The organism is Reyranella sp. (assembly GCF_036558665.1).
Classification (GTDB): domain Bacteria; phylum Pseudomonadota; class Alphaproteobacteria; order Reyranellales; family Reyranellaceae; genus Reyranella.
Genome location: NZ_DATBFE010000055.1, coordinates 1 through 56,116 on the forward strand (window position 1 = coordinate 1; position 56,116 = coordinate 56,116).

The 56,116-nt window shown below is 65.7% G+C and carries 56 protein-coding genes (1 of these 56 cut by a window edge); 22 read left to right on the forward strand and 34 right to left on the reverse strand.

The features are described from left to right. The 5 genes from VH499_RS07520 to pncA form a co-directional block, all read left to right on the forward strand. On the forward strand, nt 1–731 hold a 731-nt coding region (locus VH499_RS07520; protein ID WP_332052084.1), incomplete at its 5' end, for a phosphoribosylamine--glycine ligase. Nucleotides 732–763: 32 nt separating this feature from the next. Then, nucleotides 764–1,891: an MBL fold metallo-hydrolase gene (locus tag VH499_RS07525; RefSeq protein ID WP_332052085.1), complete on the forward strand. Its 1,128-nt coding sequence runs from the start codon at nt 764–766 to the stop codon at nt 1,889–1,891. A 22-nt stretch (nt 1,892–1,913) separates the two neighbouring features. Then, nucleotides 1,914–2,960 carry a tRNA preQ1(34) S-adenosylmethionine ribosyltransferase-isomerase QueA gene (gene queA, locus VH499_RS07530; RefSeq protein ID WP_332052086.1) on the forward strand — a complete coding sequence of 349 codons (1,047 nt, stop codon included), beginning with the start codon at nt 1,914–1,916 and terminating at the stop codon, nt 2,958–2,960. Then, nucleotides 2,957–4,081: a tRNA guanosine(34) transglycosylase Tgt gene (gene tgt / locus VH499_RS07535; protein ID WP_332052087.1), complete on the forward strand. Its 1,125-nt coding sequence runs from the start codon at nt 2,957–2,959 to the stop codon at nt 4,079–4,081. The genes queA and tgt overlap by 4 nt, the downstream gene beginning before the upstream one ends. 14 nt (nt 4,082–4,095) lie before the next feature. Then, nucleotides 4,096–4,704 carry a bifunctional nicotinamidase/pyrazinamidase gene (pncA, locus tag VH499_RS07540; protein ID WP_332052088.1) on the forward strand — a complete coding sequence of 203 codons (609 nt, stop codon included), beginning with the start codon at nt 4,096–4,098 and terminating at the stop codon, nt 4,702–4,704. Here the strand turns inward: pncA and pcaF are convergent. Beyond that, the gene (pcaF, locus tag VH499_RS07545) at nt 4,701–5,903 is read right to left on the reverse strand and encodes a 3-oxoadipyl-CoA thiolase (protein ID WP_332052089.1); all 1,203 of its coding nucleotides are present in this window, start codon (nt 5,901–5,903) and stop codon (nt 4,701–4,703) included. The two genes, pncA and pcaF, sit on opposite strands and share 4 nt — an antisense overlap. Nucleotides 5,904–6,052: 149 nt before the next feature. Next, nucleotides 6,053–7,111, reverse strand: a complete 1,059-nt coding sequence (locus VH499_RS07550) for a glycosyltransferase family 4 protein (protein ID WP_332052090.1) — start codon at nt 7,109–7,111, stop codon at nt 6,053–6,055. A gap of 134 nt (nt 7,112–7,245) precedes the next feature. Between VH499_RS07550 and VH499_RS07555 the strand changes: the two genes are divergently transcribed. The 4 genes from VH499_RS07555 to VH499_RS07570 are packed head-to-tail and all read left to right on the forward strand — an operon-like array spanning nt 7,246 to nt 11,704. Beyond that, nucleotides 7,246–9,012, forward strand: coding sequence for an ABC transporter ATP-binding protein (locus tag VH499_RS07555; protein ID WP_332052091.1), 1,767 nt, complete (start codon nt 7,246–7,248; stop codon nt 9,010–9,012). A 43-nt stretch (nt 9,013–9,055) separates the two neighbouring features. Next, a complete protein-coding gene (locus VH499_RS07560; protein WP_332052092.1) occupies nt 9,056–9,619 on the forward strand; it encodes a methylated-DNA--[protein]-cysteine S-methyltransferase in 564 nt (187 codons plus the stop codon). Then, nucleotides 9,612–10,250 carry a DNA-3-methyladenine glycosylase 2 family protein gene (locus tag VH499_RS07565; protein WP_332052093.1) on the forward strand — a complete coding sequence of 213 codons (639 nt, stop codon included), beginning with the start codon at nt 9,612–9,614 and terminating at the stop codon, nt 10,248–10,250. Before VH499_RS07560 ends, VH499_RS07565 begins: the two co-directional genes overlap by 8 nt. A 56-nt stretch (nt 10,251–10,306) precedes the next feature. Then, a complete protein-coding gene (locus VH499_RS07570) occupies nt 10,307–11,704 on the forward strand; it encodes a malonyl-CoA decarboxylase domain-containing protein (protein ID WP_332052094.1) in 1,398 nt (465 codons plus the stop codon). 24 nt (nt 11,705–11,728) lie between these two features. On the opposite strand, the gene VH499_RS07575 is transcribed toward VH499_RS07570, so the two are convergent. The 6 genes from VH499_RS07575 to VH499_RS07600 all read right to left on the reverse strand — a co-directional run bounded on the left by VH499_RS07575 (nt 11,729) and on the right by VH499_RS07600 (nt 17,801). Continuing rightward, the gene (locus tag VH499_RS07575; RefSeq protein ID WP_332052095.1) at nt 11,729–12,658 is read right to left on the reverse strand and encodes an SMP-30/gluconolactonase/LRE family protein; all 930 of its coding nucleotides are present in this window, start codon (nt 12,656–12,658) and stop codon (nt 11,729–11,731) included. A gap of 13 nt (nt 12,659–12,671) precedes the next feature. Continuing rightward, the gene (paaG, locus tag VH499_RS07580) at nt 12,672–13,457 is read right to left on the reverse strand and encodes a 2-(1,2-epoxy-1,2-dihydrophenyl)acetyl-CoA isomerase PaaG (RefSeq protein ID WP_332052096.1); all 786 of its coding nucleotides are present in this window, start codon (nt 13,455–13,457) and stop codon (nt 12,672–12,674) included. Nucleotides 13,458–13,461: 4 nt separating this feature from the next. Continuing rightward, entirely contained in the window at nt 13,462–14,274 is an 813-nt protein-coding gene (locus VH499_RS07585; protein ID WP_332052097.1) for an enoyl-CoA hydratase-related protein, read from the reverse strand. Between the two features lie 80 nt (nt 14,275–14,354). Next, nucleotides 14,355–15,545 carry an adenylate/guanylate cyclase domain-containing protein gene (locus VH499_RS07590; protein WP_332052098.1) on the reverse strand — a complete coding sequence of 397 codons (1,191 nt, stop codon included), beginning with the start codon at nt 15,543–15,545 and terminating at the stop codon, nt 14,355–14,357. Then, complete coding sequence (locus tag VH499_RS07595; protein ID WP_332052099.1) at nt 15,538–16,431, reverse strand: SDR family oxidoreductase; 894 nt, start codon at nt 16,429–16,431, stop codon at nt 15,538–15,540. Before VH499_RS07595 ends, VH499_RS07590 begins: the two co-directional genes overlap by 8 nt. 119 nt (nt 16,432–16,550) lie before the next feature. Then, nucleotides 16,551–17,801, reverse strand: coding sequence for a thiolase family protein (locus VH499_RS07600; RefSeq protein ID WP_332052100.1), 1,251 nt, complete (start codon nt 17,799–17,801; stop codon nt 16,551–16,553). An 83-nt stretch (nt 17,802–17,884) separates the two neighbouring features. Between VH499_RS07600 and VH499_RS07605 the strand changes: the two genes are divergently transcribed. After that, nucleotides 17,885–19,300, forward strand: a complete 1,416-nt coding sequence (locus VH499_RS07605; RefSeq protein WP_414709759.1) for an FAD-binding oxidoreductase — start codon at nt 17,885–17,887, stop codon at nt 19,298–19,300. 111 nt (nt 19,301–19,411) lie between these two features. On the opposite strand, the gene VH499_RS07610 is transcribed toward VH499_RS07605, so the two are convergent. Genes VH499_RS07610 through VH499_RS07620 form a run of 3 tightly spaced genes read right to left on the reverse strand, consistent with a single transcriptional unit; the run spans nt 19,412 to nt 23,238 of the window. Further along, a complete protein-coding gene (locus tag VH499_RS07610) occupies nt 19,412–19,759 on the reverse strand; it encodes a RidA family protein (RefSeq protein WP_332052101.1) in 348 nt (115 codons plus the stop codon). A gap of 41 nt (nt 19,760–19,800) precedes the next feature. Further along, nucleotides 19,801–21,384, reverse strand: coding sequence for a peptide chain release factor 3 (locus tag VH499_RS07615; protein WP_332052102.1), 1,584 nt, complete (start codon nt 21,382–21,384; stop codon nt 19,801–19,803). Nucleotides 21,385–21,435: 51 nt separating this feature from the next. Further along, nucleotides 21,436–23,238 (reverse strand): ABC-F family ATP-binding cassette domain-containing protein, encoded by a 1,803-nt coding sequence (locus tag VH499_RS07620; protein ID WP_332052103.1) that lies wholly within the window; start codon nt 23,236–23,238, stop codon nt 21,436–21,438. 70 nt (nt 23,239–23,308) lie between these two features. Between VH499_RS07620 and VH499_RS07625 the strand changes: the two genes are divergently transcribed. After that, a complete protein-coding gene (locus VH499_RS07625; protein WP_332052104.1) occupies nt 23,309–23,644 on the forward strand; it encodes a DUF1491 family protein in 336 nt (111 codons plus the stop codon). Between the two features lie 26 nt (nt 23,645–23,670). Here VH499_RS07625 and VH499_RS07630 read toward each other — a convergent pair whose 3' ends face one another. The 15 genes from VH499_RS07630 to VH499_RS07700 form a co-directional block, all read right to left on the reverse strand. Next, complete coding sequence (locus tag VH499_RS07630; RefSeq protein ID WP_332052105.1) at nt 23,671–24,576, reverse strand: M23 family metallopeptidase; 906 nt, start codon at nt 24,574–24,576, stop codon at nt 23,671–23,673. A gap of 62 nt (nt 24,577–24,638) precedes the next feature. Next, nucleotides 24,639–25,286: a protein-L-isoaspartate(D-aspartate) O-methyltransferase gene (locus tag VH499_RS07635; protein WP_332052106.1), complete on the reverse strand. Its 648-nt coding sequence runs from the start codon at nt 25,284–25,286 to the stop codon at nt 24,639–24,641. A gap of 16 nt (nt 25,287–25,302) precedes the next feature. After that, nucleotides 25,303–26,085, reverse strand: coding sequence for a 5'/3'-nucleotidase SurE (surE, locus tag VH499_RS07640; RefSeq protein WP_332052107.1), 783 nt, complete (start codon nt 26,083–26,085; stop codon nt 25,303–25,305). Then, nucleotides 26,082–27,368 carry a serine--tRNA ligase gene (gene serS, locus VH499_RS07645; RefSeq protein ID WP_332052108.1) on the reverse strand — a complete coding sequence of 429 codons (1,287 nt, stop codon included), beginning with the start codon at nt 27,366–27,368 and terminating at the stop codon, nt 26,082–26,084. The genes surE and serS overlap by 4 nt, the downstream gene beginning before the upstream one ends. 2 nt (nt 27,369–27,370) lie before the next feature. Continuing rightward, on the reverse strand, nt 27,371–28,147 hold the full coding sequence (tatC, locus tag VH499_RS07650; RefSeq protein WP_332052109.1) for a twin-arginine translocase subunit TatC: 777 nt from the start codon (nt 28,145–28,147) through the stop codon (nt 27,371–27,373). 68 nt (nt 28,148–28,215) lie between these two features. Beyond that, nucleotides 28,216–28,686, reverse strand: a complete 471-nt coding sequence (gene tatB, locus VH499_RS07655; RefSeq protein WP_332052110.1) for a Sec-independent protein translocase protein TatB — start codon at nt 28,684–28,686, stop codon at nt 28,216–28,218. 29 nt (nt 28,687–28,715) lie between these two features. After that, the gene (locus tag VH499_RS07660; RefSeq protein ID WP_332052111.1) at nt 28,716–28,970 is read right to left on the reverse strand and encodes a twin-arginine translocase TatA/TatE family subunit; all 255 of its coding nucleotides are present in this window, start codon (nt 28,968–28,970) and stop codon (nt 28,716–28,718) included. A 135-nt stretch (nt 28,971–29,105) separates the two neighbouring features. Beyond that, entirely contained in the window at nt 29,106–29,789 is a 684-nt protein-coding gene (scpB, locus tag VH499_RS07665) for an SMC-Scp complex subunit ScpB (RefSeq protein WP_332052112.1), read from the reverse strand. Further along, complete coding sequence (locus tag VH499_RS07670; RefSeq protein ID WP_332052113.1) at nt 29,782–30,600, reverse strand: ScpA family protein; 819 nt, start codon at nt 30,598–30,600, stop codon at nt 29,782–29,784. The genes scpB and VH499_RS07670 overlap by 8 nt, the downstream gene beginning before the upstream one ends. A gap of 54 nt (nt 30,601–30,654) precedes the next feature. Then, the gene (gene nagZ, locus VH499_RS07675) at nt 30,655–31,686 is read right to left on the reverse strand and encodes a beta-N-acetylhexosaminidase (protein ID WP_332052114.1); all 1,032 of its coding nucleotides are present in this window, start codon (nt 31,684–31,686) and stop codon (nt 30,655–30,657) included. A gap of 81 nt (nt 31,687–31,767) precedes the next feature. Then, the gene (locus VH499_RS07680) at nt 31,768–32,541 is read right to left on the reverse strand and encodes an SPOR domain-containing protein (RefSeq protein WP_332052115.1); all 774 of its coding nucleotides are present in this window, start codon (nt 32,539–32,541) and stop codon (nt 31,768–31,770) included. 186 nt (nt 32,542–32,727) lie between these two features. After that, nucleotides 32,728–34,470, reverse strand: a complete 1,743-nt coding sequence (argS, locus tag VH499_RS07685) for an arginine--tRNA ligase (RefSeq protein ID WP_332052116.1) — start codon at nt 34,468–34,470, stop codon at nt 32,728–32,730. Nucleotides 34,471–34,539: 69 nt separating this feature from the next. Further along, nucleotides 34,540–35,739, reverse strand: a complete 1,200-nt coding sequence (locus VH499_RS07690; RefSeq protein ID WP_332052117.1) for a deoxyguanosinetriphosphate triphosphohydrolase — start codon at nt 35,737–35,739, stop codon at nt 34,540–34,542. Nucleotides 35,740–35,761: 22 nt separating this feature from the next. Then, a complete protein-coding gene (locus VH499_RS07695) occupies nt 35,762–36,394 on the reverse strand; it encodes a YjbE family putative metal transport protein (protein WP_332052118.1) in 633 nt (210 codons plus the stop codon). 53 nt (nt 36,395–36,447) lie between these two features. Continuing rightward, nucleotides 36,448–37,203 carry a TerC family protein gene (locus VH499_RS07700; protein ID WP_332052119.1) on the reverse strand — a complete coding sequence of 252 codons (756 nt, stop codon included), beginning with the start codon at nt 37,201–37,203 and terminating at the stop codon, nt 36,448–36,450. Nucleotides 37,204–37,326: 123 nt separating this feature from the next. Here VH499_RS07700 and gpt point away from each other — a divergent pair, with 123 nt between their 5' ends. From gpt to VH499_RS07725, 5 genes are all read left to right on the forward strand, one after another. Next, nucleotides 37,327–37,827 carry a xanthine phosphoribosyltransferase gene (gpt, locus tag VH499_RS07705; RefSeq protein ID WP_332052120.1) on the forward strand — a complete coding sequence of 167 codons (501 nt, stop codon included), beginning with the start codon at nt 37,327–37,329 and terminating at the stop codon, nt 37,825–37,827. Between the two features lie 67 nt (nt 37,828–37,894). After that, a complete protein-coding gene (locus VH499_RS07710; RefSeq protein ID WP_332052121.1) occupies nt 37,895–39,931 on the forward strand; it encodes a bifunctional aldolase/short-chain dehydrogenase in 2,037 nt (678 codons plus the stop codon). Nucleotides 39,932–40,038: 107 nt separating this feature from the next. Further along, nucleotides 40,039–40,923, forward strand: a complete 885-nt coding sequence (locus tag VH499_RS07715; RefSeq protein ID WP_332052122.1) for a TauD/TfdA family dioxygenase — start codon at nt 40,039–40,041, stop codon at nt 40,921–40,923. After that, nucleotides 40,920–41,945 carry an aldo/keto reductase gene (locus tag VH499_RS07720; protein WP_332052123.1) on the forward strand — a complete coding sequence of 342 codons (1,026 nt, stop codon included), beginning with the start codon at nt 40,920–40,922 and terminating at the stop codon, nt 41,943–41,945. The genes VH499_RS07715 and VH499_RS07720 overlap by 4 nt, the downstream gene beginning before the upstream one ends. A 10-nt stretch (nt 41,946–41,955) precedes the next feature. After that, nucleotides 41,956–42,780, forward strand: coding sequence for an amidohydrolase family protein (locus tag VH499_RS07725; protein ID WP_332052124.1), 825 nt, complete (start codon nt 41,956–41,958; stop codon nt 42,778–42,780). On the opposite strand, the gene VH499_RS07730 is transcribed toward VH499_RS07725, so the two are convergent. After that, nucleotides 42,781–43,233 (reverse strand): CHRD domain-containing protein, encoded by a 453-nt coding sequence (locus VH499_RS07730; RefSeq protein WP_332052125.1) that lies wholly within the window; start codon nt 43,231–43,233, stop codon nt 42,781–42,783. Nucleotides 43,234–43,333: 100 nt separating this feature from the next. Here VH499_RS07730 and VH499_RS07735 point away from each other — a divergent pair, with 100 nt between their 5' ends. Continuing rightward, nucleotides 43,334–44,173: a DMT family transporter gene (locus tag VH499_RS07735; RefSeq protein WP_332052126.1), complete on the forward strand. Its 840-nt coding sequence runs from the start codon at nt 43,334–43,336 to the stop codon at nt 44,171–44,173. 182 nt (nt 44,174–44,355) lie between these two features. Next, the gene (locus VH499_RS07740; protein WP_332052127.1) at nt 44,356–45,495 is read left to right on the forward strand and encodes an amidohydrolase family protein; all 1,140 of its coding nucleotides are present in this window, start codon (nt 44,356–44,358) and stop codon (nt 45,493–45,495) included. On the opposite strand, the gene VH499_RS07745 is transcribed toward VH499_RS07740, so the two are convergent. Together VH499_RS07745 and puuE are read right to left on the reverse strand one after the other, a co-directional pair. After that, entirely contained in the window at nt 45,484–45,876 is a 393-nt protein-coding gene (locus VH499_RS07745) for a hypothetical protein (RefSeq protein WP_332052128.1), read from the reverse strand. The genes VH499_RS07740 and VH499_RS07745 overlap by 12 nt on opposite strands. A gap of 275 nt (nt 45,877–46,151) precedes the next feature. Then, a complete protein-coding gene (puuE, locus tag VH499_RS07750) occupies nt 46,152–47,060 on the reverse strand; it encodes an allantoinase PuuE (protein ID WP_332052129.1) in 909 nt (302 codons plus the stop codon). Nucleotides 47,061–47,136: 76 nt separating this feature from the next. Here puuE and VH499_RS07755 point away from each other — a divergent pair, with 76 nt between their 5' ends. From VH499_RS07755 to VH499_RS07765, 3 genes are all read left to right on the forward strand, one after another. Beyond that, nucleotides 47,137–48,393 carry a Zn-dependent hydrolase gene (locus VH499_RS07755; RefSeq protein WP_332052130.1) on the forward strand — a complete coding sequence of 419 codons (1,257 nt, stop codon included), beginning with the start codon at nt 47,137–47,139 and terminating at the stop codon, nt 48,391–48,393. A gap of 111 nt (nt 48,394–48,504) precedes the next feature. Beyond that, the gene (locus VH499_RS07760; RefSeq protein WP_332052131.1) at nt 48,505–49,659 is read left to right on the forward strand and encodes an ArgE/DapE family deacylase; all 1,155 of its coding nucleotides are present in this window, start codon (nt 48,505–48,507) and stop codon (nt 49,657–49,659) included. Between the two features lie 4 nt (nt 49,660–49,663). Further along, the gene (locus VH499_RS07765) at nt 49,664–51,256 is read left to right on the forward strand and encodes an NAD(P)/FAD-dependent oxidoreductase (RefSeq protein ID WP_332052132.1); all 1,593 of its coding nucleotides are present in this window, start codon (nt 49,664–49,666) and stop codon (nt 51,254–51,256) included. A 58-nt stretch (nt 51,257–51,314) separates the two neighbouring features. Here the strand turns inward: VH499_RS07765 and VH499_RS07770 are convergent, their stop codons facing one another. Continuing rightward, entirely contained in the window at nt 51,315–52,970 is a 1,656-nt protein-coding gene (locus VH499_RS07770) for an AMP-binding protein (RefSeq protein ID WP_332052133.1), read from the reverse strand. A 77-nt stretch (nt 52,971–53,047) separates the two neighbouring features. Between VH499_RS07770 and VH499_RS07775 the strand changes: the two genes are divergently transcribed. Continuing rightward, nucleotides 53,048–53,953, forward strand: a complete 906-nt coding sequence (locus VH499_RS07775; protein WP_332052134.1) for a PhzF family phenazine biosynthesis protein — start codon at nt 53,048–53,050, stop codon at nt 53,951–53,953. 9 nt (nt 53,954–53,962) lie between these two features. Here VH499_RS07775 and VH499_RS07780 read toward each other — a convergent pair whose 3' ends face one another. From VH499_RS07780 to VH499_RS07795, 4 genes are all read right to left on the reverse strand, one after another. After that, nucleotides 53,963–54,994 (reverse strand): hypothetical protein, encoded by a 1,032-nt coding sequence (locus VH499_RS07780; protein ID WP_332052135.1) that lies wholly within the window; start codon nt 54,992–54,994, stop codon nt 53,963–53,965. Nucleotides 54,995–55,104: 110 nt separating this feature from the next. Then, nucleotides 55,105–55,833 carry a class II aldolase/adducin family protein gene (locus tag VH499_RS07785; protein ID WP_332052136.1) on the reverse strand — a complete coding sequence of 243 codons (729 nt, stop codon included), beginning with the start codon at nt 55,831–55,833 and terminating at the stop codon, nt 55,105–55,107. Nucleotides 55,834–55,860: 27 nt separating this feature from the next. Continuing rightward, complete coding sequence (locus tag VH499_RS07790; RefSeq protein ID WP_332052137.1) at nt 55,861–56,010, reverse strand: hypothetical protein; 150 nt, start codon at nt 56,008–56,010, stop codon at nt 55,861–55,863. Between the two features lie 41 nt (nt 56,011–56,051). Beyond that, nucleotides 56,052–56,116, reverse strand: partial view of an Lrp/AsnC family transcriptional regulator gene (locus VH499_RS07795; RefSeq protein ID WP_332052138.1) — the 3' end only. It continues 397 nt past the right edge of the window; only the last 65 of its 462 coding nucleotides appear in the window; its start codon lies beyond the right edge, outside the window — the gene reads right to left on this strand; its stop codon occupies nt 56,052–56,054.

The following is a 56,116-nucleotide window of genomic DNA, read 5'->3' on the forward strand; positions in this document are numbered from 1 at the left end:
AGGAATTCATGGAAGGCGAGGAGGTCAGCGTCTTCGCCCTGTCCGACGGCGAGCATGTGCTGCCGCTGGTCGGTGCGCAGGATCACAAGCGCGCCTTCGACGGCGACAAGGGACCGAACACCGGCGGCATGGGCGCCTATTCGCCGGTGCCGATCCTCGACCCGGCGATGTTCGACCGGGCGATGCGCGAGATCATCCTGCCGACCGTCGAGGCGATGAGGAAACAAGGCATGCCGTTCAAGGGAGTGCTCTTCGCCGGCCTGGTGATCGGCAAGTCGGGCCCGCGACTGGTCGAGTACAACTGCCGCTTCGGCGATCCCGAATGCCAGGTGCTGATGATGCGGCTCAAGTCCGACATCATGCCGGCGCTGATGGCCTGCGCCGACGGCAGCCTGGGCCATTTCGATCTGCGCTGGTCCGACGAGGCCGCGCTCACGATCGTAATGGCGGCAAACGGCTATCCCGAGGCATATGAAAAGGGCAGCGAGATTCGCAATCTTGACGCAGCCGGCAAGGTCGAGGGGGTGCAGATCTTCCACGCAGGCACCAAGTTCGGCACCGACGGCCAGCGAGTACTGGCCAATGGTGGACGGGTCCTGAACGTCACGGCCATGGCGCCGACGGTCGCGGAAGCCCGGTCGCGCGCGTACCGCGCCGTCGACTTGATCGACTGGCCGCAAGGCTTCTGTCGCCGCGATATTGCATGGCGGGCCCTTGCCCGCCGCTCGTGACATCGCACGACCGCCAAGGCTAGGTTGATCTCATGCCCGATTCCCCAGATCTTTCGCAGCGGCTCCTCGCCCAGCTTCGCTTTCCCTGCGGCGACGTGCCGGAACCCGGCGACATCAAGAACGTCGCACCCGGCATCCATTGGCTGCGCATGCCGCTGCCCTTTCAGCTCAATCACATCAACCTGTGGCTGATCGAGGAGAAGGATGGCTGGACGCTGGTCGATACCGGCATCAACACGCAGGCCACGCGCGATCTATGGCAGAGGATCTTTGCCACACGGCTCGGCGGCAAGCCGCTGACGCGCGTGGTTGGCACCCATATGCATCCGGACCATATCGGGCTTGCCGGCTGGCTGTGCGAGCGCTGGCATGCGCCGCTCCTCATGACGCTTGGCGAGTACATGAGCGCCATCGCCGCGCGCAACGACTTCATCGAGAACGAGGAGGTGCGCGGCGCCCATCTCCTTCGTAACGGCGTCCCGGTCGACAAGCTTGCGCTGTTCCATCGCCACAAGGGCGGCTACGCCAAGGGCGTGGTGCCCCTGCCGACCTCATTCCAGCGGCTGATCCATGCCCATCCCATCACGCTCGGTGGCCACCGCTGGGACGTGATCGTGGGCCGCGGGCACGCACCCGAGCATGCCTCGCTCTGGTGTCCCGAGCTCAATGTGCTGATCGCGGGCGACCAGGTCCTGCCCAAGATCAGCACTAACGTGGGCGTGTGGCCGAACGAGCCGCTCGCCGATGCTCTCACCTGGTTCCTCGACGGCTTCTCGCGCTTCCGGCGACTTCCGGCCGACGCGCTGGTGTTGCCGAGCCACGGTTTTCCCTTCATCGGTCTGCATACCCGCCTCGATCAGCTCATAGCGCATCACGATGCACGCATGAACGACATGACCAATGCCATCGTCCGCCTCGAGACCAAGGGTGCGACCGGCTGGGACATGGTGCCGGTCCTCTTCCCGCGCCATCTCGACAACAACCAGGTCGTCTTCGCCTTCGGCGAGACGCTGGCTCATCTTCACTGTCTCGAAACGCGGGCCCGCGCGAAGCGCGAGGTCGTGGACGGCGTGTACCGGTTCATCGCCTTCGTCGATCCTCACGCTCAGCCGCCGGTCGACGATTCGGATTCCGACGTGATGGATATCGGGCCGACCTGAGGTCGAGTATCGTCGACTCCTGATGCGTGTCGATCTCTTCGATTTCGCGCTGCCGGACGAACTGATCGCCCAGCGGCCCGTTTCGCCGCGCGATTCGGCCCGGCTGCTCGATGTCTCTCCTGCCGGATTCGGCGACCATGTCGTGCGCGAGTTGCCGAAGCTGCTGCGTGCCGGCGACCTGATGGTGTTCAACGACACGAGAGTGATCCCGGCGCGGCTGAACGGTATGCGCGCAGCCGGCGGCGGCCGGCAGAAGGTAGCGGTCGAGACGCTGTTGATTCGCGATCTCGGCGGCGGCCATTGGCTCTGCTTCGGCAAGCCCGTAAAGCGGCTGAAGGCGAGGGACGAGATCACGTTCGATGCTGACCTCCAGGCAAACGTCGAGGCAATCAACGCCGACGGATCGATCGTGCTGGTCTTCGACCGCAGCGGCGCGGACTTCCTGGCTGCGCTCGACCGGGCGGGTGCGGTGCCGCTGCCCCCCTACATCCGTGGTGGCATCGCCGATGCACGCGACCGCACCGACTATCAAACGCTGTTCGCCAAGGTCGACGGCTCGGTGGCGGCACCCACCGCCGGATTGCATTTCACTTCGGAACTCGTGGCGGCGCTCGCGGAAGCACATATCGGCATCGCGAACGTCACACTCCATGTCGGGGCCGGCACCTTCCAGCCGGTGCGGGTCGAGGAGACCGAGGCGCACACCATGCATGCCGAATGGGGCGAGGTACCGCGGGCGACGGCCGAGGCGATCGAGCGCACGCGACAGCTCGGCGGCCACATAGTGTCGGTCGGCACGACCGCGCTGCGCTTGCTCGAATCAGTGGCGTGCCATAACGACGGGTCGATCAAAGCCTGGAGTGGCGAGACCGGCATCTTCATCACGCCGGGCTTCCGCTTCCGCGCAGTCGATCTCCTTCTCACCAACTTCCATCTGCCGCGCTCCACGCTGTTCATGCTGGTTTCGGCCTTCACCGGGCTGGAGCGAATGCAGGCGGCCTATGCGCATGCCGTAGCGCGGCGATACCGCTTCTATTCCTACGGCGATTGTTGTCTGTTGCACCGATGAGTCTTGCCTTTGACCTTATCGGCACCGATGGACTTGCCCGCCGGGGCCGCGTCGCCACGGCACACGGCACGGTGGAGACGCCGGCCTTCATGCCGTTGGGCACTGGCGGCACGGTGAAGGCCATGATGCCACAATCGGTGCGGGAGACGGGCGCCGAGATTGTCCTCGGCAACACCTTCCACCTCATGCTGCAGCCCGGCGCGGAGCGCGTCGCTGCCTTGGGCGGCCTGCACAAGTTCATGGACTGGCCGGGCCCGATCCTCACGGACTCGGGTGGCTTCCAGGTTATGTCGCTCAAGGAGTTGCGCAAACTCGACCGCGACGGCGTAACCTTCCGGTCGCCACGCGACGGCTCGCAGCACCGGCTGACGCCGGAGCGCTCGATCAATATCCAGCATCTGCTCGACACGGACATCACCATGTCGTTTGACGAATGCACGGCGTGGCCGGTCGAGGAAGCGGCGGCGGCGCGGTCCATGAGACTGTCGATGGTCTGGGCCGAGCGCGGCAAGCGCGCCTTCGTACAGCGGCCGGGCTACGGTTTGTTCGGGATCGTACAGGGCAGCGTGTTCCCTGCCCTGCGCGCGGAAAGCGCGAAGGTGCTCGCAGATATCGGCTTCGACGGCTATGCGATCGGCGGCCTGGCGGTCGGCGAGGGCCAGGAGCTGATGTTCAAGACCCTCGACACGACCATACCCCTCCTGCCCGCCGACAAGCCACGCTATCTGATGGGCGTCGGTCGACCCGCGGACATCGTAGGCGCGGTGCAGCGCGGGGTCGACATGTTCGATTGCGTGCTGCCCACGCGCGGCGGCCGCACGGCGCAGGCCTTCACGCGCCGCGGCGAATTGAATCTGCGCAATGCGCGCCATCGCAACGATCCACGGCCGGTCGACGAACAATGCGGCTGCCCCGCTTGTCAGAGTCACAGTCGCGCATATCTTCATCACCTCATTCGCAGCGAGGAGATCCTCGGCGCGATGCTGCTCACGTGGCACAATCTTCACTATTATCAGGATGTCATGCGCGGTCTGCGCGGTGCTATCGAAAGCAACTCACTCTGCCACTGGATCGCCGCATTCGAGAACGAACAAGACCGAGGAGACCTGCCAGAAATCTGAGGGAGAACACCGGCATGCCCAACGAGGCGTTGATCGTGGTCGATATGCAGAACGACTTCTGCGAAGGCGGCGCGCTCGCCGTGCCGGGTGCAAATGCGATCGTGCCCTTGGTCAATCGCCTGATCGGCCGCTACGACCATGTCGTGCTGACACAGGACTGGCACCCTGCCGGTCATGCCTCCTTCGCCAGCAGTTGGAAGGACGCCGAGCCCTACAGCACGGTGCAGTTTCCGTATGGTGCGCAGACGCTGTGGCCGGAGCACTGCGTGCAGGGGACAGTGGGGGCCGCTTTCCATCCCGGCCTCGACACGACCAAGGCGCAGATGATCGTGCGCAAGGGATTCCATACCGGCATCGATTCCTACTCCGCCTTTCGCGAGAACGATCGTATGACGCGGACCGGTCTCGACGGCTATCTCAAGGCGCGCGGCTTCACGCGCCTGGTCTTCTGCGGCCTCGCCTTCGATTATTGCGTGTCCTGGTCGGCGATCGATGCGCGCCAGGCCGGCTTCAATGTCGGTGTCGTGTTGGATGCCACTGCCTCGATCGATCTCGACGGCAGCCGCAAGCGCAAGCTCACCGAACTGCGTCAAGCGGGGATCAATCTCACCGAAACGCCTTAGACCCTCTCCAGCGCGAGCGCGATTCCCTGGCCGACACCGATGCACATCGTGCAGAGCGCACGCTTGCCGCCGCTCGCCTCGAGCTGATTGAGCGCCGTGATCATCAGCCGGCCGCCGGAGGCGCCGAGAGGATGGCCGAGGGCAATGGCGCCGCCGTTGGGATTAACGTTATCCGCATCATCGGACAGCCCGAGCTGGCGGAGGACGGCGAGTGCCTGCGCGGCGAAGGCCTCGTTGAGCTCGATCGTGTCGAAGTCCCGAACCGTCATGTCGAGCCTGGCGAGCAGCTTCTGCGTCGCCGGCACGGGCCCGATGCCCATCACCCGGGGCGGCACGCCGGCCGACACGGTGGCGAGAATGCGCGCGCGCGGCGTGAGACCGTTGGCCCTCACGGCCGAGTCGGAGGCGATGATCATGGCGCAGGCACCGTCGTTGATGCCCGACGAGTTGCCGGCGGTGACCGAGCCGCCCTCGCGGAATGCCGGCGGCAGCCTGGCCAGCGTCTCCATGGTGGTATCGCCGCGCGGATGTTCGTCCTTGTCGACCACGACCTCACTCTTGCCCTTCCTGGCGGTGACCTTGACGATCTCCTTGTCGAAAAAGCCACGGTCCTGCGCGGTCTTGCAACGTCGCTGGCTGCGATAGGCGAAAGCGTCCTGATCGGTCCGGCTGATCTGGTGCTCGGTGGCGACATTCTCGGCGGTCTGGCCCATCGGATCGATACCGTAGGCTGCCTTCATCTTCGGATTGACGAAGCGCCAGCCCAGCACCGTGTCCTCGAGCTTCATGCCGCGGTCGAACGGACCTTCGGGCTTGCCCATGACATAGGGTGAACGGGTCATGCCCTCGACGCCGCCAGCGATGATCATGTCGGCCTCGCCGAGCTTGACCGCGCGCGCGGCGTGCCCTGCCGCCTCGAGTCCGGAGCCGCAAAGGCGGTTGACCGTGGCGCCTGCCACCTCGACCGGCAGGCCGGCCAGCAAGCCTGCCATGCGCGCCACGTTGCGATTGTCCTCCCCGGCCTGGTTGACGCAGCCATAGATCACGTCGTCGACAGCCCCCCAGTCGACACTCGCATTGCGCTTCATCAGCGCCTTGATCGGATGGGCGGCAAGGTCGTCGACGCGCACTGTGGACAAGCCGCCATTGTAACGGCCGACCGGGGTGCGGATGGCGTCGCAGATATAGGCTTCGGTCATCTCGGGGACTCCCAACGCAAACAAACGTCTCGCCCGGTTAGCATCGGGCACAGGCCCTGCCAATGCCCCGCCCGCCACAGGGCCATGCAGCGGAACGGCGGCGCACGCCGCTCCGTTCGTTGGGCAGGAGGACCGCCGCGGCGGCGGCGTCAGGCCTTGACCAGACGCAACCGCGGCACCTCGTTCGCGACCAGCTTGCGGTAGATCTCCAGATATTCATTGGCCATGCGGCGGGCGGTGAAACGCTCCTCGAAGCGTGCCCGGACCTTGGCGCGCGACAGGCTGCCGAGCCGATTGCGGATCGCATCCGCCGCCTCGAGCTCGTTCTTGACGATGAAGCCCGTGATGCCGTCCTCGATGATCTCGGGCACGGAGCCGCTGCCGTAGGCGATCACCGGCGCTCCGCAGGCCATGGCCTCGATCATCACCAGACCGAACGGCTCGGGCCAATCGATCGGCATCAGGAGCGCCTCGGCGCCGCTCAGGAATTCCGATTTCTCGCGGTCGCTGATCTCGCCGATGAATTCGATGCCGGGGAGCTGCAGAAGCGGTTCGATCTCGCGCTCGAAATATTCGCGATCGACCGCATCGACCTTGGCTGCGATCTTGAGCGGCATCTTGCACCGCACGGCGATGTGGATCGCCTGGTCCGGTGCCTTCTCCGGCGCCACTCGACCGAGAAAGCCCAGATAGCCGCCCTTCGCGGGTCGCGGCGCCAGGAGATTGGCCGGCAACCCGTGATGCACGGTTTTCACCCAGTGTGCTTGCGGCAAGGGTTTGCGCTGGTTGTGCGAAATGGAAATGACCGGAACCGACGGGAAGGCATCGAACACCGCCTGATGCTCGGGCAGATCGAGCCGGCCATGCAGGGTCGTGATGAAGGGTGTCGCCTGACGCGAGAACAGCGAGAACGGATAGTAGTCGAGATGGAAATGCAGGACGTCGAATTCCTCGGCACGTTGACGCACATGCTCGAGCATCGCCATATGTAGTGCCACCGGGTCGCGGACCGCACCATCCAGCCGCAGGGCGCGCGGCCACATCGGCTCGAGTTTGGCCTTGGTGAGTGAGTCACCGCTGGCGAAGAGGGTGACGTCGTGACCCATCTCCACCAGCTCTTCAGTCAGCCAGGAGACGACGCGCTCCGTGCCGCCATACAGTTTCGGGGGAATGGCCTCGGTCAGCGGAGCGATCTGCGCGATACGCATTAACTTACCTCCTGATTGCAGGACTGCGTTGGTCAAGGAAAAATGCGGTGACCGTGCGGCGGACTTTTTTTTGTCACAGCTAATTCTTCCCCCTCACGCCGCCGAATTGCCCGATAGAGCATTAGGCTGTGGCCATGCTGAGCCTTTGTAACTACGCCGGACGCCCCGTCGCGTTCCTGCTGCGCTACGTCCGTCGTCGGCCTTTGGCGCATGGTGCAATTCTCCTGGCCGTTCTTAGCGCCGTTGGCTGCTCGGTCAGTACTCAATACGCCGTGAAGTTCCTGGTCGACACACTCGATCGTGGACGACTCAACCCGGGCATCTGGACTGCCTTCGTCGTCCTGGTCTCGCTGGTTGCCGCCGACAACCTTCTCTGGCGGCTCGGCGGCTGGGTCTCGAGCCATGCCTTCGTCGGCGTGAGCGGCGACCTTCGCGGCGAATTGTTTCGCCATCTTACCGGCCATGCGCCGAGCTACTTTTCCGAACGCCTGGCCGGCACGCTGACAGGGCGCATCACCGCGACTTCCAACGCGGCTTTCGCGGTCGAGAATCTGTTCATGTGGAACGTATTGCCACCGTGCGTGGCGACGACGGGCGCCATTGCCTATCTGGCCTCGGTGAGCATCCCCATGGCCGCGGTCCTGACCAGCATCGCCGCCGTGCTCATCGTCGTGCTGTTCAAGCTCGCGGCGGCCGGTGCTCCCCTCCATCACGGCTTTGCCGACAAGGCAGCCCGCGTCGAGGGCGAGTTGGCCGACGTCATCGGCAACATGCCGCTGGTGCGCACCTTCGGCGCCACGACCCGCGAGCATGTCAGGTTCGACGAGACGGTCGGACAGGAAATGACCGCGCGGCGCAAGAGCCTGCTTTACCTCGAGCGCCTGCGGCTGCTGCACGCCGCAGTGACGATCGTCCTGACCGTCGCCATGCTCGCCTGGGCGATCGTGCTCTGGCAGCGCGGGGGCGCCTCCAGCGGCGACGTGGTGCTGGTCTGCACGCTCGGCTTCACCATCCTGCATTCCACGCGCGATTTGGCCGTGGCCCTCGTCGACGTGACGCAGCACATGGCGCGCCTCTCCGAAGCCATCGCCACGCTGCTGCAGCCCCATCAGTTGCGCGACCATCCCGAGGCGACGCCGCTGGAGCCCAAGGATCGCGGCATCGAGTTCGAGGGCGTGTCTTTCGCCTACCCCGGCGGCGACAAGGTATTCGATCGGCTCGACCTGCACTTCGAAGCCGGCAAGCGCACCGGTCTGGTGGGACCTTCGGGCGGCGGAAAATCGACCATCCTGTCGCTGTTGCAGCGATTCTATGACGTCGATAGAGGCCGTATCCTGATCGACGGGCAGGACATCTCCCGGATCACGCAGGACAGCATGCGGCGCGCGATCTCCTTCGTGCCGCAGGATATCAGCCTGCTCCATCGCTCCGTGTTCGACAACATCCGCTACGGAAAGCCTGAGGCGACGGAGACCGAGGTGAGGAAGGCAGCCGAGGCCGCCTGCTGCCGCGATTTCATCGAAGCCCTGCCGATGGGCTTCGATACGGTTGTGGGCGACCGCGGCGCGCGCCTGTCGGGCGGGCAGCGCCAACGCATTGCGATTGCCCGCGCCCTTCTCAAGGACTCTCCCATCCTGCTGTTGGACGAGGCGACCTCGTCCCTCGACAGCGAATCGGAGGAAGCGATCCGCCAGGCGCTCGACCACCTCATGCAGGGACGCACCGTTATCGCCATCGCCCATCGCCTGTCCACCTTGCGCAACTTCGACCGCATCGTGGTGTTGCAGGAGGGCCAGGTGATCCAGGAGGGGACACCTGACGAGTTGCTCCATCGCCGCGGCCCCTATCGCATGCTGATCGACGACGAGCTGGCGCGGCTGACCCGGCGCGCGGCGGCCTGACTCGATACTTGACGGGTTTACCGGTTAGGTAGACCGTACGGGCATGAGCGTTCGCAGCTTTGCCCTCTTCGATACGCGGATCGGCACCTGTGGCCTCACCTGGAGCGCCGCCGGAATTGTCGGGCTGCAGCTTCCCGAAGCGACGGCAGCCGGCACCCGGGCGCGGCTGTGCCGGCGTTGGCCAGGCGCGCGGGAGACTTCGCCGCCGGCCAATATCAAGGATGCGATTGCCCGCGTGCAGAGGCTTCTGAAGGGCGAGGCGGTCGGGCTTGGCGATATCCCGCTCGACTTTGAGGCGGTGCCGGAGTTTCACCGCCGCGTCTATGAACTCGCGCGCACCATTCCCGCCGGACACACCACGACCTATGGCGAGATCGCGCGGCGGCTCGACGCGCCGCACGAGTCGCGCGAGGTCGGACAGGCGCTCGGCCGTAACCCGATTGCCATCATCGTGCCCTGCCATCGCGTCCTCGGCGCCGACGGCAAGATGGGCGGCTTCTCCGCTGCCGGCGGCGTGGCGACCAAGCGGCGTATCCTCGAGATCGAGGGTGCTACCGCCTTGGACGCCGGACCGTTGTTCGAAGCCATATCGCCGCGCAATGGCTGAGTTCGGCTTCGACCCGCGCAAGGCCGTTCGCCATCTGAAATCTGCCGATCCGGCACTGGCCGGCGTCATGGCGCGGGTGGGAGCATTCGCCATGGAGCTCAAATCGTCCCGCAGCCTGTTCGGCGCGTTGGCCGAGGCGATCGTCTACCAGCAGCTTTCGAACAAGGCGGCCGCGACCATCTATGGGCGCATCGAGGCTCTCTTCCCACGGAGCATCGACGGCTTCATGCCCCGGGACATTCTGGGGGCGGCCCCCGACAGATTGCGCAAGGCCGGTTTGTCGGCGGCCAAGGTGCTGGCCCTGCAGGACCTCGCCCGTCGCGTCCAGGGTAACGAGTTGCCCGCGATCGAAGAGGCGCACGCCATGGACGACGCGGCCCTGATCGAACGTCTGGTCCAGGTGCGAGGCATCGGGCGGTGGAGCGCAGAGATGTTCCTGATGTTTCGGCTGGGCCGGCCTGATGTGCTGCCACTCGACGACTACAGTTTGCGCAAGGCCTATGCGGTCGCCTTCGGAAAGCGCGCTCTGCCGTCGTCGCGGACACTGGAAAGACACGGCGAGAAGTGGCGGCCGTATCGTACTGTTGCCAGCTGGTATCTCTGGCGGACTCTCGACCTGCCGCGCATGTAAAGGCGCGTTCATCCGCGCCACTGGAGTGACACATCGGTCATGACATAATTGCCCGCATGGCCCTTCCCTTCTCGAATACCGTCGATCGCACGCTCGAGCGCTTGCGCCATGCCTTCATCGAAACCGCCCGCGGCGCGCGCGAAGTGGTGGGAGCGCCGCTTCGTCCGGATTTGCCCGATGACGACGTGCCTCGACTGAGGGGCCGAATCGATGCCTGCCTCGAAGGCAAAGGGGGCGTCACGGCACGGCGGGCGCGGGCAGCCGAGCTGGGCGAGGTCTATCTGTCGTTGTCGCCGGTCGGAAGGCGGAAGTTTCTGCTGACGCTGGCGCACGATTACGGTCTGCCGCGCGAAGCGGCGCTCGCCCATGTCGAACGCTGGCGCGCCTCCAAGGAGCCGCCACAGGCACTGGTGAAGGCACTCGAGCCGCCGGCAGTACACCTGCTGCGCGAGTTCGTGGGCGTGCCGCAGGGCGTGAAATTCGTGGTCGATCTGCGGGCCGAATTGATGGCGCTCGGCAAGTCAGACGCCGGAGCGCGTATGCTGAGCGAGGATCTCCGCCCACTGCTCAGTGCCTGGTTCGACGTCGGCTTCCTCGATCTGGTGCGCATCGATTGGCGGGCCTCGGCCGCCCTTTTGGAGAAGCTCGTGACCTACGAGGCGGTGCATACGATCCGCTCCTGGCGCGATCTCAAGAACCGGCTCGATTCCGACCGCCGTTGCTTCGCCTTCTTTCATCCGCGCATGCCCGACGAGCCGCTGATCTTCGTCGAGGTGGCGCTCGTGAACGGTATGGCCGGCAACGTGCAGCGTCTGCTCGACGCCAGGGCGGAAACCTCCGATCCGGAACACGCCAACACCGCGATCTTCTATTCGATCTCCAACTGCCAGCAGGGGCTGGCCGGCATCAGCTTCGGTAATTTCCTGATCAAGCGCGTGGCCGAGGAACTCGTACGCGAGCTGCCGAACATCAAGGACTTCGCCACGCTCTCGCCGGTTCCCGGCCTGCGCCATCATATCGACGGGCGGCTGAAGAACGAGGGCGACGACGCCTTGACTCCGGGCGAGATCGCCTCGCTGGTGCCCGTCACCAACAATAAGGCGACGGGGGCGACAGCCGTCCGCGAGCTTCTCGACAAGCCGGTCTGGTGGGAGGTTCCCGCGATCGACAAGGCGCTGCGGCCGATCCTTGTCCGCTTCACGGCGCGCTATCTCACCAGTACCGACGACCGGGGACGGGCGGTCGACCGGGTGGCGCACTTCCATCTCGGCAACGGCGCCATCGTCGAGCGTATCAACTGGCTGGCGGACACCAGCGCCAACGGCCTCAAGCAGTCCTACGGGATCATGGTGAACTACCGCTACAAGCTCGGTGACGTCGACGCGAACCACGCCGCCTACGCCAATGGCCGCGTGGTGGCGAGCCGTGAAGTGCGGGCAGCGGCCAGAATCTGACGCGGAGGCGCGCGATTGACGCGCTTACTTGTTCAGATAATTCAACTTCAGGCCCGGTCGAGGCCATTCGAAGCTCACGAGCTTGCCGGTCATGGAAAGGGTCGCGTACGCGGTGCGCAGTTCGTTGCCGCCGAAGCAGACGTTGGTGACCATCGGATCGGGCAGCTTGTACTGCGTCACCGACTGGCCGTCGGGCGAGATGTCCGACACGGCGCCCGTGATCAACGTCGCCACGCAGATATGGCCGGCTGAGTCGACTGCCAGCGAGTCGAACATCTGGTAGCCACCGAGGCCCGTGATCACCCGGCCCTTCTCGCCGCGATATGGACCGTTGGCGTCCTTGATCACGCCCGCGGCCGAAAGCTCGAATGCCCAGCAACGCGCCGTCGGCGTCTCCACCACGTAGAGCGTCTTCTCGTCGGGCGACAGGCCGCAGCCGTTCGGTCGCTCGAGCGGAAACACCTTCTCCTCGATCTTCGAGCCGTCGGCCCTGGCATAGTAGACCGCGCCGCGATCACTGTCGCGATCACGCGTCTTGCCGAGATCGGTGAACCAGAAGCCGCCTTCCTTGTCGAACACCAGGTCGTTGGGACCGTTCAGCCGCCGCCCATCGCAGGAATTGTACAAGGTTTCGAACTTGCCGGTCTCCGGATCCACGACCTGGATCGACCCGCCCTTGTAACCGGCGGGCTGCGTTCCGGGGAACAGGCGGCCGTCGGGTCGCTGGATCCAGTTGAAGCCGCCATTGTTGCAGACATAGATCTTGCCGTTCGGCCCCATCGCCGCGCCGTTGGGGCCACCGCCCAGCTTGGCGATGACGTGCTGCTTGCCGTCGGGCATGACGCGGGTCAGCGTTTCGCGTGCGATCTCGACCAGGATCACCGATCCGTCGGTCATGGCGATAGGCCCCTCCGGGAACCTCAGGCCGGCGGTGATTTCCCTGTGCGGCGTCATCGGCGCTCCCTTTTCATTTTCCCTTGAAGGTCGGTTTGCGCTTGGCAAGGAAAGCGGCGACGCCCTCCTTGAAGTCGGCACTTCGGCCAAGCTCGCGCTGGAAGTCGCGCTCGACATCGAGCTGCGCGGCCAGCGGGTTCCCCGAGGCGCGATTCATCGCCTCCTTGATGCGGGCCAGGGAAAGCGTCGGGCCGTCGGCCAGCCGGCGGGCAAGTTCCGTCGCCGTCTTCATCAGCTCCGTATCCTCGACCACGTCCCAGATCAGGCCCCATTGCCTCGCTTGCTCGGCGGAGATCTGCGGCGCCAGCATGGCAAGCGCCCGGGCACGCGCGTCGCCGACAAGCCGCGGCAGGAACCACGTGCTGCCGCCGTCGGGCAGCAGTCCGATACGGGCGAAGGCCTGCAGGAACGACGCCGACTTGGCAGCGACGGCGATGTCCGCAGCCATGGCGAAGCTCATGCCGACGCCGGCCGCCACGCCGTTCACGGCGGCAACGATGGGCTTGGGCATCGCCCGCATGGTGCGGATCACCGGATTGAAGAATTTGTCGAGGGCCGCGCCCGAATCAGCCGCGGCGCTCGCCTCGCGATCGGGGTCGGCGAGATCGGCGCCGGCACAAAATCCGCGACCCGCACCGGTCAGCAGGACGGCACGCACCGAAGCATCGTTCGCGAGCCCCTCCCAGCATTCCTTGAGCTCGGCGATCATCTTGCGCGAGACCGCGTTCAGCTTGTCGGGCGCGTTAAGCGTCAGCGTCGCGAGCCCATCGGCCACCGCCAGATCGATCTTTTCGTACATGGTCCTACTGTCCCGTGAATTGCGCCGGCCGCTTGGCGAGGAACGCCGCGACCCCTTCCTTGCAATCGGCGCTCCGCCCCAGCGCCCGCTGGCTGTCGCGTTCGAGATCGAGTTGCTGGTCGAGCGTGTTCGTCGCTGCCGCGTTGATCGCCCGCTTGATCGCCGCATAGGCGAGCGTCGGGCCCGAGGCCAGCCGGCGGGCGAGTTGCATCGCTTCTGCCATCAGCATGTCGTCGTCCGCCACTTGCCAGACCATACCCATGCGCTCGGCTTCCTCCGCCGGCACCGACGTTCCCAGCATGCCGAGAGCCCGGGCGCGGGCATCGCCCACCGCGTGAGGCAGAAGCCAGGTGCCGCCGAGGTCGGGCATCAGCGAAATGCGCACGAAGGCCTGGTCGAAGCGGGCCGAGCGCGCGGCCAGCACGATATCGCAGGCGAGGGCAAGGTTGGCACCGCCGCCCGCCGCCACGCCGTTGACGGCCGCGATCACCGGTCTGGGCAGCTCGCGAATGGCACGGATCATCGGGTTGTAGAGCCGTTCGATCACGATGCCGAGATCAGGCTTTCCGTCAGCCCCCGTCACTGTCCCCATGCCGGTACCGGCGAGATCCGCCCCGGCACAAAAGCCTCGGCCCGTGCCGGTGATCAAAACCGCCCGGACGGCCGACTCGGCCAGCGCCCGATCGAGCTGTTCGATGATCAGGCCGATCAGCTCCTGGCTCATGGCGTTCAACCGCTCGGGACGGTTGAGCGTCAAGGTCAGCACCCCGCCGTCCAGGGCGGCCTTCAAGGGCGTCTCCTTGGCGATATCTCCCATGGGCCCAGACTGGCACGCGCTCCGGCCCGCGCCAACCGGTCGCGTCGCAGAGCGACATTGCGTCCCGAGCAACATCGTGGTCAGGGCAACGTGAAGACCTCCACCGGCTCGGGCACGCCACGCAACGTATGGCGGCCCATCGAGACCATCGGCTGCGTGGTCGCATCCTTGAACTCGGCCGAGGCAAGCACCTGGACGCCCAATTCCTTGGTGAGGCTCTCCAATCGGGCCGCGCGGTTGACCGCCGGGCCGATGACGGTGAAATCGAGCCGGTCCTCGGTGCCCACATTGCCGAAGGTCACCGGTCCGATGTGCAGGCCGATGCCGAACCGCACCGGATCGTGTCCGCCTGTCGCCCGGGCTTCGTTCGCGGCAGCAATGTCGTCGATCACCTGACGCGCGGCGGCCAAGGCGTTGGCCGTCACCATCGGCAGAAAGAGTGCGTCCTCGGCCGGGAAATAGGCCATGACGCCATCGCCGATGAATTTCAGGATCTCGCCGCCATGGGAGCTCAGCGCATTGCCCACGAGCTGCAGGTAGTTGTTCAGGAGCTCGAGCAGGTCGGCCGACGCCATCCGTTCGTTGAGGCCGGTGAAATCGCGCAGGTCGGAGAACCACAGGACCGCATTGATCTCGTGGCCGTCGCCGCGCTTGATCAGACCGCCCAGGATTTGCTCGCCGACGATACGGCCGAGATAGGTATCCAGCAGCGTCGTCGAAAGGCGGTGGCTGATGCGGCTTTCGACGATCGGCGCCATGTAGTCCATCAGGTGATGGAACTTCACGATATCGGCGTCGGCGAAGCCGCCCGGCCGGTCGGTCATGAAAGTTACGGCCGGGGGACGCCCGTAGGCGACGCGCATGGGGGCGGCGTAGTAGTCCGTGCCGCCGGTCGCCGCCAGCTCGTGCAGTACCTCGTGATTGTCCTCCGAGAGCTTGTCGAGCCGATAGCGCACGGGCCTGCGGGTCTTGGCAAGTTCCTGGATCGGGCTTCCGATATAGGCGGGCGACTGCTCGATACCGTGCGGTCGGCTGGCCTGCTCGACCTTGCCGCCACGCCGCCACTGGATGCCCATGGTGCGCCACTGCGGATGGATCGCCTGCAGGCCGATGGTAAATCGGGCGAGCGGCGCACCAGCGGCCACAAGGCGGTTGGCCATCTCCTCGACGAGCCTCGCCGGGTCGGCGATCAGCCGACCCTCCCGCACAAGCCAGTCGATCACCGGCTCGACCTGCCAGTCGAGCGTCGCGGACGGCGCCGAATCAGGCACCCAGCACCGCCTGCACCTCCTCCGACGAGCTGCGATAGACCTTGTTCGTCGAGAGGTCGGCGATCTTGTCGATGTTGCCTTCGACATCCTCGATCGTCGGCGCGCGGCCCTGGATGCGGACGCCGGGCGCTTCGCGGTATTCGATGCGGGCGAAGCAGCCTGCACCGGCGCTCCAGATCTCGCCCGTGCGCTGGCACCGCTCGCTGCAGAGATAGGCGACCATCGGCGAGACATACTCAGGCTTGAGCTTCGCCAGGACCTCGGGCGTCATCAGGCTTTCGGTCATCCGTGTGCCGGCGACCGGCGCCAGCGCGTTCACCATGATGTTGTATTTCTGTCCTTCCAGCCGCAGGGCATTCATGAAGCCCACGACCGCGAGTTTGGCGCCGCCGTAGTTCGCCTGGCCGAAATTGCCGTAGATGCCCGAATTGGAGGAGGTGACCACGACGCGGCCATAGGCCTTGGCGCGCAGGATCGGCCAGGCGGCGTGCGTGACATAGGCGGTTCCCAGGAAATGCACCTTCACCACGAAGTCGAAATCCTCGACCGTCATGTTGTGAAACGTCTTGTCGCGCAACACGCCCGCGTTGTTGACGACGATATCGACGGTACCGAACGAATCGACGGCGGTCTTGACGATGTTGGCTGCGCTCCTGGCGTCGGCGACCGAATCGTAGTTGGCGACCGCCTGGCCGCCCGCCTTCCTGACCTCGTCCACGACCTTGTCGGCCGCCGCATGGCCGCCGCCTTTGCCATCGACGGCACCACCCGGATCGTTCACCACGACCTTGGCACCACGGCTCGCCAGCAATAGGGCATGCGCACGCCCGAGGCCGTTGCCGGCGCCGGTGACGATGGCGACGCGATTGTCGAAGCGGATGGTCATGGTTCTCAATCTCCCTGTGAAGTCCAGGTAATCCGGGAGAGCTTATAGGACCATCACCGGCGCGGAGACACCATGTTGGGTGGCTTCCTTGCGTTTCAACCCTTCAAGAAACGAAGACCTCAAGCGCGCTGAAGGATCACGACGGATGCGACGGCCTCCTCCATGCCGATGACGCCGCCGCCGTTCTCGGCCAATGCAATCTCCGCATCCTTCACCTGGCGCTGGCCGGCCTCGCCGCGCAGCTGGGCGGCCAGCTCGGCCAGCATCGACAGGCCTGTGGCGCCGACCGGGTGACCCTTGGACACGAGACCGCCTGACGTGTTCACCGGCAGCTTGCCGCCGGGACCGGTGGCGCCCGACTCGACGAACTTGCCGCCTTCGCCCTCGGGGCAGAAACGCAGCATCTCACACTGGTAAATCTCGCAGAAGCTCGTGGCGTCGTGTACTTCGGCGACATCGATGTCGTGCGGGCCGATATCGGCCATCTTGTACGCCTTGTCGGCGGCGGCGCGCGTGAGCCCGGGCTTGTCGAGTTCGCGATACATGCCGCCGGAAAAGCCCACGCCGGCGATTCTGATCGCCCGTTCCTGCACACCCTGCGGCAGCTTCTCGAGATATTCCTTCGAGCAGAGCAGCGCCGCTGCCGCACCGTCGCCGATGGGAGCGCACATGGCGCGCGTCAGCGGATAGGAGACCGGCCGGTCTTCCAGTACCGACTGCGTCGTCATCTGGAAGCGGTACTGTGCCTTGTCGTTCAGCGCGCCATAATTGTGATTCTTGGCCGCACCTGATGCGATCTGTTCCCGGGTCGTGCCGTACTTCCACATGTGCCACTTGGCCTGCATCGCATAGGTGTCCATGAAGATGGTTCGATCGGCGCCCGGCGCAAAACTGGAGCCGACCATCTTGCCTACCCGGTCCATCTCCTGGACCAGCCGGTCATGCTGGGAGGTGATGTAGCCCTGGTTGAAAAGGTCGGCCGTGCGCTCCGGTGCGTCGGGGCTAAAGAGCTTCTCGATGCCGATGCAGAACGAGAGCTCGTGCGTACCGGCGAGCACATCCTTCCAGGCGCCCATGAAGGCGGTCGAGGCGGTGGCGCAAGCATTCTCGACGTTGAACATCGGCACGCGCTCGGGAAACAATCCCTCCTCGACCAGGGGCTGGAACAGCGCCTGGGCCCGGATCGAGTTCTGACCCCAGAAACCCATGCCGCAATTGCCCAGCCAGCCCGCTTCGATATCGGCACCGGTCTTCATGCCGGCATCGGACAGCGCGCCCAGATAGGCTTCGCGAGCAAGATCGCCAAAGCTCATCCCGGGGTGCTTCTTGAATGCGGTCGTGTAGGCGCCGACCACATAGACCTCGCGCATCGCGGCTCCTTCGGGGCGTTTTCCCTCGGTTGGCTTCGGCCGCATTTGAGCGTATCCAACGCACTTGCGCTAGGAGAACCGACATGGCCGCCGAGGCCCCGATGCAGGCACAGGTACGCGCCCCGCACGTCGACGAAACGATCACCGAGCTGCGGAAGCTCTACGGCGATCGCGTCAGCACCGCCCATGCCGTCCGCGAACAGCACGGCAAGGACATCTCCTATCATAAGGCGCACCTGCCCGACGCCGTCGTGTTCGCCGAATCGGCCGAAGAGGTGCAGAAGATCGTCGAGCTCTGCGCTCGCCACAAAACGCCGATCATCGCCTATGGCACGGGTACGTCCCTGGAAGGCCATATCAGCGCCCCCAATGGCGGCATTTCGCTCGACGTCAGCCGCATGAACAAGGTCCTGGCGGTGAACGAGGCCGATCTCGACGTGGTGGTGCAGCCGGGCGTCACCCGCAAGCAGCTCAACGAATATATCCGAGACACCGGCCTCTTTTTTCCGATAGACCCGGGAGCCGACGCCTCGATCGGCGGCATGACCAGCACGCGCGCTTCAGGCACGAACGCCGTCCGCTACGGCACCATGCGCGAGAACGTGCTGGCGCTGCAGGTCGTCACCGCCGACGGGCGCCTGATGCGGCTCGGCCGACGCTCGCGCAAATCGAGTGCAGGCTACGATCTCGTGAAGCTGTTCATCGGGTCGGAAGGGACGCTCGGGGTGATCACCGAGATCACGCTGCGGCTCTACGGCATCCCCGAGTCCATGGCAGCCGCGACATGCGCTTTCGAGTCGCTGGAGGGCGCCGTCAACGCGGTCATCCAGACCATCCAGTCCGGTATTCCCGTGGCGCGTATCGAGCTGATGGATACCGAAACCGTCGCCACGGTGAACAACTACTCGAAACTCAGCCTGCCGTCCAAGAACCTGCTCCTGCTGGAGTTCCATGGCACCGAGGCCGGCACCAAGGAGCAGGCCGAGATGGTGCAAGCGATCGCGGGCGAGAATGGCGGCGGCGACTTCGCCTGGACCGGCCAGGCGGAAGAGCGGACCAGGATGTGGCAGGCGCGCCACGATGCGGCCTGGGCGGCCAAGGCCGCCCGCCCGGGCTGGGGCATGTGGGCGACCGATGTCTGCGTGCCGATCTCCAGGCTCGCCGAATGCATCCTCGAAACGCAGAAGGACGTCCAGAAGAACGGCCTCTACGCGCCGATTGTCGGTCATGTCGGCGACGGTAACTTTCATCTCACGATGATGGTGAACCCGGGGGATCCGACATACCTGCCGCGTGCCGAGGCGCTGAACGACCGCCTGGTGGCGCGCGCGCTCGAGCTCGGCGGGACCTGCACCGGCGAGCATGGTGTGGGCCTCGGCAAGATCAAGTTCCTGTACGAGGAACATGGCGAGGCGGTGTCGCTGATGCGCTCGATCAAGAAGGCACTCGATCCGGACAACATCATGAATCCGGGCAAGATCATCGGACCGGGCAATTGACTCTTCCGGGCCGCGCGCGCATCTGGCGTGCCTGAGCCGAGCCGGCGGCCCGCGCGGTCCCAAAGAAAAAGGCCGGCGATTGCCGGCCCTTTCCCCTTGAGACGACAGGCGCTATCTCGCCGCCTGCACCATGATCTCGACCCTGAGGCCGGGTGCGGCAAGCTTCGCCTCGACCGTGGCGCGCGCGGGCGTGTTGCCGGGCGCCACCCAGGCGTCCCACACCTCGTTCATCTGGCTCCAGGTCGAGATGTCGGTGAGCCAGATGTTGGCCGACAGGATCTTCGATTTGTCGGTGCCCGCTTCGGCCAGGAACTTGTCGATCTTGTCGAGGATCTGCCTGGTCTGGCCCTTCACGTCGAGCTTGGAATCGTCGGCGGTGAGGCCGGCGAGATAGACCGTATCGCCGTGGACCACGGCGCTCGACATGCGCGGGCCGGCGTTGATGCGCTTGACGCTCATTCGTTCCTCCATTCAGTCCGAGCGGACGGCGGACCTTAGCACTAAGAGCGTTCGCGAATGTCGGAGAATTTTATCCGCGGATTCTTCTCTGCGATGTAGCCCAGCTCCCAGGCGTTGCGCGCCAGGAAGACAGGCGCACCGTCGCGGTCCTCCGACAGGCCGCCGCGATTGGCCGACATGAAGGCCTCGAGATCGTCCTTGCTCTCGGCTGAGATCCAGCGCGCCGTCTCGAACGGCGCGGCTTCGAGGTCGATCTTCACCGCATATTCCGCCTCGACCCGAGTCTTGAGCACGTCGAGCTGCAACTCCCCCACGACGCCGACGATATTGTCGCCGCCGATCACCCGGCGGAAGACCTGGGTCACACCCTCCTCGGCAAGATCGTCCAAGGCGCGCTTGAGCTGCTTGGACTTCATCGGATCCTCGAGCCGCACACGGCGCAGGATTTCGGGCGCGAAGTTCGGGATTCCCGTGATCTTGACCTCTTCGCCCTCCGTCAGCGTGTCGCCCACGCGCAGCACGCCGTGATTGGGCACGCCGATGATGTCGCCCGGCCACGCCTCGTCAACGATCTCGCGCTCGCGGGCGAAGAACAGGATCGGTGAATTGACCGACAGCGTCTTGCCCGTACCCATTTGCGTAAGCTTCATGCCGCGCCGGAACCTGCCGCTGCACAGCCGCAGGAAGGCGATGCGGTCGCGATGGTTGGGGTCCATGTTGGCCTGGACCTTGAACACGAAGCCCGCGACCTTGGGCTCGGTCGGCTCGATGGCACGTGGCTCAGCCGGCTGCGGGCGCGGCGGCGGCGCCCAGGCGGCCAGTGCGTCGAGAAGCTCGCGCACGCCGAAATTGTTGTAGGCACTGCCGAAGAAGACCGGCGTCAGATGCCCTGCGCGATAGGCCTCGAGATCGAATGGGGGATAGCCTATGCGGACCAGCTCGACCTCTTCAGCAAGCCCGGGATCGGTGATGGTGTAGTTCTCGATCAACTCACCGATGCGGCTGCGTTCGGCCGTGTCGAACACGAGCATGCGATTACGGGAGAGATCGTAAGTGCCCTTGAAGTTCTGACCCGAACCCTGAGGCCAGTTCATCGGGGCGACATCGAGCGCCAGAGTCGAGGCGATCTCGTCCAGAAGCTCGATCGGATCGCGGCTCTCGCGGTCCATCTTGTTGATGAAGGTGACGATCGGCACATTGCGGAGGCGACAGATCTCGAACAGCTTGCGCGTGCGTGCCTCGATGCCCTTGGCGGCGTCGATCACCATCACGGCCGAATCGACTGCGGTCAGCGTGCGGTAGGTATCCTCGCTGAAATCCTCGTGGCCGGGCGTGTCGAGGAGGTTGAACACCGCGCCGCCATACTCGAAATGCATCACCGAGGTGGTGACCGAGATGCCACGCTGCTGCTCGATCTTCATCCAGTCCGAGCGCGCGCGCCGCGCCTCGCCACGCGCCTTCACCGCCCCCGCGACATGGATCGCGCCGCCGAACAGCAGCAACTTCTCGGTCAGCGTGGTCTTGCCGGCATCGGGATGCGAGATGATGGCGAAGGTGCGTCGGCGCCCGGCGGGATGACCAGCCAGCGAAGGATCAAGCACGGCGGAAACGGCAGAATCGGGCACTTTCACGAACCTGTAGGCGGCGGCGTGGGGTAGCGGAGCGAGCCTGCGGCGTCAACCACCGCCAAGCTCCTCGCGCAGAAGCGCCAGCTCCAGCCACTCGGTTTCCGCCGCGTCGAGCTCGACCTGGGCGGTTGTCAAACGCGCCGATTTGGCGTGGAAGCTGGCGGCATCGCGCCGGTACAGATCTGGGTCGGCGATCGCGGTATGCAAGGCCGAGATCTCGGCCTGCAGCGCTTCGATCCGTCCGGGCAGTTCCGCGAGCGCGCGCTCGCGCTTGTAACCCAGACGCTTCGCGGGCGCGCTCTCGCGCACGGGCGCCGCCTTCTCCCTGCGCGGCGGCGGCGTCGCCGGGTTCTCACGAGGTCCGCGCTGGACGAGATAGTCGCTGTAGCCGCCGGCATATTCGATCGCCGTGCCGTCGCCTTCCAACACGATCGTGGAGGTCACCAGCCGGTCGAGGAAGTCGCGGTCGTGGCTCACCAGGAGGACGGTGCCATCGTAATCGCCCAGCGCCTCCTGCAGGAGATCGAGGGTGTCGGCGTCGAGATCGTTGGTCGGCTCGTCGAGAACCAGCATGTTGGCGGGCGCGGCCAGCGCCTTGGCGAGCAGCAGCCGGTTGCGCTCACCGCCCGACAAGGTGCGCACCGGCTGGCGCGCCTGCTCGTCGCGGAAGAGATAGTCACGCAGGTAGGCCACGACGTGCCGGGGCTGGCCGCGCACCAGGACATGATCGTTGCGGCCGGCAAGGATCTCCCAGGGCGTCTTTTCCGGATCGAGCATGGCGCGGCGCTGGTCGATCACGACCGGCGTCAGATTGACGCCGAGCTTCACCGAACCGGTATCGGGCTCGAGCTCGCCGGTCAGCAGGCGCAGCAATGTCGTCTTGCCCGCGCCGTTGGGGCCGATCACGCCGATGCGGTCGCGCCGGAAGATGCGGGTCGAGAAGTTCTCGAGGATCACCTTGTCGCCCCAGCGCTTGCCGATGTTGCGCGCGGTGATCACGAGCGCGCCCGATTGCTCGGCCGGCCCGGTCTCGATGACGGCCCGGCCGACCGGCCCGATCTGCCGGCCGCGCTGTTTGCGCAACTCGGCGAGTGCACGCAGACGACCTTCGTTGCGCGTGCGGCGGGCGCGGATGCTCCTGGCCGCCCATTCGGCCTCGCGCTCGATCAGCCGGTCGAGCTTGTGGCGCTCCGTGACCTCGCGCTCCAGGATCTCGGTCGACCACTCCTCGAAGGCACCATAACCCTTGTCGAGCCGGCGCACGATCCCGCGATCGAGCCACAGCACCGCCCGCGTCAGATTGGCGAGGAAACGGCGGTCGTGACTCACCAGCACGTAGGCGCGCCTCCAGTTGCCGAGCTTGTCCTCCAGCCATTCGATGGTCGGCAGGTCGAGGTGATTGGTGGGCTCGTCAAGCAGCATCACGTCCGGCTCGGCGACCAGCGCCCGCGCAAGCGCCGCCCGCCGCGCCTCGCCTCCTGACAGGTTCTCGGGCGCGTGCCGGCCGTCGAGCTTCATCTCCGCGAGCAGTGCCTCGACCCGGTAGTCGGATGACCCCAGCGGATCCGGCAAGGCCGAAGCGACGTACTGCGCAACGCTCGCATGGCCGGCAAAATCCGGTTCCTGCGGCAGGGTCGCAATTGTCGTTCCCGGCTGGGCGAAGCGCGCACCGCCGTCAGCGATGGGCTCGCCGGCGAGGATGCGCAGCAAGGTGGATTTGCCCGCGCCATTGCGGCCGACCAGCGACAGCCGCTCGCCGGGCGCGATCGCGAGATCGACTCCGTCGAGGATCGGTTGGCCGCCCAGGTGATAGCGGATGGCGGCCAGGGTCAGGAGGGGTGCAGGCGCCATGAGCAGAAGCGGCGTGTCATGGCCGAAGCTGTCCCCATCGGCAAGGGCAGCGATGGGTTAGGATCGTCGCATGGTCATGGGATTGACGACCGGCCTCTGGGTCATGGCGCAGGTTCGCCTGTGCGACCGCGCCTTCATGCCGGCGACTGTCGTTCGGCGGGGCGATCCCGATGTCGGGACGGTACTGTTGAAGCTCAACCGATTCGAGGCGGGCGTGACGGTCTACACGCAGGCCAGCAGCATGGACGATGCGGTTGCCTGGAGCCGCGGCACCGGCCCGGCGCCGGTCACCGAGGCAGAGGCGGACGCCTACATCGCCCGCCAGGTCGAGCGCGATCCCGATGTCTGGGTCGTCGAGATCGAGGATCGCAAGGGTCAGTACAAGTTAGAGGGGAAGGTCGTTTGACGCCGGCAGTGTGACTCTGCCGGCACCTATTGTCCCGGCAACACTGTCGCAGGATCGACGGTCTGGTTGCCGCGACGGACTTCGAAGTGCAGGCGCGGGTCGGGCGCGCTGCCGCTCGTGCCGACTTTGGCGATTGCCTGACCCTTTTTCACGGTGTCGCCCTTTTTCACCAGCAGCGCATCATTGAAGCCGTAAGCAGTGATGTAGCCTCCGCTATGGCTCACCAGCAGCAAATTACCCATGCCGCGCACTTCGTTGCCGGCATAGACGACCGTGCCCGAGTCGGCGGCATGGACGACCGTATCCTTGGGCGCCTCGATATCGATGCCGTCGTTCCTCTGTCCATCATGCGTCCCGTAGGTCGAGACGATCTTCCCTCGAACCGGCCACTCGAAGCGCGACGACGACGTGGCCGGCGCAGCATGTGAAGGTGCGGGACTGAGCGGCGTCGGCTGGCCGGGAGGCGGAGTCGCGGCGGCAGGCGCGGCCGAACGCGGCGGCTCGCCTTGCGGTGGCGGCGCCAGCGCTTCGCGCTTCACGGCCGCCGGCGGACCGGGTGCGGCAGCAGCCGTCTCGGTCGACGGCGACGCGCCCGTCCCCGGCTCGATTACCCGTGCTCCGGGAATCGCGATGGTCTGGCCGGCCTGAAGCGCATAGGGCGGCTTCAGGTTGTTGCGGTCGATGATCGTCTGCGGGCTGACGGCAAATCGCTGCGCGATGCTGTCGACCGTGTCTTTGTGCTTGACGACGTAGCTTGGCACGGCATTCGCGCCGGCGCCTGAACCGGGATATTCGATGGTGCCCTCGCGGGCGCCATACATGACGTTCTCCACCGAGGAGCAGGCGCCGAGCGCAGCCGACAGGGCGGCCGCTATGCCGAGCGTCCACCATGGGCCGGCCCATCGCGAGGGGAAGCGAAGGGCTTTGTTCATGAGTCTACTCTACTGCATTGTGATTCCGGCGGGAATCGGGCCGATGCGGGTTTTCCCCCGCTTCAGCCCTGTCCCAGGACAGGCAAGGGACCGCTCACCAGCGGCACGAAGCGCACCGGCATCAAGGTGTCGCGCTGCAGCCCGCTCTCGCTCTTGACGATGCGCTCCACCACTTGCGCCGTCGGATCGCGTCCGACCGGCACGATCAGGATGCCACCCACACCGAGTTGATCGATCAAAGCCTGCGGCCGCTCCTCGGCTGCGGCGGTGACGATGATGCGATCGAACGGAGCCTGCCCCGGCCAGCCCCTGCTGCCGTCGCCGACGTCGCAGACGACGTTGTAGATGCCGAGACTGATCAGTAGCCGCTCGGCCTCCTTCGAGAGGGGCTTGAAGCGCTCGATCGAATAGACGCGGCGTGCCAGCTTGGCCAGCACGGCCGCCTGGTAGCCCGAGCCGGTGCCGATCTCGAGGACCTTCATGCGCGGACCGACCCGGAGCGCTTCGGTCATGGCGGCCACGACCATCGGCTGGCTGATCGTCTGGCCAAAGGCGATCGGCAGCGCGGTGTTCTCCCAGGCACGTTCGGCGAAGGCCGGCGATACGAAGCGCTCGCGATCGACGGCACCGATCGCCGCCAGAACGTTCTCGTCCGAGATGCCCGACTGGCGCAGCTCGGCGAGCAGGCGTTGCATGGCGGGAACGTTCATCGCGCCCGCGCCCCGGTCAGGCCTGGTCGAACTGCGCCGCGAGCTTGCGGCGCGTCGCCTCGTGGGTGAGGTCGAGATGAAGCGGCGTCACCGAGACATAGCCGGCGCGGATAGCGGATACGTCACCGTCCTCGTCGACCTCATGCTCGCCCGGACTGTAGGCATTCCAGTAGTAGGCGGTGCCGCGTGGATCGATGCGCTCGACGATCGAGCTGCCGAAGGCGCGCATACCCTGCCGCGTCACCTTGATGCCCTTCACCGACGCCGCCACCACATCGGGAAAGTTCACGTTCACGAGCACGTTGCGCGGCCAGTCCGTCGCCAGCGCCCGCCGGGCCACGTCGGCGCCGTAATGCGTTGCCGTGCCCCATTTCACCGGATGGGGATGCGCGAAGGCCTGGCTGAAGGCGATCGAGGGAATGCCCAGGAGACAACCCTCCATGGCGCCGGCGATGGTGCCTGAATAGGTCACGTCGTCGGCCAGGTTGGTCCCGCGATTGACGCCCGAGAGCACGACTGCGGGCTTGCGGTCCTTGAGAAGATGCTTGACGGCAAACAGCACGCAGTCGGTCGGCGTGCCTTCGACGGCAAACTTGGTCTCGTTCACCTGCCGCGCGCGGATCGGATGGTTGATGGAGAGCGAATGCCCGGCGCCGCTCTGGTTGAATTCCGGCGCCACGATCCACACGTCGCTCGACAGCTCGCCGGCGATCTCGGCGAGTGCGTCGAGGCCCGGTGCATGGATGCCGTCGTCGTTGGTGACGAGGATGCGGGCCTTGGCGAGTTCGGTCGGCGTCACTTTGCGGCAGGCGCCGGGATGGCCGCGACGCCGCCCATATAGGAGCGCAACACCTCGGGAATCGTCACCGAACCATCCTCATTCTGGTAGTTCTCCAGGACCGCGATCAGGGTACGGCCGACGGCAAGACCGGAGCCGTTCAGCGTATGCACGAAGCGCGTGCCCTTGCCCTCCTTCGGACGATATCGCGCGTTCATGCGGCGTGCCTGGTAGTCGCCGCAATTGGAGCAGCTCGAGATCTCGCGGTAGGCGGCCTGGCCCGGCAGCCAGACCTCGATGTCGTACGTCTTGCGCGAAGCCGGCCCCATATCGCCCCCGCACAGCACGATGGTGCGGAACGGCAGACCGAGCCGCTTCAACACCTCTTCGGCCCGGCCGGTCATGCGCTCGTGCTCGGTGAGCGACTGCTCGGGCGTCGTAATGCTCACCAGCTCGACCTTGGGAAATTGATGCTGGCGGATCATGCCGCGCGTGTCCTTGCCCGCAGCGCCGGCTTCCGAGCGGAAACATGGCGTCCAGGCCGTGTAGCGGAGCGGTAGCTGCTTCTCCTCCAGCACCATGTCGTTCACCAGGTTGGTAAGCGGCACCTCGGCGGTCGGGATCAACCAGAAGCCATTGTCGGTGTGGAACATGTCCTCCGCGAAGCGCGGCAGCTGGCCCACGCCATAGGCCGCCTTGTCGCGCACCAGGAAGGGCGGATCGACTTCGGTATAGCCGCCCTCCTCGCTTGTGTGCAGATCGAGCATGAGCTGCGCCAGCGCCCGCTCGAGCCGCGCCAGGTGCTTCTTCAGAACGACGAACCGCGCGCCCGACATCTTGGCCGCGGCGGCGAAGTCCATCTCGCCGGTCGCCTCGCCCAGAGCAACGTGATCCTTGGGCGCAAAGCCGAAATTGCGCTGGCTGCCGACGCGGCGGATCTCGACATTCCCGGTCTCGTCCGCACCGTCGGGCACGTCGTCGAACGGCAGATTGGGCAGCACCTCGAGCCTGTGCGTCAGCTCGGCATCGAGCGCCGCCGCCTCCGTCTCGCCCTCCTTCAGGGAGGTTTCGAGCGCCGCAACTTCCGCCATCAGCGCCTCCGCCGGCTCGCCCTTGGCCTTGGCGACGCCGATCTGCCGGCTGAGGGCCTTGCGCCTGGCCTGCGCCGCTTCGCTCGCGGAGATGGCGGCGCGGCGACGCCGGTCGATGTCCAGCAGCTCGGCCGACAGCGGCGCCAGCTTCCTCTTTCTCAGGCCGGCATCGAACGCGGCCGGATTCTCCCGGATGAAGCGTATGTCGTGCATGCTCAGCTACTCGCCGCTTCCTCGGCTTTCTCGTCCTGATCCTCGCGCTTCTTCTCGATCCAGCCACCGATCAGGATGCTAATCTCGTAAAAGGCGAGCAGCGGCGCGGCCAGCGCCAGCTGGCTGACCACGTCGGGCGGCGCCAGGATGGCGGAAACGATGAAACAGAGCACGATCGCGTAGCGCCGTTTGGCCTTGAGGGACGCAGTGGTCAGGATGCCCACGCGGATGAGCAGGGTCAGCAGCACCGGCATCTCGAAGGCGAAACCGAAGGCGAAGACGAGCTGCAACACACGCTGCAGATAGTCGGACGACCGCAGAGTCTTTTCGATGTCGGGCGGCGCGTATTGCGTGAGCATGAAGTTGATCACGTACGGCAGCACGACGTAGTACATGATCGCGCATCCGGCATAGAACATGAACGGCGTCGCAATCAGGAACGGCAGGAACGCGCGCTTCTCCTGCCGGTAGAGGCCGGGGGCGACGAACAGCCAGATCTGGGTGGCGATCAGCGGGAAACCCACGATCAGGGCCACGAAGCCCGACAGCTTCACCGTGACGAAGAAGAACTCGAAGATATCGAGCACGATGAGCCGGTAGCCTTCGTGCTTGGCCGGCTCGATCAGGAACGAGAAGATCGGCTTGGCGAAATAGAACGTAACGAAGAAGACCGCGAAGAAGCTGATCAGCGCATAGATCAGACGCTTGCGCAGCTCGATCAGATGATCGAGCAGCGGCATCGGCTTGTCGTCTTCGGGTCCGTCGTGCGCCTGGGTCAAGGTAGAGCGGTCAGAGTAGGTGGCGCGTTATGCCGCCCTTTGGCCTGCAATTCAAAGTTCTATTTGGCCTATTCGGCCGCCGCCTTGGCAGGCCTTTCCTCGACCGGCTTCGTCTCGGCGATCGCGGGAGTTGCTTCGACCGACGCGGTCTCGGCTGCGGCCGCGATCTGCGGCTCCGCGGCGATCTGCGGCGCCGACTCGGGCTCCGCCAGCGAATTGTCGAGCGCCGCCTTGGCGTCGGCCATCGCCTTCTCGCCCTCGGCCATGCCGTCCTCGATGGCGCCGCGGATCTGCTTGGTCGGATCGAGCGACTTCAGGTCGAGACCGTCCTGCGCCGATTCGAGCTGCTTCTTGACTTCGTCCAGTTCGGACTGCCGCACCATCTCGTCGACGTGGCCGCGGAATTCCGCCGCCATCCCGCGCATCTGGGCCATCCATCTGCCCCAGGTGCGCAACAGGCCCGGCAGCTCCTTCGGGCCGATCACGACCAGTGCCACGATCGCGATGACCAGCAGCTCGGGACTGTCGATGCCGAACATGGACGAACGTCGCGGCGAAACTCGTGCGCTCAGACCTTGGCAGCCGTGTCCTGATGGACCTGGTTTGGCTGCGAGGTCGTGGCCTGGGCCGAGATCGGCTTGGCGGTGTCGCCGGGCTGGCCGGCCGCGGTCTGGGTCTCGTCCTGCGTGCCTACGCCCTTCTTGAAGGCCTGGAGACCCTTGCCGAAGTCGCCCATCAGCTGCGAGACCTTGCCGCGACCACCAAACAACAGCAGCACAACGGCCAGCACGATCAACCAGTGCCAGATGCTGAAGCTACCCATATCAAAATGCTCCCAGAATTGTGTGCGATCGCTCGGGAGGGATTATCGCACCCGCCCAGAAGGCCCGGCAACAGGTCTAATAAGGCCGTATTGCGGCCCAAGAACCTCCGGCGACGCCGCGTTCAGCGATCCCCTTCAGCTTCCCTGTTCCTCTGCCGCCAGCGGCTCGTCGTTCTCTTCCTCGGGCGCTTCCAGTGGCAGATCGGGCTCTTCTGCCCTGAATATGGGGGGCTGAGCGCGCGGGTCCAAGAGCCCTGCCGCCTTCATTTCCTCGTGGCCGGGGAGATCGTCGAGGCTGGCCAACCCGAAATGCTCCAGGAAGAAATCGGTCGTGCCCCATGTCACCGGCTTGCCGGGCGCGCGGCGGCGCCCCATCGGCCTGATCCAGTTCTGCTCGAACAGGAGGTCGAGCGTGCCTTTGCTGAGCCCCACGCCCCGCACCTGCTCGATCTCGGTCCGCGTCACGGGCTGGTGATAGGCGATGATGGCGAGTGTCTCGATCGATGCCCGCGACAGTTTGCGCGTGACCGGCTTTTCGATCTTGAGCTTCTCCGAAAGATCGGGCGCCGTGCGAAAAGCGTAGCCGCCGGCGACTTTCACGAGATTGACCCCGCGGGCGGCATAGAGGTCGGCAAGATCGGTCAGGAGCCGCGATACGTCGGCGTCGTTGGGCAGGCGCTCGGCCAACTCCTTTTCGTCGAGCGCCTGCGTTCCGGCAAAGATCAGAGCCTCCAGGAGACGCAGATGCTGCGCATGCTCGGGCGAGATGACGTCGGTGACGTTGGCGCCGGCCACGTCCGGGGTTTCACTCTCAGGCATCGTCGTCACCGCGGTCGCTACGTTTGCGCAATTGAATGGGGCCGAACCGCTCGGTCTGGCGAAGTTCGATCTGGCCGTCCTTGGCGAGCTGCAGGCCGGCGACGAAGGTCGAGGCGAGCGCCGAGCGCCGGCGTGCCGGATCGGTCAGGCCTGCCGGCAGGAAAGCCTCGAGCGTCTGCCAATCGATGGCGATGCCCAGCATCCGCTCCAGACGCGCCGCCGCTTCCTCCACCGAGAAGAACTGCATTGGCTCGATCTGATAGGTATCGGCGTCCTTGGGCCGCACCTGGGTGCCATACGCCGACAACAGGTCGTAGAGCTTCACGTCCCAGACGGCGCGACGCACTACGACCACGCCCTCGGGCTGACCGCGCGCGAAGATGTCCTTGCCGAGCTGAGGCCGCGCCATCAGGCGCACACCCGCCTCCTGCATCGCTTCGAGACGCCGCAACTGCCATTGCAGAGCGTCGGCCATTTCCTGCCCGGAAGGCTCCTCGCCGGCGGGCGGCTCCGGGAGCAACAGGCGCGACTTCAGATAAGCGAGCCATGCCGCCATCACGAGGTAGTCGGCGGCAAGCTCCAGACGCAACCGGCGCGCCTGCGCAACGTGGGCCAGGTACTGATCGACCAGCGCCACCATCGAAATGCGGCGCAAGTCGACCTTTTGGTCACGCGCCAGCATCAGCAGCAGATCGAGCGGGCCTTCGAAGCCCTCGAGATTGACGATCAACTCGCCCTCGCCCGGCGCGATGACGTCGGGTCCCGCGGCGGCAAAGCCGTCCGCTGCGGGAGGGTTGGTGGGTTCATTCATGCAAGCCCGGTTTAATCCAGCCGCGGCGGCTACCGCCACTGGATTTGACCGGCCTTATCCCCATTCCGGCAGAAGCCGGGACATCCTTTCCTTGGCGTCGGCCAGTCCGGTCGCGTCGAGCGGGCTGCGCTGTCGGGCCAGCTGAGACCGGCCCGCCTCGAACCGCCGCAGGCTTGCCGGGCCCATCGCGCCCACTTCGCTTGCGATCTGGCACATCTCGTCCATCTGGCCATTGCAGTGCAGCGCAATATCGCACCCAGCGCCGAGTGCGGATGCCGCCCGTTCGCCGATGGAACCGCCGAGCGCCCGCATTGACAGGTCATCCGACAGCAAGAGGCCATCGAACCCGATATGGCGCCGCACGACGTCCTGCACGCCCCGTGCTGAAACCGTGAACGCCGCCTCGGCATCGATCGCGGTATAGAGCACATGGGCTGTCATCGCCCAGGGAAGGTCGGACAGAAGCTTGAAGGGGAGAAAGTCCTGACTTTCGAGAGCCTCTCGTGTCGCCTCCACCCGAGGGAGACTGTGATGAGAATCGACGGCCGCCCGACCGTGGCCGGGAACATGCTTGATCACCGGCATGACGCCTTGGGCCATGAGCCCTTCGGCCGCGGCACGGCCCAGCGCAGCGACGGTTCCGGCTGTGGCTCCATAAGCGCGATCACCAATCACGTCGTGGGCCTCGACAAAGGCGATATCGAGCACAGGCAGGCAATCGACATCACAGCCGATCGATGCGACGTCGGCCGCCAATAGCCGCGAGTTGAGCCGCGTCGCCTCCAGCCCCCGGTCCGGATCACGCTCGTAGAGGGCGCCCAGGACTTGGGCCGGAGGCGCCTTGCGCCAATGCGGCGGCCTGAGACGGGCGACCCGTCCGCCTTCCTGATCGACGAGAACCGGAGCCTCGGCGCGTCCCACGCAGGTCCGCAATTCGTCGACCAGCCGGCGGGCGCGCTCCGGCGTATCGATATTGCGGGAGAAAAGGATGAAGCCCAGCGGGTCGGCGTCGCGAAAAAAGGCGCGCTCGTCGACCGTGAGATCGGCTCCGCTGCAGCCGAGAATTGTTGCGCGTGGCGCGCTCATGGCTCGACCCGCGCGACGGTGGCCGCGCGTTTCCGCACGGTTATGATCGGGCCACCGGAGTGGCGCGCCCCCACCGGACAGTCATCGTGACGGCGGAACGACCACGCAGTCGGCGTGGCGGCTGCGCAGCGCGCTGCAGACGTTTTGCGCCTGCTTCTCGTCGAGCGGGCCAGCCTGGACACGATACCAGACGCCTTTGTCGCCGAGATCCACGCGCGTGGGCTGCATCCGCAGGCTGGCGAGCACATCGCCATGGGCCGCCTGCAGCCGGGCCCACGTCGACTTCGCGATGTCCTCGGTCTTGACCGATGCGATCTGAATGCGCCAGCCGCCGCTCGGCCCCGACAGATTTTCGATCAGGCTCGCGATGCTGGGCCCGGTCTCGGTGGGCGTGGTCGAGGGCGCCTGGGTAACCGTCGGCTGATTGGCCGGCAGTGGCGGAGTGCCCGCCGCGGCGGCTGGAGATGGTGCAGGACCGGTCGTCGCTGCGGGCAGCGAACCGTTCGAAGGCGTCGTCGACGCGGACTGGCTGCCGGCTGCGCCCCTGGCATCGCCATCGACCGGCTTGGTCGACAGCGGCACTGGCTGGCCCTTTGCCGGCAGATGAGGCACCGTCGGCCCGGGCAACAGCTTCTCCGGTTGCACGGGAACGGCGCCGGGTGCGATGCGGTTGTAGACTTCCTTGTCCTGGTCAGGCGGCACGTAGCCGCCGGCATTGTCCGGTTTGGACCGGGCGGGGGTATCCGGCGGTTGGATGACCAGGGGTTCCAGGCCCTTGCCGCCGGCCCGTACGTCCTGATTGTGCGCCCACCAGACGACGGAGCCGAAGCTTGCGATGGCTGCGGTCGAAACCATGAGGGTGAGTATCTGGCTGCGCCGACGGTTGACGCGCGCGAGAAGTGAGTCCCGCGGCGGCGGCGGGATCGAATCGGGTTCGTAGGCGACGGGGCGGGCCGGCGGGTCCAGCCGTACCGCAACCGACTCATTCGGTCGGTAGATGCGTGGTCCGTCGCCGGAGGGGGGCCGGCGAATGTGCATTCCTTATCTCATTTCCTCGACGGGTGTGACGCCGAAGATCTTGAGACCCGATCCTATCACAATTCCCACGGCCTGTACCAAGGCGAGACGGGCCCGGCTAAGCTCTGGATCGCTCTCGACCACGAAGCGCAGCGCGGGCTCGTCCCGTCCGCGGTTCCAGTGGGCGTGGAATGCGGCCGCGAGGTCGTAGAGATAGAAGGCAATGCGATGGGGCTCGTGCGCAGCCGCGGCCGCTTCGACCTGGCGGGGCCATTGGGCGATCAACCGGACGAGGGCGAGCTCGCCGGCGTCGCCGAGACGGTCGAGCGGAACGCTGTCCAGGCCCGCGACCGAGATGCCCGCGGCGCTCGCCTGCCGCATCACCGACCGGCTGCGGGCATGACCGTATTGTACGTACCAGACCGGGTTCTCCCGCGATTGTTCCGTGGCCTTGGCCAGGTCGAAATCGAACGGAGCGTCGTTCTTGCGGGTCAGCATGGTGAATCGCACGACGTCCGGGCCCACCTCGTCGAGTAGATCGCGCAGGGTAACGAAAGTCCCCGCCCGTTTGGACATACGGACCAACTCGCCATTGCGCATCACCCGAACGAGCTGACAGAGCTTCACATCGAGTTCGCCCCGACCGCCGGTGATTGCGCTGACGGCCGCCTTCAGGCGCTTCACGTAGCCGCCGTGGTCGGCGCCCCAGATGTCGATCATGTCGGCGAAGCCGCGCCGGAACTTGTCGTGGTGGTAGGCGATGTCGTTGGCGAAGTAGGTCCACCCGCCGTCGGACTTCTTGAGCGGCCGGTCAACCTCGTCACCAAACTTCGTGGCCCGGAAGAGGGTCTGCTCGCGATCCTCCCAGTCGTCCGGCTTCTGGCCCTTGGGCGGTTCGAGTCGGCCCTGGTAGATCAAGCCCTGCCGCTTCAGTTCCTCGAAGGCGCGATCGACGGCCCCGCTTTGCACCAGCGCGCGCTCGGATGAATAGACGTCGATCCGGACGCCGAGCGTCTCGAGGTCGCACTTGATGTCGGCCATCAAGGTATCGATCGCAAAACTGCGCATTTCAGGCAGCCAATCGGCCTCGGGCTTGCCGATCCAGCGCGCACCGTCGCGCCTGGCGATCGCTGTCCCGACCTCCTTCAGGTATTCGCCGGGGTAGAGACCGTCGGGGATGGCGCCGATGTCCTCGCCCAGCGCTTCCCGGTAGCGGAGGTAGGTCGACCGGCCGAGGGTATCGACCTGGGCCCCGGCGTCGTTGATGTAGTATTCCTTGGTGACATTGTAGCCCGCCTTCAGGAGCAAATTGGCGAGCGCATCGCCCACGACGGCGCCGCGCGCGTGCGCCACGTGCAGCGGACCGGTCGGGTTGGCCGACACGTACTCGACGTTGACGCGACGGCCCTCGCCTACTCGTGAATCACCGTAAGCGAGTCCCGCGTCGAGACAGTCGCGCAGCCGCTCGCGCCAGAAGCCGTCACGCAGCTTCAGGTTGATGAAGCCAGGCCCCGCCGTCGCAGCGTCGACCACATCGGGATTGGCCTTCAATCGGACGAGCAACACTTCGGCGATGTCGCGCGGCTTCTTGCGCGCAACCTTGGCCAGGACCATGGCCGCGTTGGTGGCGATATCGCCGTGCGCCGGATCGCGCGGCGGCTCGGCAGTTATGGCAGAAAAATCGAGCCCCTCCGGCAACTCGCCCGCCGCCTGCATGGCCCTCAGTGAAGCTTCGATCTCGCCGACGAAATGACGGTACGGATTCATCAAGCGCGGGTATTGCCCAATCGAACGGGTTTGTCACCCGGCGTGGAACGACCGGAACGCCGGGGCGAACTATTGATAGAGGTCGAACAACCGCTTGTGCTCGTCGAGCGCGTAGCGGTCGGTCATGCCGGCAATGTAGTCGGCCACGATGCGCGCGCGGGCGGGCCGCCCCGCCGCCTCGGCGCGCTCGCGCCACGGCGGCGGCAGGCAGTTGGGCTCGGCGAACAGGAGTCCGAACAGGTCCAGCACCACGCGACGTGCCTTGGAATGCGAGCGGTTCAGGTGCCAGTGCTCATACATGCGCTTGTAGAGAAACGCCTTGATAATGCGGTCGTTGGCGGCCATTGCATCGGAAAAGGCGATGATTGGCCGTCCCAGGGCACGGATGTCCGCCACCGATCGCGGACGCGCGTCGGCAAGCCGCAGCCGCGTCTCCGCCAATACGTCCTCAACCATGGCATTGATCATGCGCCGTATCGCCTCGTGGATCAGCCGTGAGTGAGCAAGCCCGGGGTAGGTTTTCTCCACCAGCGTGAACATGTCGCCCACAAGCGGCAGCTCCTTGAGGTCGGCGATCTCGAACAGGCCGGCGCGCAGGCCGTCGTCAATGTCGTGATTGTTGTAGGCGATGTCGTCGGAGAGCGCCGCCACCTGCGCCTCCGGCCCGGCATGACCGCCAAGCTCGAGATCGTGGTCGCGGCAATATTCGACGATCGCGGCCGGCAGATCGTCGAGCGTCCGGCCATCCCGCAGGAGCGGACCGTTGTGCTTCACTGCCCCTTCGAGCGTCTCCCAGGTGAGGTTGAGACCATTGAACTCGGCATAGCGCTCCTCGAGCTTGGTCAGGATGCGGAGCGTCTGGGCATTGTGGTCGAAGCCGCCGAACGGCTTCATTGCCGCATGCAGCGCTTCCTCGCCGGCATGGCCGAATGGCGTGTGACCGAGATCGTGGGCGAGGGCCACCGCCTCGCCGAGATCCTCGTCGAAGCGCAGCGTCCGGCAGATGGTGCGTGCGATCTGCGCCACCTCGAGCGAGTGGGTGAGGCGCGTGCGGTAGTGATCACCCTCGTGATAGACGAAGACCTGGGTCTTGTGCTTCAGCCGCCTGAACGCCGTCGAATGGATGATGCGGTCGCGGTCGCGCTGGAATGGGCTGCGGGTCGGCGCCTCCGGCTCGGCGTGCAGACGGCCGCGGCTTTCCCACGGCAAGGTGGCGTGGGGCGCGAGCGCCTGGTGTCGCCACAACTCCTCGGCCCGATCTACAGCCAAGACTCCTCCGTCGGCGGCCTGTTTACGCTTTCCCGGTGGCAGCAACAACCTCGTGCGTGCCTGCCCAGATCATGTCGAGCGCGACATAGACCACAATCGCGAAGCCGAGCCACGCCACCCAATGGTAGCGATCGAGAATGCGGGCAATGAAATTGGAGGCGACGGCCATCAGAACGACCGAGAGTGCGAGCCCCAGCCACAACACGGCCTTGTGGTCCCGTGCCGCGCCCGCCACGGCGAGCACGTTGTCGAGCGACATGGAGATGTCGGCCAGGATGATCTGGAACATTGCCTGGCCGGCTGACTTTGGGGAAGTCCGGACGCCTTCAGCGGGCAACTCGCCGGCGGCATGGCGGGTCTTCATGCGCAGTTCGCGATACATGCGCCAGGCAACCCACAGCAGCAGCAGGCCACCGGCCAGGGTCAGACCGACGATCGCAAGAAGCTGGGTCGTGATCAGCGCAAAACCGACGCGCAGCAAAGTCGCGCCGGCCACGCCCCAGAAGATGATCCTGCCCCGGTTCTCCCGCGGCAGGCCGGCGACCGCCATGGCGATGATGATGGCATTGTCGCCCGACATCACGAGATCGATCAGCACCACCTGAAGCAGGGCCGGCAGCGCACCGGCAGTCAGTTGGAACCCAAGCGCTTCCATCGATCACCCCGTCCGCAACACGGTCCGAAAAACATCGTTCCACAACGCTCCGATCAGTTCTTCTCGGCACGGCGACCGTGGAGGCGAGCGAGAGACAGGCCGGCAACGAGAACCAGACCGGCGCCCAACGCGCCGGCAACCGTTTCTGCATGCGGGACCGTGCGGTCCAGCCAGTCCGCTATCGTGCCCGACCTCACGACCTCGATCAGCCGGCCGCTGGCGTCGGTCTGATCGAGCCTGCCCTCGCCGGCCATGACCTCGCCCGCGATCCAGCCGATCAGGCCCGCGCCGACCAATCCGAGCCACGGGAACCGATCCAGCACACGCGAGATCAGGGTCGCACCCAGGACGATGATGGGGATGGAGATGACAAGGCCGATCACGATCAGCGTGAAGTCGCCCTTCGCGGCGGCGGCAATGGCAATGGCATTGTCGAGGCTCATCACGGCATCGGCGACGATGATCGTCCAGATCGCGGCCCAAATGTTGTCGTGGGCCTTGATCTTGGCCTCCTCGTCTTCCTCGATGAGCAGCTTGATCCCGATCCAAAGCAGCAGCGCACCTCCCACCAGCTTCAGGTAGGGCACAGCGAGCAGCAGGCCGATGACAGCGCAAAAGACGATGCGCAGCCCAATCGCGCCGGCGCTGCCGAACAGAATGGCGGGCTTGCGATATCGGTCCGACAAGTTATGGCAGGCCATCGCGATGACCACTGCGTTGTCGCCGGAAAGGATGATATTCGCGACGATGATCTTCCATAGCGCGGCCCAGAACACGGCCGAAGACAGGTCGGGTACTACGAAGACCATGCGATTTCCTCCGCGGCGCGGCACCATAACGGGCAGACCGACCCTGTAAACCCCAGGGCTCGCCACGGAATGCTTGCGCCGGAACGCAGTCCGGACTATCCGGGCGCGCGAAAGTGAGATCGCATGGCAAGCGCCGGCGGCTACAACAAGATGTTTCCCGTGTCGTGGACGGAGTTGCACCGCGACGCGCGCGCGCTGGCCTGGCGGCTGGCCGATCTCGGCCCTTTCAAGGGCCTGGTGACGATCACGCGCGGCGGCCTGGTGCCCGCGGCCATCGTCGCCCGCGAGCTCAATCTGCGCCTGATCGACACGGTCTGCTGCTCGACCTACGATCGCATGGCGCGCGGCGCCAGGGTAGAGCTCCTGAAAGGGACGACGGCCGAGCAGGACAAGGGCAAGGGATGGCTGATCGTCGACGACCTGGTCGATACAGGCGTCACTGCCCGCGCCGTGCGCGCCCTTCTGCCCGATGCGCATTTCGCCACGGTCTACGCCAAGCCGGCCGGCCGGCCGGAGGTCGACAGCTACATCACGGAAGTAAGCCAGGATACCTGGATCCTGTTCCCCTGGGACCAGGAGGCAGTGATGGCCAAGACGATTGTCGAGATGAAATCCGGGCAGTAGCGATCACGTGGCGCGAATATTCAGGGTCCCGTCGGCTCGATCGGCGCACGCGTGGTAGTGTCCCCCCATGAAGAACCTCTGGTCCCCCAGCGACGCCAGGACGGCGATCGCGCATCACGCGGCGAAGGGCATCGGCGAGGACCTCGCGCTGCGCGTATACACGACGCGCCTGCTCGGCGGCGAACCCAGGCTGGTGCTGCATGGCGGCGGCAACACTTCGGTCAAGACGATGGTCGCCGACGTCACCGGCGCACCGGTCGAAGTGCTGTGCGTGAAGGGCAGCGGCTGGGACATGGGAACGATCGAGGCGCCCGGCCTGCCGGCGGTGCGGCTCGCGCCGCTCGGCGGGCTGATCGATCTTCCCGCCCTCAGCGACGAGGAAATGGTCAACATCCAGCGCTGCAACCTCCTCGACAGCAAATCACCCAACCCGTCGGTCGAGACGCTTCTGCACGCCTTCCTGCCGCACAAGTTCATCGATCACACGCACTCCAACGCCGTGCTCGCCCTTACCGACCAGCCGGACGGCGACGCGCTGGCCGCCGATCTGTTCGGCAAGCGGGCAGCGCTGGTGCCCTACATCATGCCGGGCTTCGCGCTCGCCAAGAAGGCGGCCGAAGTGAGCCGGGCAAATCCCGATGTCGAGGGCCTGATCCTGCTGAAGCACGGCATCTTCTCGATGGGCGCGACGGCCGAAGAAGCCTATCGGCGCATGATCGATCTGGTGACGCTCGCCGAGCAGCGGCTCGCCAGGGCCACGCGCCGGATCTTCCCGGCCGCGTCGCTTCCCACGAAACCCGCCGCGGCGGCAGAGGTGGCGCCGATCCTGCGCGGCCTGCTGTCGATTGCCGCGAAGAGCGGCGGACGGGAAGCCGCCCGGCGTTTTGTGTTCGAGTTCCGCACCAGCCCGGAAATCCTCGCCTTCGTGGGCGGCCAGGAAGTCGGACGCTACAGCCAGCAGGGCCCGGTGACGCCCGACCATGCTATTCGCACCAAGCCGACACCACTGATGTTGCCGGCGCCTGCGGCCGGAAAGCTCGACAGTTTCAAGGCCGAGGCCCGAAAGGCGCTCGACAGGTACATTGCAGACTATCGCGCCTATTTCGCCCGCCACAACGCCAAGCAGACGCCGCCCAAGAAGGAGCTCGATCCGATTCCGCGTGTCGTGCTCGTGCCCGGCGTCGGCCTGTTCGGCGTCGGCAACGGCTCGAAGGACGCCAGGATCGCGGCCGATCTTGCCGAGACCACGGTCGAGGTGATCGCCGACGCCGAGCGGCTCGGCACCTATCAGAGCATTCCCGAGCCGGACATTTTCGACATCGAGTACTGGTCGCTCGAGCAGGCCAAGTTGGGCGCCGCCGCCGAGAAGCCGCTCGCACGCCGCATCGTCGTCGTCACCGGCGGCGGCTCCGGCATCGGCGCGGCGACGGCCCAGGCCTTCGCGCGCGACGGGGCGGAAGTGATCGTGCTCGACCGCGACGTGTCGAAGGTCAGGGGTTTCGCCATCGCCTGCGACGTTACCCGGCCCACGGACGTGCAGGCTGCCTTTGACGAAGTTGCCGCGACCTATGGCGGCGTCGACATCGTGGTGTCCAATGCGGGTGCCGCCTGGCAAGGCAAGATCGGCGATGTCGACGACGCGGTCCTGCGTCAGAGCTTCGAGCTCAATTTCTGGGCGCACCAGAGTGTGGCGCAGAACGCCGTACGAATCATGAAGGCACAGGGTCTGGGCGGCTGCCTGCTGTTCAATACTTCCAAGCAGGCAGTGAACCCCGGCCCCGACTTCGGGCCATACGGGCTGCCCAAAGCGGCAACGTTGTTTCTGAGCCGTCAGTACGCCCTCGATCATGGCGCCGACGGTATCCGCTCCAATGCCGTGAACGCCGACCGCATCCGCACGGGCCTGCTGACCGACGACATGATCGCCCAGCGCTCGAAGGCCCGCGGGGTGAGCGAGGCAGACTACATGGGCGGCAACCTGCTCGGCCTCGAAGTGACGGCCGACGACGTGGCGCAGGCTTTCGTCTCGCTCGCCAAGGCCACCAAGACCACCGGTGCGGTGATCACCGTCGATGGCGGCAACATCGCGGCCGCTCTGCGATAGGGCTGCACGCCGGGCGTTCATGCTCTTCTGGACTGCGAGGCTCCGGCCCGCTCATGATCGTGAGCGGCCACGATGCCCGCGGTCCGGAAAACCGTAAGGAGAAGCAAGTGCCGATCGAGGTTCGTCCGCTGGCGCAACATATCGGCGCGCGCATGACAGGTATCGACGCGCGCGAGCCGCTTTCGTCGACAGAGATCGCGGCGATCGAACGGGCTATGGACAGGCATGCGGTCCTGGTTCTGCCCGACCAGGACATCACGGACGCGCAGCAACTTGCCTTCACGCGCAACTTCGGCCCGCTCGAGGACGGCGCGAACTCGGGCGCGCGCGATTCGGAGCTGCGGCTGCCGGTCGTGTTCGCCGACGTCTCCAACCTCGACAAGGAGGGCCGCGTCGCCGCCCGCGACAACAAGAAGCGCATGGCCGCCCTCGCCAACCGTCTGTGGCATACCGATGCCTCTTTCCGTGCCGTGCCGGCCCGGTACTCGATCCTGAGCGGCCGCGTCGTCACGTCCGAGGGCGGCAACACCGAATTCGCCGACATGCGCGCGGCCTACGATGCGCTCGACGCCAGGACCAAAGCCGAGATCGAGAATCTCGTCTGCGAGCATTCACTGATCTATTCGCGCGGCCAGTTGGGGTTCACCGAGTTCCTGCCCGACGAGCGCGTGGCGATGAAGCCCGTCCGCCAGCGGCTGGTGCGCACGCATCCTGTCACGGGCCGCAAGTCCCTGTTCCTCGCCTCGCATATCGGCACCATCGTCGGCTGGCCGCGCCCGGAGGCAATGGCCTTCATCCGCGACCTGATCGAGCATGCGACGCAACGTGAATTCGTCTATTCGCACCGCTGGACCCAGTACGACCTCGCGATCTGGGACAACCGCGCGACGATGCACCGCGTCCGCCGTTTCGACGATCTCCACGTGGTGCGCGACATGCGCCGGACCACCACGCGCAGCGACGGCCCGACGGCCGAGCAGGAGGCGGCATGACCCTGCTCAAGCGCCGGATCGGCAAGACCAGACTCGAAGTCACGACATTGGGGTTGGGCGGCGCGCCGATGGGCGGGTTTCGGGCCTCGATCACCGATGCGGAGGCGATCGCGCTGACGAATGCGGCTTTCGATGCCGGTGTGCGCTACTTCGACACCTCGCCCTTTTACGGCTACGGCCGCAGCGAATTGCGCATGGGCGCGGCGCTGCGCGAGAAGCCGCGCGGCGATTACGTCCTTTCGACCAAGATCGGCCGCGTCATGCATGTGCTCGGGCCCGGCGAACGTCCGCCACCCGATTTCCGTGAGAACGGCCTGCCGGGCTTCGTGCCGGAATTCGACTACACCTACGACGGGATCATGCGCTCGCTCGAGCACTCACATTTGAGACTGGGGCTGGCAAGAATCGACATCGCACTGGTGCACGATGTCGACTTCTGGACGATCAAGGACCGCGACATCCTTGATCATCGCTTCAAGACAGTCATGGACTCGGGCTTTCGCGCGCTCGACGAGTTGCGCCGCGCCGGCATCATCGGTGCGATCGGCGTCGGCATCAACGAGGCCGACACGAGCCTGCGCTTCATCCAGGCTGGTGATTTCGACTGCATGCTGCTGGCCGGCCGGTACACGCTGCTGGAGCAGGGTGCACTGCACGAGTTCCTGCCGGAGTGCGTCAAGCGCGGCGTGTCGGTGATCCTGGGCGGACCCTACAATTCCGGCATCCTGACCGGCGGCGTGAAGCCGGGCGCCACGCACGACTATGTGCCGGCCGCCGCGCCGCTGATCGAGAAGGCTCAGAAGATCGAGGCGGTGTGCAGGCGCCATGGGGTCGAGCTGGGCGCGGCGGCCTTGCAATTCCCGCTGTTCCATCCCGCGCTCTGCTCGGTGATTCCGGGCGCACTAAGCACCGGTGAGGTGACGCAGAACGTCGAACGCATGAAGGTCAGGATCCCGGCCGGCCTCTGGAGCGAGCTCAAGGGCGAGAAACTGCTCGATATCGACGCGCCGACGCCGAACTAGGACAGCTTCCATGAAGATCATCGACGCGCAGGTCCATATCTGGGGCCGGACGATCAAGCCGCCGACGGGCGCGCATCGGAAGGTTGCGAAATTCACGGCTGAGGAGCTCCTGCAAGAGATGGACGAAGCAGGCGTCGACGCCGCGCTGATCCATCCGCCTGCGAGCTGGGATCCGGATTCGAACGCGCTGGCGATCGAGGCGGCGAAGAAATATCCCGACCGCTTCGCGGTGATGGGCCAATTTCCGCCGCAGGACCCTGCCAACGCCAGCCTGATGCCGGCTTGGCGCCAGCAGCCCGGCATGAAGGGCCTACGCTGGGCCCTCCTCTATCCCGACGAGCAGCGGCTGCTGCACGAAGGCAAGCTCGACTGGATCTGGCCCGCGGCGGAGAAGGCCGGCCTGCCGGTGGCGATGATGGGCGGGCTGTTCATGCCCCGGTTCCGCCGCATCGCCGAGACCCATCCCGCGCTCCGGCTGATCATCGATCATTGTGGCTTGTTGCGCCTGGAAAAGGACGAGGCTGCTTTTGGCAATCTCGCCGAATTGCTGTCGCTCGCCAGCCTGCCCAATGTCGCGATCAAGGCGACCGGCGCGCCGGGCTACTCGACACAGCCCTACCCGTTCCGCAACCTGCATGACAGGTTGCGTCGCATCTTCGACGCCTTCGGACCCGACCGTTTCTTCTGGGGCACCGATATCACCCGCATGCCGTGCAGCTACCGCCAGTGCGTCACCTTCTTCACCGAGGAGCTGCCCTGGCTCAAAGGCTCCGATCTCGAGAAGGTCATGGGCCGTGGGCTCTGCCGCTGGATCGGCTGGGACTACAAGTTCTGATCAGCGCGCCGTTCGCGTCACGACTCCGCGAATTTCGCCGGCCGGGTATTTCTCGGTCCGTACGTCGATATACCAGCGGCCGGCCAGAAGGTCGGCAGCCTGCTGTTCGGTAAGCGTTGCCCCGCCGGTATGCATGGTGCCGTCGAACGGCGGATTGAGCGGCACCAGCGCCCGTTCAGTGCCCATAGCGTCGGGTCCATGGAAGGCTGCACGCGTGATCGGCGCGCCAAGGCCATTCACCACCAGTCGCCATTTGAGGATATGCGTCACGGTCGAATACTGCGCCGTGAGATTTCCGCCCGCCGTGCTGCTGTTGGGCGGCGTTTCGGCCGCGCCGCTGAGCGTGGCGCCAAGGGTGACGTTCGAACCCGCAGGTTCGCTCATATAGGACATGCAGCCGCCCGGCAGCAGCAGGGCCGCGGCGAACAGCAGGTGGGCAGCGAGACGTTTCATTGAGGGGACCTTCTATGGTGGATCCGATGGTGCACTGAAGGACGACCATGGGACAACCTTAGGCGATGTCCGTCTCGATCCGTGGTAGGACGTGCCCTGCATGCCAAATCCGCTGCGCATCGCATCCCTGACAATTCTCGCGATGCTCGCCTTCGCCAGCAATTCGCTCCTCTGCCGCATCGCCTTGCGTGACACGGCGATCGATGCAGCGACCTTCACCTCCATCCGACTGATCTCGGGCGCGGTGCTGCTCGCCGCCCTCATGATCGGGCGCGGCCACCGTCCCTGGGCCGGAGGGAACTGGCGAGCGGCGGCTATGCTCTTTGCCTACGCCGTCACCTTCTCCTTCGCCTATCGCCAGCTCACCGCCGCTACCGGCGCCCTGCTCCTGTTCGGCGCCGTCCAGCTCACGATGCTAGGCTACGGCCTCGCGACCGGCGAGCGCCTGCGCGGCGCGCAGTGGCTGGGACTGCTCGTCGCCCTCGCCGGTCTCGTCGGGCTCCTCCTGCCGGGCCTCGCCGCACCGCCACTCGCGAGCGCGGCCTTGATGCTCGCCGCGGGCGCCGCATGGGGCGTCTACTCCCTGCTTGGTCGCGGCCTGACGGACCCGGTGGCAGCGACCGCGGGAAATTTTCTGCGCGCGGTGCCGCTCACGGCGGCCTTGAGCCTAGCGGCCGTGGCACAGACGAGCTCCGACACGATGGGTGTTGTCTACGCGATCGCTTCCGGGGCCATAACGTCCGGCCTCGGCTATGTGCTGTGGTATGCCGCCCTGCCCGCCTTCAAGGCGGCTTCGGCCGCGACCATCCAGCTCAGTGTGCCGGCGTTGGCGGCGCTGGGCGGTGTCCTGCTGCTGGGCGAGCAGATGTCGCTCCGCTTGCTGGTCGCGTCGGTCGCCATTCTGGGCGGTATCGCGCTCGTCATCCTGCGCCGAAGCTGATGCCGCGCGACGCCGGTTCTCCTGATACCAGGATAACCGCCTCTCTTGCACGATCTTCCACATCGGCCGATCGTGCCGCGACCGACGGGCCCGGTCGCGTCGCCCCGCCTTCGATCTGCGGATTTGGCCGCTTGTCGGCCACTGACGGGCGGGAGGAAGATCATGCGAGGAGGAACGTGTCCATGCAGTACGACGTCATCTCCGCCGACGGCCACGTCGATCTGATCTGGTTGCCGCCAGATCTCTTCACCGGCAACGCCTCGGCGACGCTCAAGGAGCGCATGCCCTATGTCGTCGAAGGACCGAAGGGACCGGAGTGGACGAGCATCAAGGGGGCCAAGTTCGGCCTGGTGAACGGCATGGGCTCGGCCGGCCGCGAATACGTACCGGGGGTCATCTATCGGTCGGACCGCATGGCCTCCACCGGCCTCTATGAAGATGGCAAGAAGGGCATTCGCCGCCTCACCCAGCCCGAGCTGCGGCTGAAGGACCAGGAGCGCGACGGTGTGCAGGCCGAAGTGCTGTACGGCATCCTCGGTGCCAGCGGCCGGCTCAACGATCCCGAAGCGTCGACCGAGGTGCTGCGCATCTACAACGACTGGCTGCACGATTTCTGCCGCGCCGCGCCCGACCGGCTGATCGGCCTCGCCAACATTCCCAACCACGACATGGAAGTCGCGACGGCCGAGATGCGCCGCAATGCCAAACGTGGCGTGCGCGGCTTCGATGTCGCCAACAAGCCCGACATGACGCCGTTGTGGGATCCGTTCTGGGAGCCGCTGTGGCAGGCGGCGCACGAAACCGGCATCCCGGTCCACTTCCACACGATCGGCGGCCGGTCGCCCGACACGTCGAAGATGCCGGAATTCGTGAAACGGCGCGTCCATGCCGCTCACATCACCAGCTTCCAGATGCATATGGCTTACATGTTGATCGGGCTGATCTTCAGCGGCGCACCCGAGCGGTATCCAAATCTCAAGGTCGTGATCGGCGAGGCAGGGCTCGGCTGGATCCCCTATGTGCTGCAGCACATGGATCTCGAATGGGAGGACCAGTTCAAGGACCTCGATCTCAAGATGAAGCCGTCGGAATACTGGTATCGCCAGTTCTACGCGACCTACCAGACAGACCCGGTCGGCATTCGCCTGCTCGATCTCCTGGGTGAGGACAATGTGATGTGGGGCTCGGATTACCCGCACCCCGACGGCATCTGGCCGGACTCGCAGGAATTCCTGGACCGCGAGCTCGCGGATGTCACGCCGCAGGCCCGACGCAAGATCACGCGCGACAACGCGATGAAGCTTTATCGGCTAGCGAACTGAACCTTCCGCGACGACCGATCGGGCAGCCAACACGTCGGATGCCAGCGCCTTGATGTCGGCGACTTGCTGGACCAAACCCAGCTTGCGGCTGCACAGCGGCCAGTTCCAGACGCCGTCCTTCTCGAAGATCACGAACTTGGCGAGCGCTGCCGCCTGCCGGTAATCGTGCGCCAGGGCGGTGGCTTCCTTGACCGAGAGACTGCGTCCATCCATCTGCTGGATATAGTTGATCACGGTGCGCGGCGTGAACTGGAAGCGGCCCACGAAGGCGCCGCGGCCGCCGTAGATCGGCTGGAGCGACTCGCCGCTTCCCCCGCTTTCGCACACCGCGAGTTCGCGCAGCATCTCATCCTTGCGCTCTTCGACAGCGCGCGCGCGCATATCCGCGGCATTCTCGGTCGAAAGGCCGGTACGGGGTGGGGAAGGCTTGGCACAGCCGGCGAGTGCAAGCAGTGCCAGCAGCAGAGGGTAGCAGGCGGGTCTCACGCGGCGCCAATTTCCCACACCAATCGGGTGGGCGTAAACCCTCCGCTTGGGGATCGATTCATGCCACCTGCCTAAACTTGCCGGCCCGACATGTCGCAAAAGACATCGCAAACTGCGCGGAAAGCGGTATTGAAACGCCGAGGTCGAGGCCCCTCGCGCACCGCGACAGGTCAGGGCGACGGATGCACCGTCATCCAGTGCCGGGCGATCTCCTCGCGCGTCGGCACCCAGACCCTGGGTTTCGAGGCGACATAGTCGAGGAAGCGCGCCAGAGTCGCGGCCCGACCGGGACGACCGGCGAGACGGCAATGAATGCCGACCGACATCATTTTGGGCGAACGCGCGCCCTCGGCGTAGAGCACGTCGAAGGCATCCTTCATCGCCTGCAGCCAGCCGTCCCCCTGGGTAAAGCCGGGCGTCACCGCGAACTTCATGTCGTTCACGTCGAGCGTGTAGGGAATGACGAGATGGGGCCTGCCCTCGACGCGTACCCAATACGGCAAATCGTCGTTGTAGGAATCGCTCGAATAGAGGAAGCCGCCGTGCTGCACGACGGCCTTCAAGGTGTTCATGCCCAGGCGCCCGGTGTACCAGCCCACCGGCGCCTTGCCCGCCGTATCCTTGATCGCCTTCACCGCCTTCCTGATGTGATCGAGTTCCTGCTCGAGCGTGAAGTCCTTGTAGTTGATCCAGCGCCAGCCGTGGCTCGCGACTTCGTGTCCGGCCTCGGCCATCGCCTTGCCCGCAGCGGGATTGAGTTCGAGCGCGCGGCCGACGGCCCAGGAGGTGAAGCGCATGTTGCGCTCGCCGAAGGTCCGCAGGACGCGCCAGAAGCCGGCGCGACTGCCATATTCGTAGATCGATTCCGTGGAGAGATCGCGCGCGCCCTGCAGCGGCACCCCGCCGGGCGTCTCTGTCAGATAGATCTCGGAACCGGGATCGCCGTTCAGGATCGTATTCTCGCCGCCCTCCTCGTAGTTCAGCACGAAGCTCACGGCCAGGCGTGCCTCGTTCGGCCATTGCGGGTCGGGGGGATGCGCGCCGTAGCCGATCAGGTTGCGATCGAGATGATTGTGCATTGCGCCCTCGTCGTGCAGACGTTGAAGGCCGACTATGGGGCCGCTATAGCTCCGGCGACAAGTTCAAGGAGGCAAGATGGGCGTCGCCCTCAAGGACAGCTCCGGCGCGGTGAGCGAGGATCGGCTGTGGCAACGGCACGCCGACATGGCGCGGCTCGGCGCCACGCCGAAGGGCGGCGTCAATCGTCAGGCGCTGTCGGCGGAGGACGCTGCCGCCCGCAACCTGCTCATGGAGTGGGCGAGGGCGCGCGGCTTCCCGATCTTCACCGATGCCATCGGCAATCTCTTCGTGCGTCGCGATGGCACGGATGCCAAGGCGCCGCCGGTAATGAGCGGCTCGCACATGGACAGCCAGCCCACCGGTGGCCGCTTCGACGGCATGTACGGCGTGCTGGCCGCCCTCGAGGCGCTGGAGGCGCTGGAGGACGCCGGCATCAGGACCAGACGACCGGTGATCGCGGTTGCCTGGACCAACGAGGAAGGCTCTCGCTTCCAGCCGGGCGCCATGGGCTCGGCCGTGTTCGCAGGGACCTACAAGCTCGACGACATGCTGGCGGTGAAGGACTGGCAGGGCGTCGCCCTGAAGGATGCGCTGCAAGAGACGCTGAAGGCCGCCCCCGCGCCGATGCGCGAAGGCGATCCAGGCTTCGATGTCGGCTTCTATGTCGAGGCGCACATCGAACAGGGACCACGGCTCGAGAACGCGGCCAAGACGATCGGCGTGGTCACCGCGATCCAGGGAAGCCGCCGTTACATCGTCGAGATCGGCGGCGAGGAGGCGCATGCCGGCACCACGCCGCGCGCTGCGCGAAAAGACGCCTTCGCCGCCGCGACGCGCATCGCCGCCGCGATGTACGAAGCGACCACCGACGCCGACGACACGCTTCGCTTCACCATCGGCCGGGTCGAGGTGTCCCCGGGCTCGCCCAACACGGTGCCGGGTGCGGTCACCTTCACCATCGACATGCGCCATCCCGAGGACGGCGTCCTTCAGGCCCACGAGAAGAAGCTGCACGACATCGTCGCTCGCAAGGCCAGGCCCTGCTCCGCCCGGATCGAACGCGTGACCAACGTGGCGCCGACCGGCTTCGATCCGCGGGTGATCGATCTCGTGCGTGCAAAGGCCCAGGCGTTGAAGCTCAGCCACATGGATATGCCCTCGGGCGCAGGCCACGACGCCATGCACATCGCCAAGCTCTGTCCCGCCGGCATGATCTTCGTGCCTTGCGAGCGCGGCATCAGCCACAACGAGATCGAGAACGCGGCCCCCTCCGATCTCGCCGCCGGCGCGCGCGTGCTGGTCGGCGTGCTGCAGGAGCTGGCGAATCGCTGAGCAACCTTCCGCAACATCCACGGGTCACTCCGAGCGCAGCAAGGAATCTCTAGAACAACAGCAAGAATTCCCCGCCGCACTCGAGATGACACCGTGACTCGAGGAGTCATCGTGTCCAGGAAATTGTCGTCCGACCTCGTGTCGATTCTCTCCGATTTGATCGCGCTGCCGAGCCCCTACCCGCCCGGCACGTCGGTCGAGATCTGCGCCTACGCCGCGAAGCGTCTCAGGAAGGCTGGCTACAAGGTCGAGATCGTGAGCAGGGCGAAGGGCGTCGACAATGTCGTGGCGCGACGGAAGGGCAAGGGCAAAGGGCTTGCCGTCGCGTTCAATGCGCACGTGGACACGGTCGGCGTGGGTGAACGCGGCAACTGGAAGAGCGACCCGTTCAAGGCGCTCGTGAAGGGCGGACTCGTCCATGGGCTCGGCGCCGGCAACTGCAAGGGCAGCATGGCGGTCCAGCTCTGGCTCGCCGAGGAGATCGCGCGCCATGGCGGCCCGGTCAGAGGCGAGGTGATCTTCACCTTCGTCGCCGACGAGGAGAATCTGGGTCCCAACGGCATGGAATATCTGCGCAAGACCGGCAAGGTGCGGCCTGATGCGCTGATCCTGGGTGCGCAAACCGAGAACAACCTGATCGTGGCCGAGCGCGGCGTGATGTGGGCCCGCCTCACCACCAAAGGCAAGGCCGCGCATGCCGGCAATCCTACGGCCGGCGACAATGCCATTCTGCGCATGATGCGGCTCGCAGGTGCACTGCAATCCTACTACGACAAGGCGCTGGCCGGGCGCACATCAGGGGCGATGAAATCGACAGTGAACATCGGCATGTTCCATGGCGGGCACAACACCAACGTCGTGCCCGCTACCTGCACGGTCGAGATCGATCGCCGCCTGCTGCCCGACGAGAAGGTAAAGGATGCGTTCGCCGAGCTGAAGCGCGTGGTCGATGGCGTCGGCGAGCCGAGGAGCCAGTACGGTGTCGAGTTCCTGACCGGCACCAACGGCTTCTTCGCACCCGAAAACGGCCAGGTCGTCGCCGCTTTCGAGTCGGTCGTGAAGCAGCAGACCGGTCGCAAGGTGAAATTTCTCAACGCAACGGGCGTGAGCGACGGCCGCTACTACGCCGACGATGGCATCGAGATCATCAATTTCGGTCCCGGGTCCGGCACCCAGGGCCATGCCGCCAACGAGAGCGTTCCGGTCGCCGAAATGGTCGAGGCGGCCCGGATCCAGTTGGAAGTGGTCAGCCGGCTGCTATCCTGAAGGCATGGACTGCGACGCCATCGTCATCGGCGCGGGCATCTCCGGCCTCTACCAGCTCTATCGCCTGCGCGAGCTCGGCCTCAAGGTGCGCGTGTTCGAGGCGGGCACCGGCGTGGGCGGCACTTGGTACTGGAACCGCTATCCGGGTGCGCGGTTCGATTCGGAAAGCTATTCCTACGGCTACTCCTTCTCGCAGGAGCTGCTGGACGAGTGGCACTGGACCGAGCACTTCTCGCCCCAGCCGCAGACGTTCAAGTACCTGAACTACGTGGCCGACAAGTTCGACCTGCGCCGCGACATCCAGTTCAAGTCCAGGGTTGCTGCCGCGCACTACAGCGAAGCAACGCGCAGTTGGGAGATCACGCTCGAAGATGGCCGACGGCACGGCGCGCGGTTCCTGATCACCGCCATCGGTCCGCTGTCGGCGCCGACCATGCCCAGGATCGAGGGTATCGACACCTTCGAGGGCCAATCCTGCCATACCGCCCGCTGGCCGCACGAGCCGGTAGGCTTCGAGGGCAAACGGGTCGCGGTGATCGGCACGGGCGCGACCGGCGTCCAGACCATCCAGGAAGTGGCCAAGACCGCGGGTACCCTGACCGTGTTCCAGCGCACACCCAACTGGTGTGCACCACTGCACAACGCCCGGATTGGCGAGGAGGAGATGCGCGAGATCAGGTCGCGCTATCCCGAGATCTTCGAACGCTGCCGGGAGACCTTTGCCTGCTTCCTGCACACGCCCGACCCGCGCGCCACCAGCGAAGTGACGCCCGAGGAGCGCGAGGCCCTGTTCGAGAAGCTCTACGACAACCGCGGCTTCGGCATGTGGCAGGGAAACTTTCGCGACATCCTCGTCGATCGAAAGGCGAACGCGCTTGTCAGCGACTTCGTGGCGCGCAAGATCCGCCAGCGCGTCAAGGATCCGAAGGTGGCAGAGATGCTGATCCCGAGGAACCACGGCTTCGGCACGCGACGGGTGCCGCTCGAGACCAGGTACTACGAGGTCTACAACCAGCCGAACGTGACGCTCGTCGATATCAGCAGGACGCCGATCGAGCGCATCATGCCCACGGGCATCAAGACCAGCGATTCCGAATACGAATTCGACATGATCATCTACGCCACCGGCTTCGACGCCATCACCGGCAGCTTCGACCGCATCGACATCCGCGGCGCAGACGGGCTCCGGCTCAAGGACAAATGGAAAGGCGGACCGAAGACCTGGCTCGGCGTGCAGGTCGAGGGCTTCCCCAACATGTTCATGGTGATGGGCCCGCACACGGCGCTCGGCAACATTCCCCGCAGTATCGAGTACAATGTCGAATGGGTGACGGGCCTCATCCGCCATATGCGCGAGCATGGGCTGACACGCGCCGAATGCCGGCCCGAGGGCGTGAAAGCCTGGACCGAACACGTCAAGGCCTTGGGCGAAGGCCTGCTTTCCAACGAGATCGATTCCTGGATGACCGGGATCAACCGCAACGTCGACGGCAAAGAGACCCGCATCGTCGCCCGCTACAGCGGCAGCGCCCCCGCCTACCGCGCCCGCTGCGACGAGGTTGCGGCGAACGGTTATCGGGAGATGGCGCTGTCCTAGCCGTGGGCGCGCGGCGTCAACAAGAACAGGCCAGCGGAGTAGAGCGCTCCAAGCGGTTTCACGCCGTCTTCTGGACCTTGAGTCCGAGCTTGCCGATCGTCTGCTCGCGCATCACGAACTTCTGGATCTTGCCGGTGATGGTCATCGGGAAGTCGGACACGAACTCGACGTAGCGCGGGATCTTGTAGTGGGCGATCTGGCCCTTGCAGAACTCGCGGATCTCGTCGGCCGTCGCGCTCTGGCCCTCACGCAGCTTCACCCAGGCGCAAATCTCCTCGCCGTACTTCTGGTCGGGCACGCCGATCACCTGCACATCCTGCACCTTGGGGTGCCGGTAGAGGAACTCCTCGATCTCGCGCGGATAGACGTTCTCACCGCCCCGGATCACCATGTCCTTCAGGCGGCCCACGATATTGACGTAGCCCCCTCCGTCCATGGTGGCGAGGTCGCCGGTGTGCATCCAGCCGCCGTCGTCGATCGCCTCGCGTGTCTTGTCCTCGTCGTTCCAGTAGCCCTTCATGACGGAGTAGCCGCGGGTGCAGAACTCGCCGGTCTCTCCGCGCGGCACCGCCTTGCCCTCCGTATCGACGATCTTGATCTCGATGTGCGGCAACACCTGCCCCACGGTCGAGACGCGCCGCTCGACGGGATCGTCGGTCGCACACTGGGTCGAGACGGGCGAGGTTTCCGTCATGCCGTAGGCGATGGTGACCTCGTGCATGTTCATCTTGCTTTGCACGCGCTTCATCACCTCGATCGGGCACGGGGAGCCCGCCATGATGCCGGTGCGCAGGCTCTTCAGATCGAACTTCTCGAACTCGGGATGGTCGAGCTGGGCGATGAACATGGTTGGCACGCCATAGAGCGCCGTGCAGCGCTCCTCGGCCACGGTCTGCAAGGTCGCCAGCGGATCGAACGCCTCGGCGGGATAGACCATGGTCGCGCCGTGCGTCAGGCAGCCGAGATTGCCCATCACCATGCCGAAGCAGTGATAGAGCGGCACCGGGATGCAGAGCCGGTCGTCGGGCGTGAACTTCAGCCCCTCGGCGACAAAGAACCCGTTGTTCAGGATGTTGTGGTGGCTGAGCGTCGCGCCCTTGGGGAAGCCCGTCGTGCCCGACGTGAACTGGATGTTGATGGCGTCGTCGAACTGCAGCCTGGGGCCGATCTCGGCAAGCTTCACCCGCTCGGCGTTGCCGCCCGCTTTCGCGACGTCGTCGAAGTTCAGCATGCCCGGAGTCTTTTCCGAGCCGAGGCGGATGATGTGCCTGAGATGCGGCAGTTTCCGGTCCTTCACCAGATCGGCCACGATCTCGAGATAGTTGGAGGTCTTGAGCGCAGGCGCCAGCACGAGCGCCTTGCACTCGACCTTGTTCATCGCGTACTCGAGTTCCGTCCGGCGATAGGCGGGATTGACGTTCACCAGCACCAGGCCCGCCTTGGCCGTCGCGAACTGCGTCAGCGTCCATTCGGAGGTGTTGGGCGCCCAGATTCCGATGCGGTCGCCGCGTTCCAGGCCCAGCGACAGGAGACCGGCGGCAAGATCGTCGACGCGGCGGCCGAGCTCGCCCCAACTCCACCGCACGTTCTGATGCTTGACGACCAGCGCCTCGCGGTCGCGGTAGGTCTCGATGGTGCGGTCGAAGAAGGCACCGATCGTCTCGCCGATCAGCTTCTTCAGGGAAACGCCGTGGTCGTAGGAAATCTGCGTCATGGCCGAATGTTTTTCCTCCCGATCCCGAGTTAATCTCGTTCAGGGGCCCTTCCGCAAGTCGGTAGGGTCCCGCTGCCATGCAGGTTCCGTTCACGACCGTCGACGTCTTCACCGAGCACAAGTTCGGTGGCAATCCGCTGGCCGTCGTCACCGATGCCCGCGGGCTTCCGAGCGGGCGGATGCAGGCGATCGCCGCGGAGTTCAATCTCGCCGAGACGACCTTCGTCCTGCCGCCCGACGACCCGAGGCATACCGCGCACGTGCGGATCTTCACGCCCAAGGCAGAGCTGCCGTTCGCCGGCCATCCCAATATCGGCACGGCGTTCGTGCTGGCCAATACCGGAGCATGCCTGGGGCGCAAGGTCGCAGGCGACCGGTTGGTATTCGAGGAGAAGGCGGGCCTCGTGGCGCTCGATATCGTGCGCGACAAGGACGCCGTGATCGCGACCCGGCTGGCGGCACCGCAGCGCCTGACCCTGGGCGACGAGGTCGCGGTCGAGATCGTCGCCGAGGCCTGCTCGCTGCCGCCCGCCGAGATCGAGACCCGTGCGCATCGCCCGATCGTTGCCTCCTGCGGCGTGGGATTTGTGATGGTCGAGCTCAGGTCGCGAGCCGCGCTTGCTGCCGTCCAGCCACGCTCTGACGTGTTTGTGCGCCACCTGCCGATGGAGCGTGCCGTCGGCATCCATCTCTACGTTCACACCAAGGAAGGCGATCTCGACATCCAGAGCCGCATGTTCGCCCCGCTGTACGGCGTGCCCGAGGATCCGGCGACCGGCAGCGCAAACGTGGCGTTGATCGGGCTGTTGGCACACCTCGACACGCGCGCCGAACTGACACTCAGCCGCGCCATCGGTCAGGGGTTCGACATGGGCCGGCCCAGCATTCTGCAGGCCTGCGCCGAGAAGAAGGCGGGCGAGGTGACGGCGACCTATATCGGCGGTCGCTGCGTGCAGATGATGAGCGGCACCATCGAGGTCTGACCGGCGATCTCACTTGAGCTCGCGCAGCTTGCCCAGCGTATCGGCAAAACCCGTCATGCGGGGCGAGTCGGCCACGGCGCGCAGATTGGTCTCGAGCAGAGCCAGTGCCTCGTCGAGATCGCAATGGACGCCCATCAGCCACTTGATGTTGGGGAGCTGGCGTTCGAGATCCGTCGCCGACGCGAGATAGTCCGACCGCACATGCGGAGATGCTTGAGCCGCCGCCGCGGCGAGCGCCTTGCCGTAGGCCCGGCACAGCCCGGTGGTCGGCTCGACATTGAATTCCCGCAGCTCGGTCAGGTCGCCGAGCCGTCCCTGCTGCAACAGGGCGATCGCATCGGCTTGCCGGCTCTTCACCAGACGGATCCCCACCAGCGCCGCGGGCGCATGGTCGCCGCGCAGATAGGGGAGATAGTCGGCGAGCGAGGAGTCCGGGCCAAGCTGTGCGAACGCTGCTTCCTCGCGCGCGCGCACTTGCTGCACGCGTCGCTGCTCCTCCTCCTGTTGCGCTCGTTGCTCGGCCGCCAATCGCGCCTGCCGAGCCGGGTCGGGGCGCTCGGCATGCCACTTCGCGGCCAGAGATCCTGCGGTCACGAGGACGACCGCGAGACCCACGACGGCGCTGGTCGACGGGGGCGGGAAAGATTTGTGAAGCTGCGGCATCCGCGCCCAGAGCGCATAGAATGCAAACGCGGGCGGCAATACGGCCAACACCAGGATCGGCCAGCCGCCCTGGCGCTCGTAGAGCTCCGCCGCCGCGACTGCCCCCACCGCCGAGACGGGCAACAGGATTGCAGCGACCATGGCCGCCAGCACCGGCATGTACCCCTTGACGCCGCCCACGATCAGCAGGATCGCAAGCAGGATCCAGAGCAGAAGGCCGGCAAGTGCCGCGAAGGCGCGATCGAGGCCGCGTCCCGCCGCGTCGGTGCTGCCGATGTCGACCAGATTCGCGAGCATCAACGCATAGAGAATGCCGGCCAAGCCCAGCAGAATGAAAGTACCGACCGGCGGCCGCGGCCGATGATCGATGATCAGCATGGTGGCGAGCCTAGCAGAGATCGGCGCCGGCGGTGAGGCGACCATCCTCTTGACCGGCTTTTGTCAACGATGGCGCCACGCAAAAACTGCAGGCATCCCTAGCGGGTCACCTATTCCTGCATCACGCCTTCGGCCCTTGTCGGATAGATGATTCGTTCGGCGAAGCGGTACATCTCCTCGATCTCGCGCCGGGAACGATAGGCGATACGCGTTCCCTTGAGCGCCGCGAGCTGTTCGGCGACGATGCAGCGGCGCACCTCCGCTGTCAGCGTGTTAAGGCGGTGATAGGCTTCCGACAGCGTGCGCCCCAGCGTGGTGATGCCGTGGCCGACCAGCACCACCGAGTTGGTGTCCTGGATGAAGCCGGCAACCGAGCTCACGTCGGCTTCGACATCGACATGGGCCGGCACGAAATGCACCGGCTTGCCCAGGACGAAGGGCGGATCGAGCGACAGCACCTTGAATTCCGGCGCGTTGGAATCGCCCAGCGCGCCGAGGAGCGCGATCGTGGCATCGTCATGCACATGGATGGTGGCGCCGATGTCCGGTCGCAGCCGCAGGATCTCACGACTGAGATTGTGCCCGACCGAGGTCATGCGCTCGCCCCACAGGATCCGGCTGGTCGGGATATCGGTGATGACGATATTCTCGGCTTCCATCTCCTCGAGCGAGATCTCGGCGTGCTTGGTATAAGCAAGGCCGTGCGGGAAATCGGGATGGGCGGCGCGTATCACGATGTTGCCCAGCGTGTTGTGCACGTAGCCGCGGCCTGCGATCAGCCTGGCATACTTTACGAACTCGCGGCCGATTGCGGAATTGAAGACGATCGGGGTCGACATGGCACTGTTCCCTCCCGGCGGCCGACGTTACCAGAGATCGGCTGCCGCCGTGAGCCGCACCACGGCCTCGACCGGTGCCCCGTTGGCAGGGTCGACCGCGAAACCCAGGCTCACGATCACCAGCTTGCGCGACGGCCACCCAGCCTTCGGGCAGAAGCCGCAGTTGTTCTCCAACACCGAGATCGAAGACGAGATCGTGCGGCTCGTCGATGCCTATCTCAGCCGAGCGGCAAGGCCGTCCCCTGCTTCACCGGACGCAGCGCGAACGAGCTCCTGATCTGGG

Bases quoted from the DNA above. Each gene is read 5' to 3' on its own strand.
- VH499_RS07525 (WP_332052085.1), top strand. From the start codon at position 764: ATGCCCGATTCCCCAGATCTTTCGCAGCGGCTCCTCGCCCAGCTTCGC.
- VH499_RS07630 (WP_332052105.1), bottom strand. From the start codon at position 24,576: ATGAACAAAGCCCTTCGCTTCCCCTCGCGATGGGCCGGCCCATGGTGG.
- VH499_RS07550 (WP_332052090.1), bottom strand. From the start codon at position 7,111: ATGCGTATCGCGCAGATCGCTCCGCTGACCGAGGCCATTCCCCCGAAA.
- VH499_RS07680 (WP_332052115.1), bottom strand. From the start codon at position 32,541: ATGGTTTCGACCGCAGCCATCGCAAGCTTCGGCTCCGTCGTCTGGTGG.
- VH499_RS07785 (WP_332052136.1), bottom strand. From the start codon at position 55,833: ATGTCGACCCCGATCGTCTTCAATTCCGCAATCGGCCGCGAGTTCGTA.
- VH499_RS07725 (WP_332052124.1), top strand. From the start codon at position 41,956: ATGAAGATCATCGACGCGCAGGTCCATATCTGGGGCCGGACGATCAAG.
- pncA (WP_332052088.1), top strand. From the start codon at position 4,096: ATGCCCAACGAGGCGTTGATCGTGGTCGATATGCAGAACGACTTCTGC.
- VH499_RS07770 (WP_332052133.1), bottom strand. From the start codon at position 52,970: ATGACGCAGATTTCCTACGACCACGGCGTTTCCCTGAAGAAGCTGATC.
- VH499_RS07730 (WP_332052125.1), bottom strand. From the start codon at position 43,233: ATGAAACGTCTCGCTGCCCACCTGCTGTTCGCCGCGGCCCTGCTGCTG.
- VH499_RS07610 (WP_332052101.1), bottom strand. From the start codon at position 19,759: ATGAGCGTCAAGCGCATCAACGCCGGCCCGCGCATGTCGAGCGCCGTG.
- VH499_RS07575 (WP_332052095.1), bottom strand. From the start codon at position 12,658: ATGACGCCGCACAGGGAAATCACCGCCGGCCTGAGGTTCCCGGAGGGG.
- VH499_RS07595 (WP_332052099.1), bottom strand. From the start codon at position 16,431: ATGACCATCCGCTTCGACAATCGCGTCGCCATCGTCACCGGCGCCGGC.
- pcaF (WP_332052089.1), bottom strand. From the start codon at position 5,903: ATGACCGAAGCCTATATCTGCGACGCCATCCGCACCCCGGTCGGCCGT.
- VH499_RS07670 (WP_332052113.1), bottom strand. From the start codon at position 30,600: ATGAATGAACCCACCAACCCTCCCGCAGCGGACGGCTTTGCCGCCGCG.
- VH499_RS07635 (WP_332052106.1), bottom strand. From the start codon at position 25,286: ATGAACGTTCCCGCCATGCAACGCCTGCTCGCCGAGCTGCGCCAGTCG.
- VH499_RS07745 (WP_332052128.1), bottom strand. From the start codon at position 45,876: ATGCGCGCGCGCGCTGTCGAAGAGCGCAAGGATGAGATGCTGCGCGAA.
- scpB (WP_332052112.1), bottom strand. From the start codon at position 29,789: ATGCCTGAGAGTGAAACCCCGGACGTGGCCGGCGCCAACGTCACCGAC.
- VH499_RS07570 (WP_332052094.1), top strand. From the start codon at position 10,307: ATGGCCCTTCCCTTCTCGAATACCGTCGATCGCACGCTCGAGCGCTTG.
- tatB (WP_332052110.1), bottom strand. From the start codon at position 28,686: ATGTTCGGCATCGACAGTCCCGAGCTGCTGGTCATCGCGATCGTGGCA.
- VH499_RS07660 (WP_332052111.1), bottom strand. From the start codon at position 28,970: ATGGGTAGCTTCAGCATCTGGCACTGGTTGATCGTGCTGGCCGTTGTG.
- gpt (WP_332052120.1), top strand. From the start codon at position 37,327: ATGGCAAGCGCCGGCGGCTACAACAAGATGTTTCCCGTGTCGTGGACG.
- VH499_RS07775 (WP_332052134.1), top strand. From the start codon at position 53,048: ATGCAGGTTCCGTTCACGACCGTCGACGTCTTCACCGAGCACAAGTTC.
- VH499_RS07605 (WP_414709759.1), top strand. From the start codon at position 17,885: ATGGCCGCCGAGGCCCCGATGCAGGCACAGGTACGCGCCCCGCACGTC.
- VH499_RS07720 (WP_332052123.1), top strand. From the start codon at position 40,920: ATGACCCTGCTCAAGCGCCGGATCGGCAAGACCAGACTCGAAGTCACG.
- VH499_RS07625 (WP_332052104.1), top strand. From the start codon at position 23,309: ATGGTCATGGGATTGACGACCGGCCTCTGGGTCATGGCGCAGGTTCGC.
- VH499_RS07600 (WP_332052100.1), bottom strand. From the start codon at position 17,801: ATGCGCGAGGTCTATGTGGTCGGCGCCTACACGACCGCATTCAAGAAG.
- argS (WP_332052116.1), bottom strand. From the start codon at position 34,470: ATGAATCCGTACCGTCATTTCGTCGGCGAGATCGAAGCTTCACTGAGG.
- VH499_RS07780 (WP_332052135.1), bottom strand. From the start codon at position 54,994: ATGCTGATCATCGATCATCGGCCGCGGCCGCCGGTCGGTACTTTCATT.
- VH499_RS07710 (WP_332052121.1), top strand. From the start codon at position 37,895: ATGAAGAACCTCTGGTCCCCCAGCGACGCCAGGACGGCGATCGCGCAT.
- VH499_RS07755 (WP_332052130.1), top strand. From the start codon at position 47,137: ATGGGCGTCGCCCTCAAGGACAGCTCCGGCGCGGTGAGCGAGGATCGG.
- tgt (WP_332052087.1), top strand. From the start codon at position 2,957: ATGAGTCTTGCCTTTGACCTTATCGGCACCGATGGACTTGCCCGCCGG.
- serS (WP_332052108.1), bottom strand. From the start codon at position 27,368: ATGCACGACATACGCTTCATCCGGGAGAATCCGGCCGCGTTCGATGCC.
- puuE (WP_332052129.1), bottom strand. From the start codon at position 47,060: ATGCACAATCATCTCGATCGCAACCTGATCGGCTACGGCGCGCATCCC.
- VH499_RS07555 (WP_332052091.1), top strand. From the start codon at position 7,246: ATGCTGAGCCTTTGTAACTACGCCGGACGCCCCGTCGCGTTCCTGCTG.
- VH499_RS07585 (WP_332052097.1), bottom strand. From the start codon at position 14,274: ATGGGAGATATCGCCAAGGAGACGCCCTTGAAGGCCGCCCTGGACGGC.
- VH499_RS07565 (WP_332052093.1), top strand. From the start codon at position 9,612: ATGGCTGAGTTCGGCTTCGACCCGCGCAAGGCCGTTCGCCATCTGAAA.
- paaG (WP_332052096.1), bottom strand. From the start codon at position 13,457: ATGTACGAAAAGATCGATCTGGCGGTGGCCGATGGGCTCGCGACGCTG.
- queA (WP_332052086.1), top strand. From the start codon at position 1,914: ATGCGTGTCGATCTCTTCGATTTCGCGCTGCCGGACGAACTGATCGCC.
- nagZ (WP_332052114.1), bottom strand. From the start codon at position 31,686: ATGAGCGCGCCACGCGCAACAATTCTCGGCTGCAGCGGAGCCGATCTC.
- VH499_RS07560 (WP_332052092.1), top strand. From the start codon at position 9,056: ATGAGCGTTCGCAGCTTTGCCCTCTTCGATACGCGGATCGGCACCTGT.
- VH499_RS07700 (WP_332052119.1), bottom strand. From the start codon at position 37,203: ATGGTCTTCGTAGTACCCGACCTGTCTTCGGCCGTGTTCTGGGCCGCG.
- VH499_RS07620 (WP_332052103.1), bottom strand. From the start codon at position 23,238: ATGGCGCCTGCACCCCTCCTGACCCTGGCCGCCATCCGCTATCACCTG.
- VH499_RS07735 (WP_332052126.1), top strand. From the start codon at position 43,334: ATGCCAAATCCGCTGCGCATCGCATCCCTGACAATTCTCGCGATGCTC.
- VH499_RS07695 (WP_332052118.1), bottom strand. From the start codon at position 36,394: ATGGAAGCGCTTGGGTTCCAACTGACTGCCGGTGCGCTGCCGGCCCTG.
- VH499_RS07765 (WP_332052132.1), top strand. From the start codon at position 49,664: ATGGACTGCGACGCCATCGTCATCGGCGCGGGCATCTCCGGCCTCTAC.
- VH499_RS07740 (WP_332052127.1), top strand. From the start codon at position 44,356: ATGCAGTACGACGTCATCTCCGCCGACGGCCACGTCGATCTGATCTGG.